This window comes from Halorubrum sp. 48-1-W (assembly GCF_003287355.1).
In the GTDB taxonomy this organism is placed as follows: Archaea; Halobacteriota; Halobacteria; order Halobacteriales; family Haloferacaceae; genus Halorubrum.
On record NZ_QMIM01000018.1, the window covers coordinates 56,736 to 100,623 of the forward strand.

Annotated in this window: 47 protein-coding genes and 1 tRNA gene (1 of these 48 running past the window's edge); 27 read left to right on the forward strand and 21 right to left on the reverse strand. The window is 69.5% G+C overall.

Going from position 1 to position 43,888, the window contains the following annotated elements:
* The 4 genes from thrC to DQW50_RS09485 all read right to left on the reverse strand — a co-directional run.
* Window positions 1-395: the beginning of a threonine synthase gene (gene thrC / locus DQW50_RS09470; RefSeq protein WP_112079039.1), read on the reverse strand. Its footprint begins 889 nt before the window's first position; only the first 395 of its 1,284 coding nucleotides appear in the window; the start codon lies at window positions 393-395; its stop codon lies beyond the left edge, outside the window.
* Between the two features lie 52 nt (window positions 396-447).
* Window positions 448-666, reverse strand: coding sequence for a hypothetical protein (locus tag DQW50_RS09475; RefSeq protein WP_112079040.1), 219 nt, complete (start codon window positions 664-666; stop codon window positions 448-450).
* Between the two features lie 95 nt (window positions 667-761).
* The gene (gene upp, locus DQW50_RS09480; protein ID WP_112079041.1) at window positions 762-1,439 is read right to left on the reverse strand and encodes a uracil phosphoribosyltransferase; all 678 of its coding nucleotides are present in this window, start codon (window positions 1,437-1,439) and stop codon (window positions 762-764) included.
* A gap of 79 nt (window positions 1,440-1,518) precedes the next feature.
* On the reverse strand, window positions 1,519-1,734 hold the full coding sequence (locus tag DQW50_RS09485; RefSeq protein WP_112079042.1) for a hypothetical protein: 216 nt from the start codon (window positions 1,732-1,734) through the stop codon (window positions 1,519-1,521).
* A 59-nt stretch (window positions 1,735-1,793) separates the two neighbouring features.
* Between DQW50_RS09485 and DQW50_RS09490 the strand changes: the two genes are divergently transcribed.
* Both DQW50_RS09490 and DQW50_RS09495 read left to right on the forward strand, forming a co-directional pair.
* Window positions 1,794-2,114 carry a hypothetical protein gene (locus DQW50_RS09490; RefSeq protein ID WP_112079043.1) on the forward strand — a complete coding sequence of 107 codons (321 nt, stop codon included), beginning with the start codon at window positions 1,794-1,796 and terminating at the stop codon, window positions 2,112-2,114.
* A gap of 104 nt (window positions 2,115-2,218) precedes the next feature.
* Entirely contained in the window at window positions 2,219-2,458 is a 240-nt protein-coding gene (locus DQW50_RS09495) for a hypothetical protein (protein WP_112079044.1), read from the forward strand.
* A 51-nt stretch (window positions 2,459-2,509) separates the two neighbouring features.
* Here the strand turns inward: DQW50_RS09495 and DQW50_RS09500 are convergent, their stop codons facing one another.
* Window positions 2,510-3,784 (reverse strand): GTP-binding protein, encoded by a 1,275-nt coding sequence (locus DQW50_RS09500; RefSeq protein WP_112079045.1) that lies wholly within the window; start codon window positions 3,782-3,784, stop codon window positions 2,510-2,512.
* Between the two features lie 117 nt (window positions 3,785-3,901).
* Between DQW50_RS09500 and DQW50_RS09505 the strand changes: the two genes are divergently transcribed.
* The 4 genes from DQW50_RS09505 (at window position 3,902) to DQW50_RS09520 (ending at window position 7,479) form a co-directional block, all read left to right on the forward strand.
* Window positions 3,902-4,099, forward strand: a complete 198-nt coding sequence (locus tag DQW50_RS09505) for a hypothetical protein (protein ID WP_112079046.1) — start codon at window positions 3,902-3,904, stop codon at window positions 4,097-4,099.
* Window positions 4,100-4,203: 104 nt separating this feature from the next.
* Window positions 4,204-4,500, forward strand: a complete 297-nt coding sequence (locus tag DQW50_RS09510; RefSeq protein WP_094534864.1) for a hypothetical protein — start codon at window positions 4,204-4,206, stop codon at window positions 4,498-4,500.
* Window positions 4,500-5,477, forward strand: a complete 978-nt coding sequence (locus DQW50_RS09515) for a TRC40/GET3/ArsA family transport-energizing ATPase (protein WP_112079047.1) — start codon at window positions 4,500-4,502, stop codon at window positions 5,475-5,477. The genes DQW50_RS09510 and DQW50_RS09515 overlap by 1 nt, the downstream gene beginning before the upstream one ends.
* 160 nt (window positions 5,478-5,637) lie before the next feature.
* Window positions 5,638-7,479 carry a carbon starvation protein A gene (locus DQW50_RS09520; RefSeq protein WP_112079048.1) on the forward strand — a complete coding sequence of 614 codons (1,842 nt, stop codon included), beginning with the start codon at window positions 5,638-5,640 and terminating at the stop codon, window positions 7,477-7,479.
* A 79-nt stretch (window positions 7,480-7,558) separates the two neighbouring features.
* On the opposite strand, the gene DQW50_RS09525 is transcribed toward DQW50_RS09520, so the two are convergent.
* Together DQW50_RS09525 and DQW50_RS09530 are read right to left on the reverse strand one after the other, a co-directional pair.
* A complete protein-coding gene (locus DQW50_RS09525; protein ID WP_112079049.1) occupies window positions 7,559-8,191 on the reverse strand; it encodes a hypothetical protein in 633 nt (210 codons plus the stop codon).
* Complete coding sequence (locus tag DQW50_RS09530; protein WP_112079050.1) at window positions 8,184-8,600, reverse strand: cupin domain-containing protein; 417 nt, start codon at window positions 8,598-8,600, stop codon at window positions 8,184-8,186. Before DQW50_RS09530 ends, DQW50_RS09525 begins: the two co-directional genes overlap by 8 nt.
* A 170-nt stretch (window positions 8,601-8,770) precedes the next feature.
* Between DQW50_RS09530 and DQW50_RS09535 the strand changes: the two genes are divergently transcribed.
* The 4 genes from DQW50_RS09535 to DQW50_RS09550 are packed head-to-tail and all read left to right on the forward strand — an operon-like array spanning window position 8,771 to window position 10,426.
* A complete protein-coding gene (locus tag DQW50_RS09535; RefSeq protein ID WP_112079051.1) occupies window positions 8,771-8,995 on the forward strand; it encodes a hypothetical protein in 225 nt (74 codons plus the stop codon).
* Between the two features lie 60 nt (window positions 8,996-9,055).
* Complete coding sequence (locus DQW50_RS09540) at window positions 9,056-9,742, forward strand: DUF5828 family protein (protein ID WP_112079052.1); 687 nt, start codon at window positions 9,056-9,058, stop codon at window positions 9,740-9,742.
* Window positions 9,743-9,780: 38 nt separating this feature from the next.
* Window positions 9,781-10,020 (forward strand): hypothetical protein, encoded by a 240-nt coding sequence (locus tag DQW50_RS09545; RefSeq protein ID WP_112079053.1) that lies wholly within the window; start codon window positions 9,781-9,783, stop codon window positions 10,018-10,020.
* Window positions 10,021-10,051: 31 nt separating this feature from the next.
* The gene (locus DQW50_RS09550) at window positions 10,052-10,426 is read left to right on the forward strand and encodes a helix-turn-helix domain-containing protein (protein WP_112079054.1); all 375 of its coding nucleotides are present in this window, start codon (window positions 10,052-10,054) and stop codon (window positions 10,424-10,426) included.
* A gap of 90 nt (window positions 10,427-10,516) precedes the next feature.
* Here the strand turns inward: DQW50_RS09550 and DQW50_RS09555 are convergent, their stop codons facing one another.
* Window positions 10,517-11,107, reverse strand: coding sequence for an IMP cyclohydrolase (locus tag DQW50_RS09555; RefSeq protein ID WP_112079055.1), 591 nt, complete (start codon window positions 11,105-11,107; stop codon window positions 10,517-10,519).
* Window positions 11,108-11,296: 189 nt separating this feature from the next.
* Here DQW50_RS09555 and DQW50_RS09560 point away from each other — a divergent pair.
* Window positions 11,297-11,369: transfer RNA gene (locus tag DQW50_RS09560), tRNA-Gln, on the forward strand.
* Window positions 11,370-11,611: 242 nt separating this feature from the next.
* Here DQW50_RS09560 and cgi121 read toward each other — a convergent pair.
* From cgi121 to DQW50_RS09580, 3 genes are all read right to left on the reverse strand, one after another.
* Entirely contained in the window at window positions 11,612-12,160 is a 549-nt protein-coding gene (gene cgi121, locus DQW50_RS09565; RefSeq protein WP_112079056.1) for a KEOPS complex subunit Cgi121, read from the reverse strand.
* Window positions 12,157-14,583, reverse strand: coding sequence for an ATP-dependent DNA helicase (locus DQW50_RS09570; RefSeq protein WP_112079057.1), 2,427 nt, complete (start codon window positions 14,581-14,583; stop codon window positions 12,157-12,159). Before DQW50_RS09570 ends, cgi121 begins: the two co-directional genes overlap by 4 nt.
* A gap of 399 nt (window positions 14,584-14,982) precedes the next feature.
* On the reverse strand, window positions 14,983-15,237 hold the full coding sequence (locus tag DQW50_RS09580; RefSeq protein ID WP_112079059.1) for a hypothetical protein: 255 nt from the start codon (window positions 15,235-15,237) through the stop codon (window positions 14,983-14,985).
* Window positions 15,238-15,363: 126 nt separating this feature from the next.
* Between DQW50_RS09580 and DQW50_RS09585 the strand changes: the two genes are divergently transcribed.
* The gene (locus DQW50_RS09585; RefSeq protein WP_112079060.1) at window positions 15,364-15,606 is read left to right on the forward strand and encodes a ferredoxin; all 243 of its coding nucleotides are present in this window, start codon (window positions 15,364-15,366) and stop codon (window positions 15,604-15,606) included.
* Window positions 15,607-15,619: 13 nt separating this feature from the next.
* Here DQW50_RS09585 and DQW50_RS09590 read toward each other — a convergent pair whose 3' ends face one another.
* Window positions 15,620-15,925 (reverse strand): putative quinol monooxygenase, encoded by a 306-nt coding sequence (locus DQW50_RS09590; RefSeq protein ID WP_112079061.1) that lies wholly within the window; start codon window positions 15,923-15,925, stop codon window positions 15,620-15,622.
* 132 nt (window positions 15,926-16,057) lie between these two features.
* Window positions 16,058-16,705: a bifunctional 4-hydroxy-2-oxoglutarate aldolase/2-dehydro-3-deoxy-phosphogluconate aldolase gene (locus tag DQW50_RS09595; RefSeq protein ID WP_112079062.1), complete on the reverse strand. Its 648-nt coding sequence runs from the start codon at window positions 16,703-16,705 to the stop codon at window positions 16,058-16,060.
* Between the two features lie 185 nt (window positions 16,706-16,890).
* Between DQW50_RS09595 and DQW50_RS09600 the strand changes: the two genes are divergently transcribed.
* The 5 genes from DQW50_RS09600 to rpsJ all read left to right on the forward strand — a co-directional run bounded on the left by DQW50_RS09600 (window position 16,891) and on the right by rpsJ (window position 22,812).
* Window positions 16,891-19,080 (forward strand): elongation factor EF-2, encoded by a 2,190-nt coding sequence (locus DQW50_RS09600; protein WP_112079063.1) that lies wholly within the window; start codon window positions 16,891-16,893, stop codon window positions 19,078-19,080.
* Between the two features lie 345 nt (window positions 19,081-19,425).
* The gene (locus tag DQW50_RS09610) at window positions 19,426-20,037 is read left to right on the forward strand and encodes an amino acid-binding protein (RefSeq protein WP_112079065.1); all 612 of its coding nucleotides are present in this window, start codon (window positions 19,426-19,428) and stop codon (window positions 20,035-20,037) included.
* Window positions 20,034-21,026: a homoserine dehydrogenase gene (locus DQW50_RS09615; RefSeq protein WP_112079066.1), complete on the forward strand. Its 993-nt coding sequence runs from the start codon at window positions 20,034-20,036 to the stop codon at window positions 21,024-21,026. The genes DQW50_RS09610 and DQW50_RS09615 overlap by 4 nt, the downstream gene beginning before the upstream one ends.
* Window positions 21,027-21,234: 208 nt before the next feature.
* Window positions 21,235-22,500, forward strand: coding sequence for a translation elongation factor EF-1 subunit alpha (gene tuf / locus DQW50_RS09620; RefSeq protein WP_112079067.1), 1,266 nt, complete (start codon window positions 21,235-21,237; stop codon window positions 22,498-22,500).
* A 3-nt stretch (window positions 22,501-22,503) separates the two neighbouring features.
* Window positions 22,504-22,812 (forward strand): 30S ribosomal protein S10, encoded by a 309-nt coding sequence (rpsJ, locus tag DQW50_RS09625; RefSeq protein ID WP_023497061.1) that lies wholly within the window; start codon window positions 22,504-22,506, stop codon window positions 22,810-22,812.
* A gap of 88 nt (window positions 22,813-22,900) precedes the next feature.
* Here rpsJ and DQW50_RS09630 read toward each other — a convergent pair whose 3' ends face one another.
* A complete protein-coding gene (locus DQW50_RS09630; RefSeq protein ID WP_112079068.1) occupies window positions 22,901-23,458 on the reverse strand; it encodes a rhomboid family intramembrane serine protease in 558 nt (185 codons plus the stop codon).
* A 102-nt stretch (window positions 23,459-23,560) separates the two neighbouring features.
* Here DQW50_RS09630 and DQW50_RS09635 point away from each other — a divergent pair, with 102 nt between their 5' ends.
* From DQW50_RS09635 to DQW50_RS09650, 4 genes are all read left to right on the forward strand, one after another.
* Complete coding sequence (locus DQW50_RS09635) at window positions 23,561-24,703, forward strand: lysylphosphatidylglycerol synthase transmembrane domain-containing protein (protein ID WP_112079069.1); 1,143 nt, start codon at window positions 23,561-23,563, stop codon at window positions 24,701-24,703.
* Between the two features lie 72 nt (window positions 24,704-24,775).
* Complete coding sequence (locus DQW50_RS09640; RefSeq protein ID WP_112079070.1) at window positions 24,776-25,957, forward strand: alpha-1 4-glucan-protein synthase; 1,182 nt, start codon at window positions 24,776-24,778, stop codon at window positions 25,955-25,957.
* Between the two features lie 39 nt (window positions 25,958-25,996).
* Window positions 25,997-27,136: an extracellular solute-binding protein gene (locus DQW50_RS09645; protein ID WP_112079071.1), complete on the forward strand. Its 1,140-nt coding sequence runs from the start codon at window positions 25,997-25,999 to the stop codon at window positions 27,134-27,136.
* A 19-nt stretch (window positions 27,137-27,155) separates the two neighbouring features.
* Complete coding sequence (locus DQW50_RS09650) at window positions 27,156-29,411, forward strand: glycosyltransferase family 39 protein (protein WP_112079072.1); 2,256 nt, start codon at window positions 27,156-27,158, stop codon at window positions 29,409-29,411.
* 518 nt (window positions 29,412-29,929) lie between these two features.
* On the opposite strand, the gene DQW50_RS09655 is transcribed toward DQW50_RS09650, so the two are convergent.
* The 3 genes from DQW50_RS09655 to DQW50_RS09665 all read right to left on the reverse strand — a co-directional run bounded on the left by DQW50_RS09655 (window position 29,930) and on the right by DQW50_RS09665 (window position 32,990).
* Window positions 29,930-30,583, reverse strand: a complete 654-nt coding sequence (locus DQW50_RS09655; protein WP_241964388.1) for a dolichyl-phosphate hexose transferase — start codon at window positions 30,581-30,583, stop codon at window positions 29,930-29,932.
* A 218-nt stretch (window positions 30,584-30,801) separates the two neighbouring features.
* Window positions 30,802-32,421, reverse strand: coding sequence for a GMC family oxidoreductase (locus DQW50_RS09660; protein ID WP_112079074.1), 1,620 nt, complete (start codon window positions 32,419-32,421; stop codon window positions 30,802-30,804).
* A complete protein-coding gene (locus DQW50_RS09665) occupies window positions 32,418-32,990 on the reverse strand; it encodes a gluconate 2-dehydrogenase subunit 3 family protein (RefSeq protein WP_112079075.1) in 573 nt (190 codons plus the stop codon). Before DQW50_RS09665 ends, DQW50_RS09660 begins: the two co-directional genes overlap by 4 nt.
* 130 nt (window positions 32,991-33,120) lie before the next feature.
* Here DQW50_RS09665 and DQW50_RS09670 point away from each other — a divergent pair, with 130 nt between their 5' ends.
* The 4 genes from DQW50_RS09670 to prf1 all read left to right on the forward strand — a co-directional run bounded on the left by DQW50_RS09670 (window position 33,121) and on the right by prf1 (window position 39,103).
* Window positions 33,121-34,731, forward strand: coding sequence for an iron ABC transporter permease (locus DQW50_RS09670; protein WP_112079076.1), 1,611 nt, complete (start codon window positions 33,121-33,123; stop codon window positions 34,729-34,731).
* Between the two features lie 146 nt (window positions 34,732-34,877).
* Window positions 34,878-35,813 carry an NAD-dependent epimerase/dehydratase family protein gene (locus tag DQW50_RS09675; protein WP_112079077.1) on the forward strand — a complete coding sequence of 312 codons (936 nt, stop codon included), beginning with the start codon at window positions 34,878-34,880 and terminating at the stop codon, window positions 35,811-35,813.
* Between the two features lie 130 nt (window positions 35,814-35,943).
* Window positions 35,944-37,725 (forward strand): arginine--tRNA ligase, encoded by a 1,782-nt coding sequence (gene argS / locus DQW50_RS09680; RefSeq protein ID WP_112079078.1) that lies wholly within the window; start codon window positions 35,944-35,946, stop codon window positions 37,723-37,725.
* Window positions 37,726-37,852: 127 nt separating this feature from the next.
* Window positions 37,853-39,103, forward strand: coding sequence for a peptide chain release factor aRF-1 (gene prf1, locus DQW50_RS09685; protein ID WP_112079079.1), 1,251 nt, complete (start codon window positions 37,853-37,855; stop codon window positions 39,101-39,103).
* A gap of 12 nt (window positions 39,104-39,115) precedes the next feature.
* Here the strand turns inward: prf1 and DQW50_RS09690 are convergent, their stop codons facing one another.
* Window positions 39,116-39,556, reverse strand: a complete 441-nt coding sequence (locus tag DQW50_RS09690; protein WP_112079080.1) for a metal-dependent transcriptional regulator — start codon at window positions 39,554-39,556, stop codon at window positions 39,116-39,118.
* 64 nt (window positions 39,557-39,620) lie between these two features.
* On the reverse strand, window positions 39,621-40,106 hold the full coding sequence (locus DQW50_RS09695; protein WP_112079088.1) for a ferritin-like domain-containing protein: 486 nt from the start codon (window positions 40,104-40,106) through the stop codon (window positions 39,621-39,623).
* Between the two features lie 155 nt (window positions 40,107-40,261).
* Here DQW50_RS09695 and DQW50_RS09700 point away from each other — a divergent pair, with 155 nt between their 5' ends.
* Both DQW50_RS09700 and DQW50_RS09705 read left to right on the forward strand, forming a co-directional pair.
* Window positions 40,262-41,602 (forward strand): aspartate aminotransferase family protein, encoded by a 1,341-nt coding sequence (locus DQW50_RS09700; protein WP_112079081.1) that lies wholly within the window; start codon window positions 40,262-40,264, stop codon window positions 41,600-41,602.
* A 258-nt stretch (window positions 41,603-41,860) separates the two neighbouring features.
* Complete coding sequence (locus DQW50_RS09705; protein ID WP_112079082.1) at window positions 41,861-42,253, forward strand: hypothetical protein; 393 nt, start codon at window positions 41,861-41,863, stop codon at window positions 42,251-42,253.
* Window positions 42,254-42,400: 147 nt separating this feature from the next.
* Here DQW50_RS09705 and sufD read toward each other — a convergent pair whose 3' ends face one another.
* Window positions 42,401-43,627, reverse strand: a complete 1,227-nt coding sequence (gene sufD / locus DQW50_RS09710) for a Fe-S cluster assembly protein SufD (protein WP_112079083.1) — start codon at window positions 43,625-43,627, stop codon at window positions 42,401-42,403.
* Window position 43,628: 1 nt separating this feature from the next.
* A partial coding sequence (locus DQW50_RS09715; RefSeq protein ID WP_198664651.1) for a SufD family Fe-S cluster assembly protein occupies window positions 43,629-43,888 on the reverse strand: 260 nt, incomplete at its 5' end.

The window sequence follows — 43,888 nt, forward strand, 5'->3', positions numbered from 1 at the left end:
CCGACGGTCATCCCGCGGTCCTTGAACGAGCCGGTAGGGTTCATCCCCTCGTGTTTGATCCGGAGCGCGTCGACGCCGACCGCCTCTTCGATGCGGGGAACGCGGTGGAGCGGGGTGCCGCCCTCGGGGAGCGTCACGCCGAGGTCGAAGGGGAGTCCCTCCCGGTAGCGCCACACTCCGCGGTCGGGGCCGTCGGAGTCCGCGCCCGCGCCGAACTCCTCGAACGTCGGCGGGTCGGCGTAGCGGACCTCGAGTAAGCCGTCACACTCGTCACAGGTGTACCGGACGTCTTCGAACGGGGCGAACGTCTCCCCACAGGCGATACAGGCGAGCCAGGTCCCGTCGTCCGCACAGTCGGGCGCGTCGGGGGTCGCGGCGTCGATAGCGAGGCTCATTGACTCACCGTCGGTCCCGCCGTGGCTTAAACCGGCCGATAGACCCCCGCGATCAGTCGACGATGATCTCCGAGTCGGAGCCGTCCGTCGGCTCCGCCCCGCCGCCCATCTCCGTCTGGTAGCGTTCGATCCACTCGGCGAAACACTCGGGGCAGAGCCGCTGGGTGTCGATGTTCGCCCGGTCGACGCTGAGTCGAACCGTCCGGGCGAGCGCGTCCGTCGTCGGCTCCCCGCAGGCGTCACAGGGGTCGGTCGTCGTCGCGTCGCTCATACGGATCGCTCGCGGCGCGCTCCCTTAAAAACCCGTCACGGCGGGGACCGCTCGCGTCGCGTCGACTCACGTCGTCCGGCCACTCGCTAGCCGACTCACGTCGTCCGGAAGGCGCGGTCGCCGGCGTCGCCGAGCCCGGGAACGATGAAGCCGTCGTCGTCGAGGTGGTCGTCGATGGCGACCGTCAGCAGGTCCGCCTCGGGGAACGTCTCGCCGACCCGGAGCAGTCCGTCGGGCGCGGAGACCGCGGAGAGCACGAAGAGGTCCTCGAAGCCGTCGGCCTCCGCGAGGACGTGCTCGAGGACGGCACACATCGTCGATCCGGTCGCGAGCATCGGGTCGGCGACGATCACCGTGTCGGCCGGCCGGATATCGGGCAGCTTCACGTAGTCGATCGTGATCGGGAACTCGCCGTCCTCGTTCATGCCGGCCTCCTCGTCGCGTCCGGCGGAGATGACCCCCTGTTTCGCCCGCGGGAACGCCTTCAACAGCCCCTCGACGAACGGGGTCGCCGCCCGGAGCACGTTGAGTATCACCACGTCGTCGAGCCCCTTCACGCGCTCGCCCGTGGTCTCCGCGAGCGGCGTCCGGACGGGCACGTACTCCGTCCCCATCGCCCCGTCGATGACCTCGTAGCCGCAGATCCGGCCGAGTTTCACCAGCCCCTTCCGGAAGGCGACCTGCTCGGTCTCGACGTCCCGGAGCCGCGAGAGGGTGTCCTTCGCCAGCGCGTGGGTGATGAGGTACGCGTTGTCGCGGTCCTCGATGGTCATTACCCGGTGGATCGTGGCGTTCGTTCTAAAGCGTTGTCACACACGCGGGAGACGCGTCACCGGAGGACGACGACGTACGTCACCGGAGGACGACGACGTACGTCAGCGCGAAGATCGCGAGCGCGACACCCGCGACCGTGGTCAGTCCGTACTCCATCACGCCGAGGAGATCGAGCCCCCAGACGACCGTCCAGCCCAGCCACAGCGACAGGAGGGCGTTCATCGCGAGCACCACCCGCGGGTCGCCGCCCGACTCGTCGAGGCCGTCGGAGAGTCCCTTGCGCTCCTCGCCCATGCGTACCTCCGCGGGAGTCCGGCACTTAGCTCTTTGTTCGTAGCGGATCAAGGACGGGTATGGCCCGCTTCCCGCGGAACCGACGAGACGAGCCGGTGGATCCGGTGCCGTTCCTCGTGAGCGTCGGCCTCGCGTTCATGCTCGCGTTCTCGATCGGCCCGATCTACGGGCTCGCCTACGGGTTCCCGCTGTCGACGTCGCTTTCGGCGTCGACGGTCGCGTTCGCCGGCCTCGCGGCTGTTGCGTACGCGCAACTCGTCAGGAGCGCACCCGCCGTCGACGCCGGCCCGCTCCCGGTCGGACCGCGCTTCGAGCGCCTGCTGTACGCCGCGCTCGGGTTCGCCGTGGTCCTCACAGCACTGACGGTTCCGTTGCTTTAAGACGATCGCGGTCCGTCGGCGACTCGGTCGCCGTGGCGACCGGCTGTGTGCGACGTTCACACACCACCCACACGATGAGGGGGATCGAGACCCGACCGCCGGGCATGGGGATCTTCGACACGGTCACGGAGGCGTTCGCGTCCTCGGCACAGCGCGCGCCCGGTGAGGGCAGCGAGGGCGACTCCGCGGGAGCGTACTGGTGTGACGACTGTGCGACGCGGGTCCGCGACGTCGACGTCGACGACGAGGGGCTCGACCGCGACGCGGACGGGACCCCGCTCTGTCCCGACTGCGGGGAGACGATGCGGTTCGAGCGCGCGAGCAGTACCGGCTGTGCCTGTTGAGGGGACACCGGAGGGGAACGACCGGGCCGCCCTTCGGTTCCGCGCGGGCGGCTACGGCTCCCGGAGGACGACCTCGTCGTCCGCCTCGTTCGGGAACGGATCCGGGCCGTCGAGAGCCTCGCCCGCCTCGATCCGGTCCCACTCCTCGTCGGTGACGAGCGCGTCGTCGAGGCGGTCGACGAGGCCCGCCTCGTCGACGTCGGTCCCGATGACGACGTACGCCGTCTCGCGGTCGCCGTGTTCGTCGTGCCAGTCGAGTTCCGGGCGGTTCGACCGGAGCATCTCGCGTTCGACCTTCGGCCTGCTCGCGATCCACGGGCCGGGCGCGGTCACCCGGATCGACGGCCCCGCCTGAGCCACCCGCTGTCGGAGTTCGTTTCCGGCGACCCACAGCGTCCCCTTCGAGCGGACGACCCCCTCGGGGAGGTCCCGCAGTGCTGCCGCGATCCGCGCCGGGTGGAACGGGCGACGCCGACGGTACGTGAACGAGGTGACACCGTACACCTCGTCGGGGTGGCGGTGGGCGTGGCCGTCCGGGTCGTCCCCGTCGCGGTGTTCGTCGTGGGCGTCCCCGTCGGCGCGGGAACCGTCGTGTGCCCCGCTCCCGTGACCGACGTCGTCGAGCGCGCGCTTCCACCCGGGGAGCCCGGCGATCTCGCCCTCGTCGAACAGGCCGACGCCGAGCAGTCGGCCGGGGTCGACCGCGGAGAACTCGGCGCGTATCGTCTCGGCGTCGGGCTGGAGCGCGGCCACGAGCTCCTCTGCGCGGTCGAGCTCCGCGTCGGTACACAGGTCCGCCTTGTTGAGGACGACGACGTTCGAGACCTCGACCTGCTCGACGAGGAGGTCCGAAAGCGGGCGGCCCTCCGTGTCGGTGCCGCGGCGCTCGGGCTCGTCGACCCCGGAGAAGGAGTCGAGGAACAGTCGAGTGTCGAGCACCGTCACGAGCGCGTCCACGCGGTAGCGCGCGGCCGCCCGTGACTCGGTCGTGAACAGCCGGGCGACCGGGGCGGGCTCGGAGATCCCCGAGGACTCGACGACGAGGTGGTCGAAGGAGCGCTCGTTTGCGAGCCGCACCACGGCGGTCTCGAGGTCGTCCTGGAGCTCACAGCAGATACAGCCGTTCGACAGCTCCGTGACCCCCTCGTCGACGTCGAGTTCGGACCCCTCCGCGATCAGCTCCGCGTCGACGTTCACGTCGCCCATGTCGTTGACGAGCACCGCGATCTCGCGGCCGCCGGCGTTCGCCAGCAGGTGGTTCATCAGCGTCGTCTTTCCAGCCCCGAGGCTTCCCGACAGCACGGTCACCGGGATCCGGTCGCTCATGGGGATGAGTCGATGCCGGGCACCCTTCAACTCCCCGGCAGCGGGGGTCCGTGGGCGATCCGGGCGAGGCCACCGAAAGCCGATACGTTGATACACCGCCCCCACCGAACACCTGACATGAACAGTCTCGTTCCCATCACAGGGATCGCCGCGATCGTCGCGACGGTATTGATGGTGATCGCCATGTTGTATCTCGTCTGGCTCTCGACGGGCGACGGGACCCACGGCCCCAACCTGGACCCCGACCGCCCGGAGTTCGGCGACGGGGACGACGAGGAGAGCCAGCCCGAGGTCACCGACGGCACGTCGGCCTGAGACGACGCTTCCTTCCCGTTTCGTTCCCGCTCCGGTTCCCTTCCAACGTTCCGATTCCACCCGTCCGCGACAGGTTTACGGCGGTCGCCACGCCATGAACGACGATGACAGTCGCAGACCGGATCGCGGCGTTCCGTGCCGCCCTCGAGGAGTGGCTCCGCGGTCTCTACCACGGGATGATCACCCATCCGGCCTACGAGAAGATCGAAAAGGAGGCCGAGGACGCCGAGGACGCGTTCATGCTGGCGTGTTTCCCCGACGCGTTCGGGATCCCCTCGCCCGTCTCCTACTACACCGCCGAGCTGTTGCCGTACCTCGAAGACGAGTTCGAGGCGTGGGAGCGCCGGCTGTGGGACCGTGAGAGCCTGATCGAACGCAAGGGCCAGCAGTACCACTTCTGATGGAACGGTTCGTGTTCTTCGGCGGGAAGGGCGGCGTCGGCAAGACCACCGTCTCGTGCGCGTACGGCTACAAGTGCGCGAACGCCGGACTGCGGACGCTCGTCGTCTCGACGGACCCCGCCCACTCGGTGTCGGACGTCTTCGACCAGGGGTTCGACGACGACCCGGCCCCGGTCGAGGGGGTCGACGGGCTCGACGCGATGGAGATCGACCCCGACGACGAGGTCCAGCGACACCTCTCGGAGATCCGCGAGGGACTCTCAGAGCAGGTGTCCGCGGCGATGGTCAACGAGATCAACCGCCAGCTGGAGATGTCCCACGGGACGCCCGGCGCGTACGAGGCCGCGCTCTTCGACGCGTTCGTCACCGTGATGCGCGAGGAGAGCGAGCCGTACGACCGGGTCGTCTTCGACACGGCCCCGACGGGGTCGACGCTGCGCCTGCTCGGACTTCCCGAGTTCCTCGGCGACTGGATCGACCGGCTGATGTACAAACGCCGCCAATCGATCGACCTCTTCGAGAAGGCCGCGATCGGCGACAGGGAGGCCAGACGGATGATGGAGGGGGACCCGGTGTTGGCCCGACTCCAGAGGCGAAAGGAGTTCTTCGAGTACGCGGGCGAGGCGCTCCGGGAGGACGCCGCCTTCTTCCTCGTGTTGAACCCCGACCAGCTGTCGGTCAACGAGACCGGCCGGGCGATCGAGGCGTTCGCCGAGCGCGACCTGGTGGTCCGCGGGCTCGTCGCGAACAAGCTCACGCCCGAACCGGACGACGACGAGGACGGCCGCGGGGCGCGCTACCTCCGCGAGCGCGTCGCGACCGAGCGAGAGCGGATCGAGCAGGTCGAGAAGGGGTTCGACCCCCCGCTGCTCGCGGCGATCGAGTCCCGGACCCGCGAGGTCCGCGGCGACCTGCTGGCCGACGTCGCCGCCGAACTCGACGTGGACCCGGCGGCACCCGAGCGCGCGCGAGATTGATACTGAGCCTATATCTGAAGAAATAATATATGAACATTTGAAAACAATCCACGACACCCTCCGGTATCCCGGTTTCGCGGCCGTCGTCCCCGCAACTATCACGGATGATGGTAATACTTAACACGTCGTTCGAAAATCCGTAGCACGAGGCAGGGAACCTATGACAAGTGTAATCTGGATCGTCGTTGCCGTGTTGGCCACGTTCACCGCCGGGTACATGGGGTACTCGCGGTACCTCTCGCGGTTCGTCGACCTCGACGACGACCGCGAGACGCCGGCACACAAATACGAGGACGGACAGGAGTACGTACCGGCGAAGAAGCCGGTGCTACTGGGGCATCACTTCTCGAGCATCGCGGGCGGCGCGCCGATCGTCGGCCCGATCACGGCGGGAGCCATCTGGGGATGGGTCCCCGCCCTCCTGTGGGTCGCCATCGGCAACCCGCTGATGGGCGCGGTCCACGACTTCATCTCGCTTTCGGGGTCGATCCGCCACGAGGGGCGGTCGATCGGGTACATCGTGGGCCAGTACGTCGGCGAGAAGGGGAAGGACCTCCTGTTGTGGTTCGCGTTCCTCACGATCATCCTCGTCGTCGCGGTGTTCGCGCTCGTCGTGGGGATCGTGTTCAACGCGTTCCCGCAGGTGACGACCGCGAGCTTCGTGTACGTCGCGCTCGCGCTCGGCTTCGGCGTGTACCTCTACCAGCTCAACGGCCCGTTCATCCCGGGGACGATCCTGTTCGTCGCCGGCGTCTTCGCCGGCGTCTGGCTCGGCATCCAGTACCCGTTCGCGCTGTTCGCCGGGGACTACCCGGCGGGGACGTTCGTGCTGTTCAGCAGCACCGGTTCGTGGGTCCCGGGTGCGGGGGCGCTCGGCGGCAACACCGCCGCGTGGGTCCCGGTGATCATGGTGTACGGGGGGATCGCGAGCGCGCTCCCGGTATGGGTGTTGCTCCAGCCGCGTGACTACCTCTCGTCGTTCCTGTTGTACACCGGCGTGGGCGGCGGGATCCTCGCGATCATCGTCGGCACGGTGTTCGCGACCTCGAGCCAGCCGCTCGTCGTCGACTCGTCGATCGGCGCGTTCGAGGGCTTCTGGGGCGTCGACGCCGCGGGGCTGTACCCGCTCTTCCCGCTCCTTTTCATCACCATCGCCTGCGGGACGATAAGCGGGTTCCACTCGCTCGTCTCCTCGGGGACGACCTCGAAACAGCTCAACAAGGAGAGCGACGCCCGCCTCATCGGCTACGGCGGGATGCTCGGCGAGGGGCTGTTGGCGGCGCTCGCGCTGTCGACGCTGGCGGTCGCCGGCTTCGTGGCCGACGCGGCCGCCGGCGGGATCGGCGGCGCGCTCCCCAACTTCGCGTCGGGCGGCGGGATCATCCTCACGAGCCTCGGGATCCCCGAAACGATCGGGGCGGTGTTCATGGCGCTGGTCCTGGTGAGCTTCCTGCTCACCTCGACCGACACGGCCGTCCGACTGGGCCGCTACATGATGGAGGAGATCGTCGGCATGAACGGCGGGATGACCGTCAGCGGCATCTCCGGTGACATCGGCTCGATCGCCCGCGGGCGCTACACGAACCCCGTGATCCAGATCGGGCTCGCGTACGCGCTCGTGATCTCCGGCGAGTGGGCAACTCTCTGGCCGCTCTTCGGCGGGGCGAACCAGCTTCTCGCCGCGCTGGCGCTGCTGACGGCGACCATCTGGATCGCGAACTGGGACGACTCCAAACAGCTCGTCACCACCGGCGTGCCGATGGCGGTCATGGTGACGATCACGGTGCTCGGGCTGCTCTGGTTGGCGCTCTACCAGAACCTCTACACCAACCTGCTTCAGGGCGGTGCCGACACGCTCAGCGCACAGATCTCCGCGAGCGCGCAGATGATCCTCGCGCTCGTGTTGATCTGGCTCGCGCTGTCGCTCGTCCGGATAGGTTACGGGAACCTGAAGTCGGTGCGGGGCGGGAGCCAACCCGCCGCCGAGCCGGGCGACGACTGACGGCGGTCTCGATCGGCTCGGTCCTCGCCCGCGGATCCCTCCCTCCTGCGTCCGGCGTACAGCTGTCAGCGACCGCCGATCAGCGCCAGAACCGCTTCGCGAACCGCGAGAGGAACCCTTCCTTCGGCTTCTCGACCGGTTCCCAGAGCCGGAAGGCACCGGTAGTGCCGGCCGCCTCGCTGTCGACGATCGCCTCCCGCTCGGGGGCGACGACGATCAGGTTCACCTCGTAGTGGCCGTAGTAGCCGAGCTTCAACAGGGTCCGGTCGCGGAAGCCGTCGACGAAGTCGGCGACGTCCCCCGGTATCCGGTCGCCCACGAGCACGAACGTGACATCGGTACCGTAGTGCTGTTCGTCGCCCTCCACGCGCTCGTCGGCGATCCGGTGACCGAGGTCGACGAGCCGCTCCAACTCGGCCACGGTCGGGGTCGGGACGCGCCGGGCGAACACGTACTCCATCACGTCGTGGTCCGCGTAGCTCAACGCGGGGTGGAGGAACTGCTTCTGGTTGCGCATCCGCATCTCCGCGTACAGCTCGAACCGCTCGCCGTGGACGGCGTAGTCGGCGTCCAGGTCGTAGCTGTACATCAGCCGGTCGGAGACCCGGTCGAGGTACTCGTCGTCGTAGTCGGGGACGCCCTCGCGGATCTCCGCCGGGAGCTCCTCGGGGTCGTGTCGCGAACCGGTTCCCGGCTCCGCGTTCTCACTCATGGTCGGCACTGGGGCCGGTCGAGTCGCCGTCGGCCGCGTCGGGATCGTACGCGACCGCGTCGCCGTCGACCGGCGGCGCGCCGATCGCGAGGAGTTCGACCGCGGAGTCGGCGTCCGCGGGGTTGTGTGCCCGCTGGGGGCTCCCGGGGTCGACCGCGAAGAGTCCGCCGGCGTCGATCTCGTAGGTCCGTTCGGGGGTCTCGACCGCGAGCGTCCCCGACAGGACGTAGAACGCCTCCTCCTGTGTCTCGTGGCGATGGTACGCGAGCGGGACCTGTTCGCCCGGCTCGGCGCGGAAGCGGTTCAGCGCCATCTCCTCGAGCCCCGCCGGCCCCGTCAGCTTCCGGCACTCGCTGGGGCGGTCCGGCTCCGGCTCGACGGAGTCCGTATCGACGACGCGGTATCCCATGCGTGATGATTCCACACGCAATATAAAAGCGCGTCGGGGAACCGACGCGAGGAAAGCGGGAAGACGCGGGCGGGAACGCGACCGAAGAGTGCTCCGAGCGGTCGTGTGTTCGACGCGCACCGTCGACACCGTTTAGTGGACTCACACCCACGATCGTGACAGATACCACCATGAGCGAGGGAGAAAAACGGACCGAGGCGTGCGGACGGTGTTCGATGTCGACCGTCGTCGACGCGGTGAGCGACGGCGAGGGGGACGCCGACCGGGACCCGTTCGCCGGCGAGCGGATCGAGGTCGACGAGTCCGCGATCCGGCGGGTGTCGCCGGCGGGGTTCCTCGGCGACCTCAAGGCGAGGATCGACGACGCCGCGCGTCGGATCGCGTACGGGAGGTAGGCCTCAGGCACGGTTAGACGGGGAGACTTATACTCGTCCGACACGTTCCCCCGTACACCAATGGAAGAGAGCATCTCCGGGTTCAAGGAACGCGGGGACTGGGGCGACGTCGTCGAACACGGCGAGCGGATCACGCTCGCGCTCCGGGAGGCCGGCGTGGACGGCGACGCGTTCCACGAGTTCGACGACTGGCGGCCGAAGAGCCACGAACGGATCGACGAGGACGTCTCCGAGAAGACCGCGAAGCAGGCGTCGGTGAGCGAGGGTAACGGCGAGAAGGCGGGCAAGACGCCGGGGGACGACCTCCAGACGGCCGGCGAGAAGCTCACCGAGTCCTACGAGAAGGTCGAGGAGGACGACACGGAGGGCGCGGTGGAGCGCTGGGGCGAGTCGATAAACCACGTCGCCCGCGCCGCCGACTCGGCGAGCAGGAAGGCGATCCGAAAGGTCGAGGACACGGTGTATCGGAAGGTGATGACCCAGATGGCGCCGTACTACTTCGACAACGAACTCATCAGCGCCAACGTCACCGAGGTCGCCCGGGGCGACGACGGCGAGACCTTCGAGTTCGAGGTGAACGTCAACGACGACGAGTTGAAATCGGAGGTGAGAGACATCCTCGCCGAGTACGAGTCGGAGATCGACCGCTGGCACGTCGAGACGGAAAAACGCACCGAGGACGTCGCGGCCGCGGAAGGGGTCGAACCGCCCGAGGAGGAGGGCGGCCCCGAATCGACGATGACCTGACACGGGGACTTTTGTTCCGACCGCTCGAATCGACCCGCATGGCGTCCCCACTCCGACTCGAGCCCGGCGAACGCTCGGCCGACGACATCATCGACGCCCTACGGGAAGGGCGGCGCGTCTTCCTCGACGTCCAGATGGGGGGGAGCGCACACGAGGTCGTGCTCCGGTACGACGGCGAGACGTACCACTGTGACACCCCAACCAGCCTCCACAGACACAGCGACGAGGCCGAAATGCGCGCCTGCCTCGACCGTATGGGCTACGCCGCAGAAAACTGAGCTTTAATCCCGTCGCGGACGACTCCCCCCTATGGCCGAAGCAGAGATCGAGGACCTTGTCGGAGACGTCTCCCCGTCGTTCGAACACGTGCTCTCGTGTGTCTTCGGCATCCGAGACCACGAGAGCCGGACGTACCTGACGCTCATCGAGTACCGGGGCAGCACCGTCGCCGAGCTGGCCGACGTGCTCGACCGCGACCGATCGAACGTGAACCGGTCGCTGTCGACCCTGCGGGAGAAGGGGCTCGTCGAGCGCCGCCGCCGGCTACTCGACTCGGGCGGGTACGTCTACCAGTACAGCGCGATCCCCGTCCCCGAGGCGAAACGGCTCCTCCACGACGCGCTCGACGAGTGGGTCGCGGGCGTCCACGAGGCGATAGACGCGTTCGATCCGGACGAGGCGTAGGGGGCACAGCCGCCCCGGTCACGCGTCCCCGTCCGTCGCCGACTCAGCCGTGCCCGTCGCCGATCGCGATCCGCCCGTCCGGCCGAGGGCTCACTCGCCGTTGTCGAACGCGAGCGAGACGCCCTCGCCGTCGACGGTCGCGCCTGCGGCACACACAGGGTGCTCGAAGTCGGCTGCGAGGACCTCGCTCGCGGCGGCGCCGGCGTCGACTGCCTCGAGGGTGTACGGCCCGGGCGTGTCACGCTCGTAGGTCGCCACGAGGGTCGGCTCGTGGACGGCCTCCACGAGGAGGGCGTCACGGCGGACGACACCGATCGTCGCGACCGCCGCGCCGACCACGCCGGCGATCCGCGGGGTGTCGTAGTCGTCCTTCTCGAAGTCCAGCGCGAGGAGCGGCGTCGCGAGCGCGTCGCGGGCGGGGTAGCCAAGCTCGAGCTTCTCGGCGATCGGGTCGACGTGCGAGCCGTTGCCGAGGACCGCGAGGGGTTCGCCCGTCGGCGTCTCCACGCGACGTGCGCAGTTGTAGGAGACGTACGGGTTGTCCGTCTCGGGCGCGTCGGGCGTGGGCCCGACGGTCAGCGTACCGCCCCGATCGACCACTCGCCGATCCGGGAACGACCGGGAGGAGACGCGATACGCGCCGATACCGGGACCGACGACCACGAACCGTCCGATGTACATACACGGGCGTGGGTATCAGTCGGGTAAAGAACGTCGATCGATCCACGTCCGAGGACAGGGCCGTCCCTCCGAGGCGGAGTTGCCTGGGAGACGCGAACGAGGGCCCAACCGCGTCGTATGCGAGCATGTAGCAGGGAGAACGCGACGCGCAACGCTTACAAACACGCGTGGAGTATCGAGGATGCGCACAGTCCATTGGGGTAGTGGCCAATCCTGAAGCCTTCTGGGGGCTTCGACCCTGGTTCGAATCCAGGATGGACTATCCGTTTTCCGGGACCTCACCCTCCGCGACGCCCCCGTTCCGCCGTAACCGACACTACCGTTTCTCGTGCGTCTACTGGAACGAAATCAGACTCACGTGTAGCGGTTTCCAGCTGAAGAAAGGGGGTTCCCCGTGGCGCGACGAACGGATACTCGGACGGGGAGGCCGTCGGACGTGGGGTGTCGGACGGCGGAGCGGTGGGCGGCGGAGCGGTGGGCGGCGGAGCGGCGATATCCGGACGCTCACTTCTCGACGTCCAGCAACGCGACGCGTTCGTGAACGATGTCGGCGAGGTCGCCGTCGGTCGCGTCGAGTTCGCGGTCGGTGACCCCGTAGTAGTCGCGGACCGCCCCGGCGTCGAACTCGCCGAGCGTCGGCTCCGGTCCCGACACGAGCAGGCCCTCGACCGACTCGACGGCAGCCTCGAGGTCCGCGACGGGACACTCCGAACCGGGCACGCCCCCGAAATCGGCGACGACGAGGACGGCGCGCCGTTCGCCCGACGAGACGCCGAGGTCGAGCGCGCGATCGATCTGGCGGCGACCCGCGGCGTACACCAGGATCTCGACCGCAGGGTCGCGCGCGACCGCCTCGCCCCGGGCGATGGAGCGGGCGGCGAGCCGCGTCGCGCGTCGGAGGTGCGCCCCGTCGACGACGCGGTCGGCGTCGAACGCCTGAACCACCGCGCCGGTCTCCTCGCGGATCGACTCGAGGGACGCCAGGAACGCGTCGAGGTCGTCGACGACGAGGCGCCCCTCGACGAGACGCGTCTCGGGAGTCGGCCCGCTCACCGGAAATCACCGAGGTTGGCCTGTCCCTCGTCGTCGCCGTCGGCGCTCCCGGCGGTCGCCGCCGCGGAGGCGGACCGGTCCGCGTCTATCCCGTCCATCGAGGGGTCCTCGCGGCCGGCGTATTCGAGGATCCGCTCCGCGGTCCGCTCGCGGCCGCGGAGCGCGCCGAGCACGACCGCCTTGTCGGCCTCCCGGAGGTCGGCACGCGTCTCGACGCCCGCCTCGTACAGCCGCCGCGCGCGCTTCCGCCCGACGTTCCGCACGCCGGCGAGGTCGAGCAACTGCTCGCGGACGCCGTACTCGACGCGCTTCCTGGCCCGTCGGACCGCGAGGACCGCGTCGCCGTCGACCCCGTCGACGTCGGCTGTGAGCGTCTCGGCCGCGCGCAACAGCCACTCGGCGGTCTCGACCTTCCCGCGGATGTCGCCCGGGCCGACGCCGTAGCGCTCCGCGATCCGGTCCTCGTCGACCTCGTCGGCCCAGTCCTCGAGCAGGCGGGCGGTCTTGAGCGCCGCGAGCCAGTCCTCGAAGCGGACGTCCTCGTACTCCGAGGGGACGGTACCGAGGAACTCCGCCTCGCGTTCGTAACAGACCTCGGTGTACCGCTCGCGGTCGCCGGACTTCAGGTATAGCTCGTACATGTCGGGCGTCCGGCTCACCAGGTGATAGAGGCCGAGCGGGGTGATCTCCGGGGCGACGTCGTCGGTGGCGGCGTCCCCGTCAACGCGACTGTACGTCCCGAACCCGGGCTCGTCGCTCCCGTCGTCCTCGTCGTCGGGGACCGTGCGCTCGTAGGCTCCGGCGGTCGTCCCGGCGCCGTCCTCCTCGGTCGCACACGCGTCCCGGAGGCCGTCGATCATCTCCGCCGCGCTCATCGGGTCGAGGTAGAGCCGCGAGACCGTGTGGCCGATCCCCGTCGCCGAGAGCGACTCGGTTCCGCCCTCGCGGTCGCGATCGAGGAACCCGTTGACCGAGAGGTACTCGAGGACGCGGTCCGTGACCGCGGCGAGCCGACCCGCGTCGTCGGTCTGGGTGGCGTACAGCGTGTTGTCGAGGAACTCGAGGAGGCCGCCGCGGGTCGAGGCGAAGCCGGAGGCGACCGTCGCGAGCACGTGCGTCCGGAGCGCGGGCTCGGCGGCGAGCTTCGAGCGGACGGGCTCGGCGTCGGCCCAGACGTACCGGTCGAACAGCTCCTCTTTGGTGTCGGCGTCGGACGCGAGCAGCACCGCCTCGCCGTACGGGTCGAGCCCGGGGCGGCCGGCGCGGCCGCACATCTGGTGGACCTCGAGGACGTCGAGCGGTTTCATCCCGCCGAACTCGCCGTCGTAGCGCCGCCAGTCGCGGACGATCACCCGGCGGGCGGGGGTGTTGACCCCGGCCGCGAGCGTCGGCGTCGCGGAGACGCACTTGATCAGCCGGTCGCGGAACGCGTCCTCGATCAGGCTCCGGTGTTCGGCCGCGAGCCCGGCGTGGTGGAAGGCGGACCCCCGCTCGACCGCGTCCGCGAGGTCCTCGGAGGTGTCGGTGTCGGAGACGCCGCGGACCTCCTCCGCCAACTCCCGGAGCCGATCGCGCTCCGCAGTCGTGAGCCGGGGGCCGGTCACGTCCGCGAGCTTCCTCGCCGACGACTCGGCGTTCCGGCGGGAGTTGACGAACACGAGCGAGGAGCCGCCCTGGCCGTCCTCCTCCGTGTCGAGCGCGTCGGCGACGAGGCGGGCGGTCTGCTCTTCGCCGCGGTCGACGGGCACCTCACGCTTGCTCCCGTCGTCGAAGTCGACCGCGTTGCCGAAGTGGACGCCGACCCGGAGGTCGATCGGCCGCCAGTCCGACTCGACGAGTTCGGCGTCGAGCCAGTCGGCGATGACGTCGGCGTTGCCGACGGTCGCCGACAGCGCCACGGTCTGGAGGCCGGGGTTCACCTTTCGCAACTTCGCGAGGGTGACCTCCAGGGTCGGGCCGCGGTTCGCGTCGTCGACGAGGTGGACCTCGTCGCTCACGACGCAGGTGAGGTCGTCTATCCACGGCGCGCCGTTGCGGATCAGCGAGTCGACCTTCTCGCTCGTGGCGACGATGACGTCGCGGCTCGCGAGCCAGTCGCCGTCGGAGTCGTAGTTGCCCGTCGAGACGCCGACCGTGATCCCGTGGTCCTCCCAGCGTTCGAACTCCGCCTTCTTCTCGCTGGCGAGCGCGCGAAGCGGGACGATGTACAGCGCCTTCCCGCCGCGTTCGATCGCCGACAGCATGGCGAGTTCGGCGATCAGCGTCTTGCCCGAGGCGGTGGGGACGGCCGCGACGAGGCTCTCGCCGTCGAGGACGCCCGCCTCGACGGCGGCCTCCTGGGGCGGATACAGGTCGGCGACGCCCTCGGCTTCGAGGGCCTCGCCGACGCCCGCGGGGAGCCCGGAGAGGGCGGTCGGTTGCATTGGCGTCCCTTGGTCGCCGACCCGATTTAAACCGTCGGAAGGGGACGGCCGACGACAACCCCTCGTGGCCGACGACAACCCCCCGGCCGACGACAACCCCCCGGCCGACGACAACCTCCCTACATTCGTCCCGGCGCGCGCCCGCGAGCACTCAGGCGAGTGCGAGCGGAACGCGCGAGGGAGCAGCGGCCGCGCCGCCACGCGGTCCGGCGGCGCGGCCGCTGCGAGGCTGGGGAGGGGTGAGGCGCGGGGCGGGGCGGACGCGGAGTCACCGCGCCCGTGACTCCCGCGGTGTTCGGTTCGGGAGGGTGACTCCCGCGGTGTTCGGTTCGAGAGATCGCTTTCACGGGATCCGGTCCGAGCCGAGCCGGAGAGCCCCGTTTCCGTACCGTCGCCCCCTCACACCGTGTCGTCGAGGTCGTGTTCGACGGCCATCCGCGACGCCTCGACAGCGAACCGCTCGACGTCCTCGGCCGACGCCTCGCCGAGCGCGTCCTCGTCGACGTCGCGGCCGGCGGTCACCCCGTCGCCGGTGACCAGCCGCTGTTCGGCCAGCTCCTTCGTGTGGACGCGCTCGCCGTCCTCGGTCGCGTACGTCAGCCGGACGAGCCCCTTCGAGTCGAACTGTCGGTCGACGAGCCAGACTACGGTCATCGCCGGATCCTCGTCTGCCCCGTGCTTAAACCGGCTGGTCGACCACGGCCACCGTCCCGGTTCGACACCGCCACCGCCCCGGTTCGACCCCGCCACCGCTTTGTACCCGCTTCGCCTATCCGTCGTATGCGCGTCGAATTCGACCGGGACACCTGTATCGGGATGTACCAGTGTGTCGCCGAGTGGGACGGCTTCGAGAAGGACCTGAACGACGGGAAGGCGGACCTCGTCGGCAGTGAGGAGCGGGACGAGGACGTGTTCGTCGTCGACGTCCCCGACGGCGAGGAGCTGGACGCGAAGTTCGCGGCGCGAGTCTGCCCCGTCGACGCCATCGAAGTCTACGACGACGACGGCGAACGGGTGGTGTAGCCACAGCGACTCCTCAGAGGTCGAGTTCCTCCGCGGACTCCACGTCGAACCGGAGCACCTCCGGTTCGCCGGCGAGCAGGTCCGGCAACGCCGTCTCGAACGCCCGGAAGTGGTCGGTCTCCGTGTGGGCTTCGAACGCGGCCGCGTCCTCGTACTGCTCGAAGAAGCGGAGCGTCGTCCCGTCCTCGACGTCGGTCGCTGCCCGGTACGCTATCGTTCCCTCCTCCCGGTTCGACTCCTCGACGAGGGTCTTCGCATGGTCGAGCGCCTCGTCGAGCCGGTCCGCCTCGATCGGGAAGACCGCGTGGAGCACGATCATGACGGATCGACGTGTCCAGGCACGGCTCCGAAAACGTTCCGGTCGCCGTAGGTCGTTCCTCCCGCGCGCCTCCCTCTGTCACTCCTCCGCGCGCGCCTCCCTCTGTCACTCCTCCGCGCGCGCCTCCCTCTGTCACTCCTCCGCGCGCGCCTCCTCGACGATCCGCGTGAACTCGCGGGCGGTCTCGGTGATGGCCTCGTAGTCGCCGCGCTCGGCCGCGTCGTAGTCGACGAGCGCGCCGCCCGCGCCGACGGCGAACGCGCCGGCGTCGACGAAGTCGGCGGCGTTGTCGGGGCCGACGCCGCCCGTCGGCATCATCGGGATCTGGCCGAGCGGGCCCTTCATCGCCCCGACGTGGGCCGGGCCGAGCGTCTTCGCGGGGAACACCTTCACGAAGTCCGCGCCGGCCTCGTAGCCGCGGACCGCCTCCGTCGGCGTCATCACGCCCGGCGCGCTCACGGCGCCGTACCGGTTGCACGTCTCGATGACGTCCTCGTGGAGGCTCGGCGAGACGACGAACTCCGCGCCGGCCATCAGGACGGTCCGCGCGGTCTCGGCGTCGAGGACGGTGCCCGCCCCCACGACGACCTCGTCGTCCGCGAACGACCCGGCGAGCTCCCCGACGAGGTCGCCGACGTTCGGCGTGTCGGCGGTGACCTCGACGGCGGTGACGCCGCCCGCCTCGAGCGCCTCGGCGATCCCGATGAGCTGGTCGGCCGGGACTCCGCGCAGGACCGCGACGACGCCGCTTTCGACGATCCGCGAGAACGTCTCGTTCATGTGTCCCCGTTCCCGAGCGTTCACTTAAATCCGCCCGGCGTGGGCGACGCTGGCGGCGCGGCGGACGGGGACCGAGATCGTGCGAGCGATGAGCACGAAATCGGCGGCGATCGGGTGTGTTCGCGCCGAAACGGCCGCAGCGAAACACTACCCTTTTGACCCTGCTGTCGGTAACACGCGGTATAATGGGCCGACGCAAGAAGATCGTTCAAGAGTGCGAGCGGCTGATGGACGAGCCGGAGAACATCCGGAACATCGCCATCGCCGCCCACGTCGACCACGGGAAGACGACGCTGTCCGACAACCTGCTCGCGGGTGCGGGCATGATCTCCCAGGACACCGCGGGCGAGCAGCTGGCGATGGACACGAAGGAGGACGAACAGGAGCGCGGGATCACCATCGACGCGGCGAACGTCTCGATGACCCACGAGTACGAGGACACCAACCACCTCATCAACCTCATCGACACGCCGGGCCACGTCGACTTCGGGGGCGACGTCACCCGCGCGATGCGCGCGGTCGACGGCGCGCTCGTGGTCGTCGACGCCGTCGAGGGCGCGATGCCCCAGACGGAGACGGTGCTCCGACAGGCGCTGCGCGAGGGCGTGAAGCCGACGCTCTTCATCAACAAGGTCGACCGCCTCATCTCGGAGCTCCAGGAGGGCCCCCAGGAGATGCAAGAGCGGCTCCTCGCCGTCATCGCCGACGTCAACGAACTCATCCGCGGGATGGCCGAGAACATGGACGACATCCCGACCGACTGGACCGTCTCCGTCGAGGAGGGCACGGTCGGGTTCGGCTCCGCGCTGTACAAGTGGGGCGTCTCGATGCCGTCGATGCAGCGGACCGGCATGGACTTCGGCGACATAATGGAGCTCGAACAGGCGGACAAACGGGACGAGCTCCACGAGCGGACCCCGCTGTCGAACGTCGTGCTCGACATGGTCTGTGAGCACTTCCCGAACCCGGTCGACGCCCAGCCCCGCCGTGTCCCGCGCATCTGGCGTGGTGACGCGGAGAGCGAGCTGGCCGACACGATGCGGATGGTCGACGAGGACGGCGAGGTCGTCTTCATGGTCACCGACATCTCGATGGACCCGCACGCGGGCGAGATCGCGACGGGCCGCGTCTTCTCCGGCACGCTCGAGAAGGGCCAGGAGCTGTACGTCTCCGGCACCGCGGGCAAGAACCGCATCCAGAGCGTCGGGCTGTTCATGGGCTCCGAACGCGAGGAGGTGGAACACGTCCCGGCCGGGAACATCGCGTCTGTCACCGGTCTGCGCGACGCCATCGCCGGCTCCACCGTCTCCTCCGTGGAGATGACGCCGTTCGAGTCGATCGAACACATCTCCGAGCCGGTCATCACGAAGTCCGTCGAGGCCCAGAACATGGACGACCTGCCGAAGCTCATCGAGACGCTCCAGCAGGTCGCCAAGGAGGACCCGACGATCCAGATCGAGATCAACGAGGACACCGGCGAGCACCTCATCAGCGGACAGGGCGAGCTCCACCTCGAAGTGATCACCCAGCGGATCCGCGACAACCAGGGCATCCCGGTCATCACCGGCGAGCCCATCGTCGTCTACCGCGAACAGCCCCAGGAGGCGTCCCGCGAGGTCGAGGGCGTCTCGCCGAACCGCCACAACAAGTTCTACCTCACGGTCGAGCCGATGGCCCAGGAGATCGTCGACGCCATCCAGCTCGGCGAGGTCTCGATGGACATGCCCGAACTGGAGCGCCGCGAGGCGCTGCAGGAGGCCGGCATGGACAAGGACACCTCCCAGAACGTCGAGGACATCCACCGGACGAACATCCTCATCGACGACACGAAGGGTATCCAGCACCTCAACGAGACGATGGAGCTCGTCTTGGAGGGGATCCAGGAGGCGCTCGACGACGGCCCGCTGGCCGCCGAGCCGGTCCAGGGGTCGCTGTTCCGGCTCCACGACGCGAAGCTCCACGAGGACACCATCCACCGGGGTCCCGCACAGGTCATCCCCGCCGTCCGCGACGCGGTCCACCGCGCGCTGATCGACGGCGAGGTGCGCCTGCTGGAGCCGATCCAGGACGTCCGGATCGACGTGCCGAGCGAGCACATGGGTGCCGCCTCCGGCGAGATCCAGGGCCGCCGCGGCCGCGTCGACGACATGTACCAGGAGGGTGACCTCATGGTCGTCGAGGGCATCGCGCCCGTCGAGGAGATGATCGGCTTCTCCTCCGACATCCGGTCGGCCACCGAGGGCCGCGCCTCCTGGAATACGGAGAACGCGGGCTTCCGCGTGCTCGTGGACAACCTCCAGCGCGAGAAGATCATGGAGATCCGCGAGCGCAAGGGCATGAAGCTCGAACTCCCGCCCTCGATCGACTACATCTAGGTCGACTGCTCGCGGTTCGTGACCGGCAGTCCCCGCGTTTCGTCCTCGTTCTTCCCTCCCGGTTTCCTCCCCATTTCGTCGCGTGGTCCCGTATCTCGTAGTCGCGCGCCTCGTGGTCCCGTATCTCGTAGTCGCGCGCCTCGTGGTCCCGTGTGACGTGTTCGCGTCCGTCTCGGAGGCAACGACTGCCATCGCCGAAGGCTTATACCGATCCCCCCGACTCCTTTCGAGTATGCAGACGGGCACGACTCCCGCTCGGCGCATCGGCACGGAGCCAGAAAGCGGCCGCTCCGCGCCGACAGGGACGTGCCGGCCGGACGCCCCGACCTCCGTGGGGGTGATCGCGTGAGCGACAGCCGGGACGGCGCGCCCGAGGAGGCGGTCACCGGGGACGCGACGGACGAGGGACCCACCGACCCGGCAGCCGACGGCGGCCACGACCCGACGCCCTCGACGCACACGGTTCGCCTCGAACTCGTCGACGAGCCGGGACAGCTACTGGCAGCGCTCCAGCCCATCGCGAACAACGGCGGGAACCTGCTGTCCATCTACCACGAGCGCGGGAACAAGACCCCGCGCGGGCGGATCCCGGTCGAGGTCGACTTCGAGGCGACGACCGAGCGCTTCGAGGGGATAGTCGAGGCGCTCCGCGCGGAGGGGATCACGGTGATGCAGGCGGGCACGGAGCGGTACGCCGAGGAGATCACGCTCGTCCTGTTCGGGCACCTCATCGACACCGACCTCTCCGATACGCTCTCGCGGATCGAGGCGTCCGCGTCCACGTCGGTCGCGGACGTGTCGCTCGCGGCCCCACAGGGGACCGAGGAGGTCTCGAGCGCCCGCCTCCGGCTGGAGGCACGGTCGGGCGAGACGGGCGAGGCGGTCGCGGCGGTCCGCGAGATCGCGGAGGAGAAGGACCTCCGCGTCGTCGCGCCGCTCGCGGGGGTGGAGCCGTGAGGCTCGCCGTGATCGGCGCGGGCGCGGTCGGCCGCTCCGTCGTCAAGCTGGCCGGCGAACACGGCCACGAGGTCGTCGCCGTCGCGGACTCCTCGAGCGCGGTCGTCGCGGACGGGACCGACGGTTCGGGCGGGGCGGTCGGCGTCGACGCGGACGCGGTGGTCGCCCGCAAGGCCGAACGCGGGATCGTCGGCGACGACGACCCGGCGGACGCGCTCACAGCCGACTACGACGTCCTCGTCGAGGCGACGCCGACGACGCTCGGCGACGCCGAACCCGGCTTCTCGCACGTCCGGACCGCCCTGGAGCGGGACCGTCACGTCGTGTTGGCGAACAAGGGCCCGGTCGCGGAGCGGTACGGCGACCTCCGGGCGCTCGCGGCCGACAGCGCCGGCGACGTGCGCTTCGAGGCGACGGTCGGCGGCGCGATCCCGGCGGTCTCGACGGTCGAGGACATCGAGCCGAGCCACGTCACCGCGGTGCGTGGCGTGCTCAACGGGACCGCGAACTTCATCCTCACGCGCATGGCCGCGGAGGGGCTCGATTACGACCACGTGCTCTCGGAGGCACAGGACCTCGGCGTCGCGGAGGCGGACCCCTCCTTCGACGTCGACGGGACCGACGCCGCGCTCAAGTGCGTCATCCTCGCGAACGTGCTCTCGTTCGGCGCTGTGGACGACCCGGCCGACGCCCGCGAGTTCTCCCTCGCGGACGCGTCGGTGGAGGGGATCCGCGACGTTCCCGGCTCCGTGCTCCGGCTCGCCGCCGAGGACGGCCGGACCGTCCGGCTGATCGGCGAGGCGACGGGCGAGACGGTACAGGTTGCCCCGCGGCTCGTCCCCGAGAACGGGACGCTCGCGGTCTCGGGCACCCAGAACATCGTTCAACTCGAGACCACGCACGCGGGTCGGCTCAACATCTCCGGCCACGGCGCCGGCGGTCCGGAGACCGCGAGCGCGGTCCTCGGCGACGTCGGCCGGCTCGAGTGAACTCCGGGGCGCGTCGCGAGACGCGCGTTTTCGCGCGAACCGTTCCACGCTGACCCGCCGATCCACCCGTCCGTGTGTCGTGATCCCGTGACCCTCGATGACGGGAATCACCGGACGGCGGCGCTCTCGCCTGTGAGTCGTATCGAAACCGTTTTAGTGGAATCGACCGAAAACGTACTCACAGAGCGCCTTAGCGCGTGATTACCCCATGAGTGACAAACCGCACCAGAATCTGGCCATTATCGGCCACGTCGACCACGGCAAGAGTACGCTCGTGGGTCGACTCCTCTTCGAGACGGGGAGCGTCCCCGAGCACGTAATCGAGCAGCACCGAGAGGAAGCAGAAGAGAAGGGCAAAGGCGGCTTCGAGTTCGCCTACGTGATGGACAACCTCGCCGAGGAGCGCGAGCGTGGCGTCACGATCGACATCGCCCACCAGGAGTTCGACACGGACAAGTACTACTTCACCATCGTCGACTGCCCGGGCCACCGTGACTTCGTGAAGAACATGATCACGGGCGCCTCGCAGGCCGACAACGCGGTGCTCGTCGTCGCGGCCGACGACGGCGTCGCACCCCAGACCCGAGAGCACGTCTTCCTGGCCCGCACGCTGGGCATCAACGAGCTCATCATCGGCGTCAACAAGATGGACCTGGTCGACTACCAGGAGTCCTCCTACGACGACGTCGTCGAGGAGGTCAAACAGCTCCTCAACCAGGTCCGCTTCGCGACCGACGACACGACGTTCGTGCCGATCTCGGCGTTCGAGGGCGACAACATCGCCGAGGAGTCCGAGAACACGCCCTGGTACGACGGCCCCACCCTGCTGGAGTCGCTCAACGAGCTGCCCGAGTCCGAGCCGCCGACGGACGCACCGCTCCGGCTCCCCATCCAGGACGTCTACACCATCTCCGGTATCGGGACCGTCCCCGTCGGACGCGTCGAGACCGGAATCTTAAACACGGGCGACAACGTCTCCTTCCAGCCGTCCGACGTGGGCGGCGAGGTGAAGACGGTCGAGATGCACCACGAGGAGGTCCCCAAGGCCGAGCCCGGCGACAACGTCGGGTTCAACGTCCGGGGTCTCGGCAAGGACGACATCCGTCGCGGCGACGTGTGTGGTCCCGCCGACGACCCGCCGAGCGTCGCCGAGACGTTCACGGCGCAGGTCGTCGTCATGCAGCACCCCAGCGTGATCACCGCCGGCTACACCCCGGTCTTCCACGCGCACACGGCGCAGGTCGCCTGTACGATCGAGTCCATCGATCAGAAGATCGACCCCTCCTCGGGCGAGGTCGCCGAGGAGAACCCGGACTTCATCAAGTCGGGCGACGCCGCGGTCGTCACCGTTCGCCCGCAGAAGCCGCTCAGCATCGAGCCGTCCGGCGAGATCCCGGAACTCGGTAGCTTCGCCATCCGCGACATGGGTCAGACCATCGCGGCCGGGAAAGTGCTCGAAGTCAACGAGCGATAATCGATGCAGCAGGCACGCGTCCGCCTCGCCGGTACCAGCCCCGAGGACCTCGACGCCATCTGCGACGACGTCCGCGAGATCGCGGACTCGACGGGGGTCGCCCTGTCGGGCCCGATCCCGCTGCCGACGAAGACGCTCGAGATCCCGTCACGGAAGTCCCCGGACGGTGAGGGGACGGCGACGTGGGAGCACTGGGAGATGCGCGTCCACAAGCGGCTCATCGACATCGACGCCGACGAACGCGCGCTCCGCCAGCTCATGCGCGTCCAGGTGCCCAACGACGTCAGCATCGAGATCGTTCTCGAGGACTAAGCGCTAAGGCGCGTTCGCGCCACGCTCTCGATTTTCCGTTTTCCGCCCGACAGCGTCGCCGCCGCCGATCGCGGCACGGCTGAAGGAATCACCTCGTCAGTAGCTGTACTCGCCCGGCGAAAAGTCCGCAGAACGCCCCGGTCGCGTGGGCGAAAAGCGCGACGCCGGGCGCGGCGGTCGCGAGCGTGAGGAGAACGGCGAGGCCACCGAACAGCGCGAGTTGTGCGCGCGAGGAGAGACGGAGGCGGTCGAAGAGCGTCGCGGTCGCGACGTTACCGGCGAGGAGGTAGCCGCCGAGCGCGAAGACGGCACCGCTGAGTCCCAACACGGCCGTGGGCGGCCCGAACAGGCCGCCGAGCGTCACCTGTGCGATCCCGGCGAGCGCGCCGGTTCCGACCACGAACGCGTGGAATCGAAAGCGGGTCGTCCGGCGCTCGACGAGAGGGCCGACGAGGAGCAACGCGAGCGCGTTCGCCAGCAGGTGGCCGATCGAACCGTGCGCGTACACGCTGGTGACGACGGTCCACGGCGCGGCGGAGAGCGGCGTCGACAGCGCGAACAGCCCGACGAGGCCGACGACGCCGAGAACGGTCTGTACGGCGCCGACGAGGAGGGCAACCGCGAGCGTCTCGACGGTGGCACGCATCGGACCGAGGTTGGCGTCGCGGGGTGAAAAGCGTGTGTCCGGGCCGGGGGCGCCTCCGCGAATCGCCAGCGTTAAATAATTTAGGTCGGCCTAAACAATTGTATGAACCCGCGTCTCACCGTCGCTCGACTCCGTGACCGTCTCCCTCGGGGGTGGCTCACGATCGCAGGAACCGTCCTCGTCCTCGCGATCGGCGGGGTGGTGTTGACGCGGACGCTCAACCTCGCCGCCGTCGTCGAAGCGGCCGCGACCGCGAACCCGACGCTCCTCGTCGCGGCGCTCGTCGCCTACCTCCTCTCGTGGCCGATCCGCGGCCGCCGGTACGGCGACGTGCTCGCGGCGATGGGGCGGCGCTGCCGGGTCGGATTCCTCACGGCGACGGTGTTCTCGAGCCAGACCGCGAACCTCGTGATTCCGGCGCGGGCCGGCGACGCGGTCCGCGCGTACCTGCTCAAGGAGCGTCGGGACGTGCCGTACCCGACGGGGGTCGCGTCGCTCGCGGTCGAGCGCGCGTTCGACCTCGTGGCGATCGGCACCCTCGGCGGCGTCGCGCTCGGCATCCTGCTCCTGACCGGTCGGTCGCCCAGGTCGGGCGAGTCGGTCGGCGCCATCGCGCCGTCGACCGCGCTCGCGGCCGCGGCCGGTATCGCCGCCGTCGCCGGAACCCTCTCGGTCGCGGCGGTCGCGGTCGCCCGTAGCGACCGGCGGTTCGGTCCCGCGCTCCGCGCCCGCGTCTCGCGGCCGCGCCTCTCGCGGGCCGTCGACGCGGTCGTCCGATTCGGCTCGTCCGTCCGGGTCGTCGGGGCGGACCCCCGACGCCTCGGTACGGTGTTCCTCTGGAGCGCAGTCGTTTGGGCGCTCGACGTCCTCACGGCCGTCCTCGTGCTCGCCGCGCTCACGGGTGGGATCGGGGGGATCGTCCCGACGCCGACGCTACTCGTCGTCGGGACGCTCGCGGTCAGCGTCGGCAACCTCGCGAAGGTGCTCCCGCTCTCGCAGGGCGGGATCGGCCTCTACGAGGCGGCGTTCACCGGTCTCGTCGTGGGTACGACGGGGCTGCCCGCCGAGACGGCGCTCGCGGCGGCGATCCTCGACCACGCGCTGAAGAACGCGGTCACGCTCGCGGGCGGCGGGGTGGCGGCGCTCGCGCTCGGTCTCGCGCCCACGGCGAGCACCGCGGCGGACGGCGAGCCGACCCCTTCGGTACAGGCCGACGGCGGCAGTATCACCGACGATTCGCGGTGAACGCCGACGACGGGGGTGCCGCGTCGGACGACGAATCGTCAATTTTTTAGGCCAGCCTAAAAAGTGTGGAGTATGGTAGAACACAGACCATCAGCCGCGAACGGGGACATCTGCGTGATCGTTCCCACGATCCGCGAGTACGAGTGTCTCCGCGAGTACGTCGCGAACGCCCGCGAGCACGGGTTCGACGTCTCTCAGCTCCACTTCGTATTGGTCACCGAGGACTTCTGTGAGGTCGAGGAGATGCGCGCGATGCTCGACGGTCTGGACGTCTCCGGCGAGGTCTTCGACGGGACGCGGCGCGAGGAGTGGTACGCGGACAACGGGGTCACGGAGTACGGACACGTCGTCCCCACTGCGAGCCACGCCGAGACGAGTTTCGGCCTGCTGTACATGTGGGCGAACCCCAGGTTCGAGTACGGGGTCTTCATCGACGACGACACGCTCCCGCACGACGACATGGACTACTTCGGCCGCCACATGGCAAACCTCGCGTTCGAGGGCGAGGTGACGCGCGTCCGGTCGGACGAGAACTGGGTGAACGTACTCTACGAGCGCGCCGACGAGCACGGGCTGTACCCCCGCGGGTACCCCTACTCGGCGATGGGCGAGACGGTCGAGACGGACACGGTCGCGGTCGATTCCGGCGAGGTCGTCGCCTCCCAGGGGCTGTGGACGAACGTCCCCGACCTCGACGCGGTCCGGATCCTGATGGACGGCGACCTGGAGGGACAGGCCCAGACCCGGACGACCGCCGACGACTTCGGCGAGGACTTCGTCGCCGCGCGCGGCAACTACCTCACCGTCTGCTCGATGAACCTCGCGTTCCGCCGCGAGGTGATCCCGGCGTTCTACCAGTTGCCGATGGACGACAACGAGTGGGACGTGGGCCGCTTCGACGACATCTGGTCGGGGCTGTTCTTGAAGCGCGCCTGCGACGTGCTGGGCAAGCGGATCTACAACGGCGATCCGCTGTGTGAACACAACAAGGCCCCGCGGTCGACGTTCGACGACCTCGCGAACGAGGTGGCGGGGCTGGAGCTGAACGAACACGTCTGGGAGGTCGTCGACGAGGCGGGCGACGACGCCGACTCGTACGCGGCCGTCTTCGCCGCGACCGCCGACGCGCTCGCGGAGGGCGACTTCTCCGAGTGGAACAACGGCGCGTTCCTCAACCACTGCGGCGAGTACATGCGCGACTGGCTCGACTGCCTCGACGCGATCCGGCGGACGCCGGCGGTCGCCGACGACTGAACCGACACGAATAAGACTGTTTAGGTTAGCCTAAAACATATGACTCGAAACCACGACCTTTCGGACGGGATCGACAGACGGCGACTCCTCGCTGCGACGGGCGCGGTCGGCGTGCTCGGGACGTCGGGGTGTCTCGGTCTCCTCGGGATCGGCGACGACGTCGAGGACGCGACGACCGGATCGACGGGCCAGATCGGCTCTGGCCGCGAGGGGCGCGGGCTCCCCGGTGGCACGCCGATGGGCGAGATGCCCGAACTGGAGGGCGAACTCACCGTCTACTCCGGCCGCGGGGAGTTCCTCGTCGGCGACCTCGTTTCCTACATCGACGACCTGTACGACGGCCTCGACCTGACCGTCCGGTACGGCGGCTCCACCGACCTCGTGAACCAGATCGCCAACGAGGGGGACGGCTCCCCGGCCGACGTGTTCTACTCGGTCAACTCGGGCGCGCTCGGCGCGCTCGCGAGCGAGGGGAGAACCCGGTCGCTCCCCTCGGAGATCCTCGATCTGGTCCGGTCCGAGTTCCGGACCGACCAGTGGGTCGGGACGTCCGGACGGGCCCGGAGCGTCCCGTACGACGGTAGCGAGTACGACGCGTCGGACGTTCCAAGCGACGTCATGGCCTTCCCCGAGGAGTTCGACGGCGACCTCGGCTGGGCGCCCTCCTACGGCTCCTGTCAGGCGTTCGTCACCTCCATGCGGCTCATCGAGGGCGAAGAGGCGACCCGCGACTGGCTCGAGGCCATCGTGGAGTCGGGGATCAACGCGTACAGCGACGAGCTCCGCGTCTGTCAGGAGGTCGGCGACGGCAACATCGACGCGGGGTTCACCAACCACTACTACATCCAGCGCGTCCTCGACGGGAACCCGGACGCGACGATCGAGACCGCGTTCACCGAGGGCGATGCGGGCGCGGTGTTCAACGTCGCCGGCGCCGCCGTCGTCGACACGACGAGCGACGCGACGCTCGCGGAGAACTTCGTCCGCCACCTGCTGTCCGCGGAGGCGCAGGACTACTTCGCCCGGACGACCTTCGAGTACCCGCTCATCCCCGACGTGGAGCCGATCGGCGACCTCCCGACGATCGACGAGCTCGACGTGCCGGACCTCGACCTGACGGAACTGTCGGACCTCGAGACGACGATCGACCTCATGCGCGACGCCGGCGTCGAGGTATAGACCTCACGCTCCCGCTCCCGTGTCGTCCCGTTCGAGCCCCTCCGGCCCGCGTTCGTTCGTCCGTCGCCTCGCGAGCCGCGGCCGGGCCCGGATCGCCCGGGCGGACCGTCTCACGCTCGCCGTCGTCCTCGTCGTCGTCGCGACCGGCGTCCTCACGTTCGTCATCGCGACGACGCTGTTCCGGTATCACTCCGTCAACCACGACGAGGGGGTGTACCTCACGCAGGCTGTGATGCTACTCTCCGGCCAGCTCGAGATCCACGCGGGCCCGCTGGCGGACGCGGTCCGTCCGTGGTTCTTCGTCGAGGACGGCGGCCGGCTCTACCCGAAGTACAACCCCGTCCCCGCCGCGATGTACGCGGTTTCTTTGGCGTTATTCGGCGAGCCCCGGGTGACGCTCGCGGCGGTCGCCGCCGGCAACGCCCTCCTCGTGTACCTGCTCGGGTCGACCGTTTTCGACCGGCGGGTCGGCCTCGCAGCCGCCGTCTGCTTCGTCGCCTCGCCGCTGGCGATCGTCACCTCCTCGGTGTTCCTCCCGTACGCGCCGACGACGTTCCTGAACCTGCTTTTCGCGGTCGCATACCTCCGGGGCGTTCGCTCCCGGTCGCTCCCGCTCGCCGGCGTCGCCGGCGTCGCGATCGGGCTCGCCTTCTTCGCCCGCCCGTACACGGCGGTGCTGTTCGCTACGCCCTTCATCCTCCACGCGCTGGTCCGGGTCGCCGTCGCGGTCCGGCAGGTCGTCGCGACCCGGGACGGGGGGATTCCGCCGCTGCCCGGTCCGGTCCGTCGTCACGGGCTCACGGCGCTCTTCGGCACGCTCTTCGTCGGCGTCACCCTCGCGTACAACCTCCGGATGACCGGCTCCCCGCTGACCTTCCCCTACGAGGCGTTCGCGCCGATGGACGGCCCCGGCTTCGGCGAGCGCCGGATCCTCGGGCACAGCGAGGAGTACACGCCGTCGCTGGCGCTCCGCTCGAACGGCTACGGGCTGTGGTACCTCGCCACACGCTGGGTCGTCGCCGGGCCGCTCGGGACGGCGCTCGCGCTCGCGGGCAGTGGGCTGACTGCGCGGCGCTGGCTGTCGGGACGGCGCGTGTTCGGCGGCGACGAGGGGCGCGACGGCGAAGGACGCGGCGGGCACGGCGACGGCGACACGCCCGCGGACCGTCGCTTCGAGCGCACCGCCGGGCTCCTCCTCGGCGGGGTCGTCGTCTCCGTCGTCGTCGGGAACCTGTTCTTCTGGGGAACGAACAACCTCCTCGCGACGTTCTCGGACCCGACCAATGGGCTGATCGCCGGCTTCGGGCCGTTCTACCACTTCGACCTCCTCGTGCCGCTGTCGGTGTTCGGCGGCGTCGCGGTCGTCGCCGCCGTTCGGATGCTCGCCCGGGTCCGCGTTCGGCTCGCGTCCCGCGCCACGCCCGGGACCGCGCGCGCGGTCGTCGTCGCGGTCGCGGTGCTCGCGCTCCTCGGCGGCGCGTTCGCCGCGGCGGGCGCGGCGGAGGCGCCGCTCGATCGGCACGCAGACCAGGCCGACAAGTACGAGACGGCCTACGAGCCGATCGAGTCGGCCACGTTCGACGACGACCTCGTGTTCGTCCCCACGCCGTACGGCGAGTGGCTCAACCACCCGTTCCAACCGCTCCGGAACGCCCCCGGACTGGACGGCGAGGTCGTGTACGCGCTCGACCGCGATCCGGAGGAGGACTTCGCGGTGATCGACGCGTACCCCGACCGCGAGCTTCGTCGGTACGCGTATCGGGGGGAGTGGACGCCGGACCCGAACCGGCACGTTGCCCCTAAGCTCGAACCGCTCGACGTCCGCGAGGGCGCCCGGATCGACGCGGAGACGACCGTCGGCGTCCCCGACCGGGTCCGGCGTGCTGTCGTTCGACTGGAGACCGTCCGCGGCGACGGGGAGGCCGAGTACGAGGTGCGCGATCCCGAGGGCTCGCTTACCGCCGACTGGTCGCTGACGCCCGAGGGCGTACGGCTGGCGGGCGCCCCCGACGCGACCGCCCCCGTCGATCCGGCGGGTGACGAGGTGATCGTGACGGTGACGCTCGTCGATCCCGCGGGGTCGACGTTCACCTACCGGACGGAGACGACGGTTCGGGCGACGGACGGGCGTGTCGAGGCCGTCTGGCCGCCCGAGCGCTTCGTCTGTCCGCTCGTCGCCGAGTGCGGGACCGAGGGGACGTACCTCCCCGACGACCCCGACGCGCACCCGGAGTGGGTCGCCTTCGAGACGGACGCAGCGGGGAGCGACTCGTAGGCTGACTGCTTGGTTACCGCCGTTTTCGCGGTCCCGGCCGTCGACGACGCGTCTGCTCGGCGGGACACGGGTGACTCCCCCGAGAGCACCGACAAAGCTCCAGTCGCTCGGCTGTACGTCATTGCTACCGCGGTGGACACCGCCAAAGCCCCAGTCGCGAGGCGGGCGCACGTTCGCTGCGGTCCTCGGTCGCTCGCGCTGCTCGCTCCCTGCGGTCCTTACGTCACCTACGCCCGCCTCGCGACTGCCCCTTCGAGTCCCGTCCCGCACAGCACCGCCCCGCGCCTCACGCCTCCCCAGCCTCGCTGCGGCCGCCAGCGGCGGCCGCAGGCTCCCTCGCGCGGGCTCCTCGCGGCCACCGGAGGCGGCCGCTCGCAGGCACGCGCCGACCGCGTGTTGATTTATAAGTATTCGGCGCAGTCGCTCACGGGTGTGAAAACGTCGCCGGCGGCGGTCCACTGTGCCCACTGCGTCCCTCCGGACCGCCGCCGGACGACCGCGTCGAGGGCGAAGCGCCCCTAGAACCGCCGGAGCCGCTCCTCGAGACAGACGGTGACGATCGACTTCGCGATGGCCGCGCCGCCGCCGATCGGGTCGAGTTTCGTCTCGCCGAGGCGATCGGCGTAGGCGATCGGGCGCTCGCGCACGTCGTGGCCGCGCATCAGCGGCCGGATCAGGAGTTCGGCCGAGAGGCCGGTGTTCTCGGTCCAGCCGATGTCCTCGACCACCTCGCGGCGGTACGCGCGCATCCCGGTGGTGGTGTCGTGGACGCGCGCGCCCATGAGCAGGCTCGCGAGCGCCGCGAACGCGTGGTTGCCGAGGCGGTTGAACGCGGGCATCGCGTCCGCGCCGTGGTAGAGGCGGTCGCCGCTCACCACGTCCGCGCCGTCGTTTATCTCGGCGAGGAACTCCGGCAACGCCTCCATCGGGTAGGTGTCGTCGCAGTCGGTCGTGACGACGACCGGCCGGTCGGGGGCGAGGATCGCCTCCCGCACCGCGACGCCGTACCCCTGCGGCTCCTGTTCGATCACGGTCGCGCCGTGCTCACGGGCGATCTCCGGCGTCCGGTCCGACGACCCGTCGACGCAGACGACCTCCGCCGCCCCGTCGGTCACCCGGTCGACGTCCTCGAGCACCGTCCCGATCGCCTCCTCCTCGTTGTACGTGCCCATCACGACGCTCACGTCGTCGAAGGTGTACGGCTCCGTGGGGTCCGCCCCGGTCGTGGTCCCGTCGGCGTCGACACCGGCCGCGTCGACGTCCGCCGTCTCGCCGGCCCCGTCGTCGTCGACGGCCGCCGCGGACCCGTTCGTCGCGTGTACTGACTCGCTCATCGTTCCGTCAGAACGGCCGTACCTACTTGAACTTTTAGGTTCGCCTAAAACAGGGCTCAGAGCCACGCAGTGACGTCGTCGCCGACGCGCAGTGCGAGCGCGGCGATGGTGAGGGTCGGGTTCATCGCCCCGCCGGTGGGGAAGACGGAGCTGGACGCGATCCAGCAGTTGTCGAGGTCGTGAGTCCGGCAGTTCGGGTCGACCACGCCCCCCGCGGGATCGTCGCTCATCCGCGTCGTCCCCATGTGGTGGTAGGCGGGGCCGGTCGCGTCGGGGCCGGCGACCCACTCGACCTCCGCGCCGAGCTCCTCGAGGACCGCCACCTGGACCTCGTTCGCCCGCGCTATCGTGTCGAGCGCGCGGTCGCCGACGCTCCAGTGGATCTCGGGGACCGGGTTGCCGTGGTCGTCGGTCCGCTCGGGGTCGAGCGTCACGTAGCTGTCGGCGCGCGGGAGCTGTTCGACGAGCGCGCCCATCGCGACGTGGTTTCCGTATCCCGCCCGAAGGCGCTCGAGCAGGTCGTCCCCCCAGTCGTCGCCCGACAGCGCCATCTCGACCGGCGAGGGGCCGGCGTAGTTGAAGAACTCGAGTTTGAACGGGGCCTGCCCCTCGTCGGCGTCGTCGTAGAACCCGTCGCACCCGCTCGTGTAGAAGCCGACGTGGTTCTGGCGGGTCGGCTCGTCGAGGGTGCCGCCCGCGCCGGCGAAGAGGTGGTCCATGAAGAACTCGCCCACGTGGCCGCTGGTGTTCGCGAGCCCGTTCGGGTACGCCTCGGAGTCGGAAAGCAGGAGGAGCCGCGGGGTCTCCACCCCGCCGCAGGCGAGGACGAACGCGTCGGCCTCCTGTCGGCGCTCGGTCCCGTCCGGCGTCGCGTAGACCGCGGCGGTCACGCGGTCGGCGTCGTGTTCGAGCGACTGGACGGGCGCGCGGTCGATCACGGTCGCGCCCGCCGACTCGGCCCGCCCGATGTGGACCGTCGCGTCGTACTTCGCGCCGCTCGGACACACCGGCTGACAGGTACCGTAGCCGACGCAGGGCGAACGGTCGTCGTACGGCTCCGAGTTGCGCGCGTTCGGCACGGAGTGCATGTCGATCCCGAGCTCCTCGCAGGCCTCGGCGAAGAGCGAGTCGCTGTAGGAGGGCTCGAAGGCGGGCATCGGGTGCGGCTCCTCCCGCGGCGGCGCGTAGGGGTTGTCGGACGCGCCCGCGACGCCCAGCTCCCGCTCCGCCTCCGCGTAGTACGGCCGGAGGTCGTCGTAGTCGATCGGCCAGTCGGGGCCGACGCCCCGCGCAGTCCCGGAGTTGAAATCGTCCTCGTGCAGGCGCATCACCATCCCCTGCCAGTGGAGCGTCGACCCGCCGATCCCCTTCACCCGCGCGTGGTTCAGCGGGTAGAACCGCTCGCCGGAGTTGGCGTGGGCGTCGCGCTCCCCGCCGACGTCCCAGACGTCGGGGCGGTCGTACGCCGGGCGGATCGCCCGTTCCTGTCTGGCGAGCCGGTCGGCTGGGTCGAACCGCGGGCCCGCATCGAGGACCACCACCTCGCGGTCGACGGCCAGCCGGTCGGCGACGAGCGCGCCCGCCGGCCCCGCCCCGACCACGCAGACGTCCGCGTTCGGGACCGGGGTCCGGTCGACGTCGTCGTCGCCGGTCCCCGCGCTCTCCGCGCCGCTCACGGCGGCCCCCGCGTGTAGCTCTCCGCGCCGCCGGGGTGTCCCTGCGGGTTCTCGATGCCGACCAGCTCCCCGCCCGTCGGCGAGGCGTACAGCGCGAGAAGCAGGTCGTTCACGACGTAGTAGCGCACCCGTTCGGCGGTCGTTCCGTCGGGGTCCTCCTCGGCGGTGTCGGCGCCGACCTCGCGTAACAGCCGTTCGCGGTCGTCCGGGGAGAGCCCCTCGACCGGCGCGTCGTACCACGCCCGCGAGGCGTCGGCGAGTTCGTCGACCGCCTCGCGGAGCCCGCTCTCGTGGGCGGACCCGTCGAGCCGGCCGTCGAGAAAGCGGTCGACGAACCCGTCTATCCCGTCGACCTCCTCCGGGTAGACGACCTCCGCGACCGCGGCCATCGTCGCCCGGACCGTCCCGTCGTCCCCGTCGTGATCGGACGATCCGCCGGCCGACGCGTCGCCTGCCGCGCTTCCTGCCCCGTCTGCCCGATCCCGAGCGCGACGAACGCCGACGGCGACCCCCCCGGTCGCCCCTACGGCGGCCAGTGCCGCCACGGCGTCGCGTCTCGTCAGCTCCATACCCCGGTTTAGGCTTCCCTAAAAACTTATACCCGTCGGAGTCGGTCGGACGCTCGACGCCGCCGGGATCGGAATCCCTAACCGAGACAGCCTCCTCGCTTCGGATCGAACCCGGTCCCGTTTCCGACCCATGAGCAGGATACAGCGCATCATCGACCGCGCGACCGACGGCGACGACCGGCTCCCGCCGGGGCTGACACTGTTGTCCGCGGCCATCGCCGCGACGCTCGTCTTCCCGCTGGCGTGGCTCGTGATCGAGGCCGTCACCGTGGAGCCCGCTCGCGCGCGCGAACTGCTCTTCAGTCGCGCGACGGGCGAGGTACTGCTCAACAGCCTGCTCCTGATGGCGGGCGTGACGGGCCTTTCGATCGTCCTCGGCGTGCCGCTCGCGTACCTGACGGTCCGGACCGACCTCCCGTTCCGGTGGTTCTGGTCGGTCGTCGTCGCGCTCCCGCTCGTCGTTCCCAGCTACGTCGGCGCGTTCGCGTTCGTCTCCGCGTTCGGCCCGCAAGGCGAGTTCCACGACCTCCTCGCGCCGCTCGGGATCGAGCGGATCCCAGAGATATACGGACTCCCCGGCTCGATCCTCGTGATCACGCTGTACACCTACCCGTACGTCTACCTCTCGACGCGCGCCGCCCTGCTCTCGTTCGACACGACGCTGATCGAGGCGGCACGGAGCCTGAACCACGGTCGCGCCGAGGCGTTCCGTCGGGTGACGCTACCCGTGATCCGCCCGGCGGTCGCCGCCGGGTCGCTCCTGTCGGCGCTGTACGCCGTCTCCGACTTCGGGACGCCCTCGATCATGCGACTGTCCGTGTTCACCCGGCAGATCTACGTCGAGTACAACGCGTTCGGCCGCGACTACGCCGCGCTGCTCTCCTTACAGCTCCTCGGCGTCGTGCTCGTCGTGCTCGCGCTGGAGTGGCTCGTCCGGTCGAATCGGGCCGTCCACGGCGACGACGCGGGAACCTCCCGCGACCTCGTGCGCCTCGGCCGGTGGCGGTGGCCGGCGACGCTGGTCCCCGCGTCGGTCGCGGCGACCGCGCTCCTCGTCCCGCTGTGGATCCTGTTCCTCTGGCTCGTGCGTTCCGACGCCGGTCGCCGCCCGTCGATGGCCTTCGAGGCGGTCCAGGTGCTCAACTCGCTTTCGGTCTCGTTGGCGGCCGCGGTCGTCGCCGCGCTCGCGGCGCTACCCGTCGCCTACTTCGCGGCCACCCACGGCTCGTTGCTCGCGACGCTCTTCGAGCGGGCGACGTACGTCGGCTTCGCCGTCCCCGGGATCGTGTTGGCGCTCGCGTTGGTCTACTTCGGGTCGGGATACCTCCCCGGGCTCTACCAGACGCTACCGCTCTTGGTGTTCGCGTACGTCGTCCGGTTCCTGCCGCAGGCCGTGGGATCGACCCGGACGTCGATCCTCGGCGTCGATCCCCGGCTGGTCGAGGCGGGCCGCACCCTCGGGGAGTCCTCGATGGGCGCGTTCCGCCGGGTGACGTTCCCGCTCACCCGGTCGGGGATCGTCGCCGGCGCGGCCCTCGTCTTTCTCACCACGATGAAGGAGCTACCCGTCACGCTCATCCTCCGCCCGTCCGGCTTCGAGACCATCGTCACCCAGATCTGGCGCGCTCAGGAGACCGCGCTCTACCAGTACGCGGTCGTTCCGACCCTCATCCTGCTCGTCATCTCCGGGCTCTCGATGGTCGTCATCCTCGCTCAGGAGGGTAGCGAGGAAGGGCTGTAGCTGTAGGGTGTGTGGGTTCGACGGCGCGTCGTCGGCCCGGTTTCCGCGGTCCACATCCCTACGGTCCACACCGCCGGGGAGCACATCCCCGCGGTCCACCCGTTCGGATCCCACACGTACTTACCCGACACCCGCCACGGACGAGTATGGATCTCGCCGACTCACACGTGCTCGTCACAGGCGGGGCAGGGCTCGTCGGGAGCCACCTCACGGCCCGGCTCCTGGACGCGGGCGCGACCGTCCGCGTCGCCGACGACCTGTCGAAGGGCGACCGCGACCGCGTCCCCGACGGCGCGGCGTTCGTCGAGGCCGACGTGACCGACTCCGCGGACGTCGCCGAAGTCGTCACCGCGGACCTCGACGTCGTCTTCCACTTCGCCGCGTACACGGACACGAACTACGACGACGGCCGCGAGCTGTTCGAGGCGAACACCGCGATGACGCACACCCTCCTCGAACGGATGCGCGAGGTCGACGTCGACCGCTTCGCTTTCACCTCCTCGTCGACCGTCTACGGCGAGGCCCCGCGCCCGACCCCCGAGGACCACGCGCCGCTCGAGCCGATCTCGATCTACGGCTCCTCGAAGCTCGCCGACGAGGCGCTGATCTCGACGTACGCACACTCCTACGGCGTCCGGTCGTGGGTGTTCCGGTTCGCGAACATCGTCGGGCCCCACCAACGCGGGAACGTGATCCCCGACTTCATCCAGAAGCTCGAGGAGGACCCCACGGCACTCGAGATCCTCGGCGACGGCCGCCAGGAGAAGTCGTACATGCACGTCACCGAGTGCGTCGACGCGATCCGTCACGTCGTCGAACACGCCGACGACGACCTGAACGTCTACAACCTCGGAACGCGGACGACGACCTCCGTCACCGAGATCGCCGACATCGTGAGCGAGGAACTCGGCGTCGACCCCGCCTACGAGTACACCGGCGGCGACCGCGGCTGGACCGGCGACGTGCCGCGGATGCGGCTCTCCATCGAGAAGCTGGCCGACCTCGGCTGGGAGCCGTCGATCGAGAGCGACGAGGCCGTCCGCCGCGCAGCGCGACAGTTGATCGACGAGATCGTCGACTGACGGGGGTCGGAGGCCCGGTCGACGCTGGAGCCGCCCGAGCGGGCCGTGCCGATACGGTTCACGCTCGACGACCGACCCTCCCCGAGCCCGCTTCGGAAGGGCCTTTTAGCCCGCCCGCCGAACGCTCGGTATGTTCAGGCAGTTCCGGTCGGAGGTCGAGTCGGCGCTTTCCGACGCGCTCGCGTCGCTCGATCTCCCGACCGACGACCTCGGCATCGAACGGCCGCCCGACGAGATGGACGCGACGCTCGCCTCCAGCGTCGCCTTCCGGCTCGCGGGCGTCGTCGGCGACGCGCCGCCGAACGTCGCGAGCGACGTGGCCGGCGCGGTCGACGTCGGCCCCTACGACTACCTCGTCTCCGTCGACACCGCCGGCCCCTACGTCAACTTCCACGCCGGCGAGCGCTACCTCGCGGACACCCTCGCAGCCGCGGCCGGCGACGAGACGTACGGAACCCTCCCGGATCGGGAGACGTCGGTGGTCGTCGAGCACACGAGCGCGAACCCGACCGGCCCGGTCCACGTCGGCCGCGCACGCAACCCGATCGTCGGCGACGCGGTCGCGAACGTCCTCGAGTACGCCGGCTACGACGTCGACCGCCACTACTACGTCAACGATGCCGGCCGACAGATGGCCGTCTTCACGTGGGCCTACGAGACGTTCGACGAGTCGGACCTCGAAGGCGAGCCCGCCCGCGACCGGGTCGAGTACGACCTCGTGCGCTACTACCGCCGGGGAAACGCGTACCTCGAGACGGCCGACCCGGACGACGTCGAGGCCGCCGAAGCCGAGATATCGGCCATCCTTCAGGGGTTGGAGGAGGGCGACGAGGAGACGTACGAGCGGGTCGGCGAGGTGGTCGACGCGGTGCTGGGCGGGATGAAGGCGTGTCTCGCCCGACTGCCCGCGGAGTTCGACGAGTTCGTCAAGGAGACGCGGTTCATGCGCGACGGTTCGACCGACGAGATCGCGGCGCGACTCAAGGAGAGTGACCACGCCGTCTACGAGGAGGACGCCTGGCAACTCGAACTCGACGAGTGGGGGATCGACAAGAACCTCGTCTTCCTCCGGTCGGACGGGACGAGCCTCTACACCACCCGCGACCTGGCCCACCACGAGTGGAAGTTCGCGAACTACGACCGCGCGGTGACGGTGCTCGGCGAGGACCACAAACTACAGGCCGACCAGCTCGGCGGGGCCCTCGAACTCCTCGGCAACGACACCGACGCGCTCGGGCACGTCATCTACTCGTACGTCAACCTCCCCGACGGGAAGATGTCCACCCGCGAGGGCACCGGCGTCATGCTCGACGACCTCCTCGACGAGGCGATCGACCGCGCCCGCGAGGCGGTCGAGAGCCGGATGGACGACCGGATCCGCGACGACGACCTCACCGACGCGGACGTCGAGCGCATCGCCCACCAGGTGGGGATCGGCGCGGTGCGGTACGACATCGTCTCGAAACAGCCGGCGAAGGCGATCACCTTCGAGTGGGAGGAGGCGCTCGACTTCGAGGCGCAGTCGGCCCCGTTCGTCCAGTACGTCCACGCGCGCTGTTGTGGCATCCTCGCGGAGGCCGCCGAGGCGGGGGCCGACGTCCCCGAACCGGGCGACCCGGTCGACGTCGACGCTGTGGTCCTCGAGACCGACGAGGCGGAGGCCCTCCTGCGGGAGGTCGCGCGCTTCCCGGCCGTCGTCGAGTCGGCCGCGGAGGACTTGGAGCCGCACACGATCGCGACGTTCACCCGCGAGTTCGCCGACGCGTACAACGCCTTCTACCGCGAGTGTCCGGTAGTGACCGCCGAGACCGACGAACTCCGTGACGCCCGACTCGCGCTCGTCGCGGCCGCGCGCTACACGATGGCGAACGCGCTCGACGCGCTCGGCGTCGAGGCGCCCGAGTCGATGTAGGGGGCGGACCCGGAGGCGCGGCGTCACGCTTCGGGACCACGGCGTCGTAGTCGGCCGAAAACGCGCCCGCGCCGTGTCGAACCGGAGGTCAAAGCTTACTTACAGGCACGGGACCGTAGTTCGGATAATGAGTAGCGACGCCCAGGAGGCGAGCGAGGACCGGCGGAAGTACGAGTTCCGCAAGGTCATCGAGGAGCTCACGGACTTCGAGGGCTCCGGCACGCAGCTCGTCACCATCTACATCCCCGAAGACAAGCAGATCTCGGACGTGGTCGCCCACGTCACCCAGGAACACAGCGAGGCGTCCAACATCAAGTCGAAACAGACCCGGACGAACGTCCAGGACGCGCTGACGAGCATCAAGGACCGCCTCCGCTACTACGACACCTTCCCGCCCGAAAACGGGATGGTGATCTTCTCCGGCGCGGTCGACTCCGGCGGCGGCCGGACCGAGATGGTCACCCGGACCCTCGAGTCGCCGCCCCAGCCCGTCGAGTCGTTCCGCTACCACTGTGACTCCGCGTTCCTCACGGATCCGCTCGAACACATGCTCGCGGACTCCGGGCTCTTCGGGCTCATCGTGTTGGACCGACGGGAGGCGAACGTCGGCTGGCTCAAGGGGAAACGCGTCGAGCCCGTCAAGTCCGCCTCCTCGCTCGTTCCCGGCAAACAGCGCAAGGGTGGCCAGTCCGCCCAGCGGTTCGCCCGCCTCCGGCTCGAGGCCATCGACAACTTCTACCAGGAGGTCGCGGGGATGGCCGACGAGCTGTTCGTCCCCAAGCGCCACGAGCTCGACGGCATCCTCGTCGGCGGCCCCTCGCCGACGAAAGACGAGTTCCTCGACGGCGACTACCTCCACCACGAGCTCCAGGACAAGGTGCTCGGCAAGTTCGACGTGGCCTACACCGACGAGTCCGGACTGAAGGACCTCGTCGACGCCGCGAGCGAGGTGCTCTCCGATCAGGAGATCGTCGAGGACAAACGTCACATGGAGACGTTCTTCGAGAACCTCAACACCGGCGAGGAGGCCACCTACGGCTTCGAACAGACCCGTAGAAACCTGATCATGGGGTCGGTCGACCGCCTGCTCATCTCCGAGGACCTCCGGTCGGACGTGGTCATCTACGAGTGTCCCAACGGCCACGAGGAGTTCGAGGTCGTCGACGCGCGCCACTCGACGCCCGCCCACGAGTGCTCCGAATGTGGGGAGGACGCCGACGTCCGGGAGCGCGAGGACGTCATCGAACACCTGATGGCGATCGCCGAACAGCGCGGCACCGAGACGAAGTTCATCTCTACGGACTTCGAGAAGGGCGAACAGCTACTCGACGCCTTCGGCGGCATCGCGGGCATCCTCCGGTACTCGACGGGCGTCTAGGGTCCGACGACCTCACTGCTCCGGCTCCGCCGGCATCGCCGCGACCTCCAGACACGCACAGGCGTCGGTCTCGGGGTCGAAACAGTCCGGACACTCCGGCTGCCGGTCGATGATCGTGTCCAGCCGCTCGGCGACGGTGTCGTCTATCACCGCCTCCAGCTCGTGGGCCTCCTCGCGGAACTCCTCGACGGCGAGGACGTTCGCGAGGAAGCGCTCGATGATACAGTACGTCTGGAGGGCCTCGCGGGCCCTCACGATACCGTCGTCGGTGAGTCGAACCCCCTTGTACTTCTCGTGTTCGGCGAGCCCGCGCTCCTCGAGTTTGCCGATCATCTCGTTGGCGCTCGCCGGGCTGACGTCGAGAGCGTCGGCGATCGACCCGGTCGAGGCGGGGCCGTCCTCCTGTTTCTGTACGACGTATATCGTCTTGAGGTACTGGTCTGCGGTGTTCACGGCTCCCCTCCGTCGGTCGTCCTCGATCTCGTCGGCGGCCGTCCCGCCGGTTCGGTCCTCCGGTTCATCGGCGCTCCATGACCTCCGTGACTTCGCTTACGCCCTCGGCTTCCTCCTCGCGGATCGCCTCCAGGGTGTCGAGCAGCTCGGCGCGGTCGACCGAGAACTCGGCGTCCGAGCCTTCGATCGCCTCGATGAGGTCGTCGTAGAACTTGTAGGCGGTCTCCTCGTTACACAACTGGTCGTACAACACGCCGTCGAAGTCGTCAGGTTGCGTCCGCCCGTAGCGCGCGTCGACGAGGGATTCGATCTCGTCGAACGGGACGCTGTCGACCCCGAGCCCCTCGATGATCTCCTCCAACCGCGAGCGGTGCTCCGCGGACTCCTCGGCGGCGTCCGAAAGCAACGTCTGGACCTCCTCGTCGAGCTCGTCGTCCAGGCTCCGGTAGTGGTGGTACGCCCGCGCCTCGACCACCTCCTCCAGGACGATCCCGATCTGTAGCAGTCTGGCGAGCTGGTCGTCGGAGGTTATCCGCTGGCTGACGCTCACCTCGACCACCCGTCGCCATTCGATACGCCCGTTCGCATACGTGTCACGTCGGGGCCTGCCCGACTTAAGCGGTTCCCTCGGTGCCCTTACCGGGAGCGGCTCCCTCGACGTTCCGCCGGGGATCGATTTATGCCCCCCACCCGAGGAGGACTCACATGGGCGTGTTCTACAAGTGGGGCGCCGGTCGGAACCCGGACCACCCCGAGATCGTCGACGCGTACGACTCGACGCTGGTGACGGCGGACGGGACGGAGATACTCGACGCGGCCGCGGGCGCTGCGGTCGTCAACCTCGGCCACTCGCTCGAGGGCGTCGGCGACGTCATGGCCGCACAGGCCGACCGCGTCGGCTACGTCTCCACCTCGCACTTCTCGACGCCGTCGGTGGAGTCCGTCGCCGAGAAACTCGCGGCGATGACGCCCGGGTCGCTAAACCACGCGTTCTTCGTCGACTCCGGCAGCGAGGCCGTCGAGTCGGCGATCAAGCTCGCCCGCGCGTACCACGTCGCCCGCGGGGAGCCGACCCGCGAGGCGGTGATCGGGCGCTGGAACGCCTACCACGGCGCGACGCTCGGCGCGCTCGCCGCCTCCGGCAACACCGGCCGTCGGACCGTCTACGACCCGCTCCTCCGGGACTGGCCGAAGATCGGCCCCGCGTACCCGTACCGCTGGGGTCACGAGGGGACCCCCGAGGAGCAGGCGGTCGCGGCTGCGAGGGAACTGGAACAGCTCGTTCGCCGGGAAGGCCCCGAGACGGTCGCCGCGTTCGTCGCCGAGCCCGTCGGCGGGGCGAGCATCCCCGCCACGCGTCCACACCCCGCCTACTACCGCGAGGTGCGCCGGATCTGTTCGGAGTACGGTCTCCTCTTCATCGCCGACGAGGTGATGGTCGGGTTCGGCCGGACCGGCGAGCCGTTCGCCTGCGAGGGGCTCGGCGTCGTCCCGGACCTCATGGCGCTCGGCAAGGGGCTCTCGGCGGGCTACGCCCCGATCAGCGCGACGATGGCGAGCGACCGGGTCGTCGAGACGCTCGAGGCCAACGACCACCCCTTCCAGCACGGCCACACCTACAGCGGGAACCCGGTCTCGACGGTCGTGGCCGACCACGTGCTCGACCGCTACACCGAGGACCTGTTCGCGGCGGTCCGCCGGCGCGGTCGCCGGCTCGAGACCGCCCTCGAACCGCTCACGGAAAGCCCGATCGTCGGCGAGCTCCGCCGTGTCGGCCTCCAGGTCGGCATCGAGTTCGTCGCCGACCGAGAGACGAGGGCGCCGTTCGACCCCGACGTCGGGGTCGCCCGCCGGGTCTACGACGACGCCCTCGCGAACGGGGTGTACACCTACCCCGGCGGGGGTAGCGTCGACGGGCAGGCCGGCGACCACCTCATGCTCTCGCCGCCGTTCGTCGTCGACGACGACGCGATCGAGGCGATCGCCGACGCCGTCGTCTCGGCCGTGAACCGCGTCGCCGACGCGGAGGGACGGCGGACGGTCTGACGGGAGACGGGCCGTTCACGCGGCCGGTCGCGAAGCCCGCTCGAGGCGGTAGCCCGCTCGAGGCGGTAGCCCGGCCGCGCGCGGACTCGACGGGCACGGCGAGCGGAGCGATTCCGTGACCGAACCCGATCCGGACCGTGATCCCGACTCAACTCGCGTTAATTCGGGATAATTCGGGTGATAGGACCACTAAACCGGACGAATTCGGATCGAACGCTTTCACGGTTTATCCCTCCGGAGCCGGGAGGTGGGGACGCGATGAACGTGAAAACACTCGCGACGGTCGCGCTCGCCGTGACCGTCCTGATCGGTGGCGTGGGGGCGGTCGGTGCCGTCGCCCCCGCGGACGCACAGGCGAACGACGACGCGGCGGCCGGGGCGAACGCGCCCGCCGACGCGCCCGCTGACGCGGACGACGACGACGACAACTCCGAGACCGACGACAACGCCGAGGCCGCCGACGACGCCGGCGCCGCGGCGGACGGCAGTGCGTCCGCCGGCGAGCGTGGACCGCCGAGCGACCTGCCGGAGCAGGTGCCCGACCACGTGAGCCAGATCCACGAGCACGTCCAGTCGTTCCTCGACGGCGAGCTCGAGAACCTCGGCGACGCGGTGAGCGACGTCGCGTCGGACGACGCCGGCGACGCCTGACGACGCCTACCGACGCGACCCACTCGCGGTAACACTCCTTTCGTCGATCCTTCCCTTTTGATCGGTTCCAGTGTCGGCGTCGCGACTCGGCACCTGCGGTGTCGTTCGGCGAACGGATCGAAAAACGGGACCGCGTAGCGTCGACCGCTACTGGAGCCGTTCGAGGACGAGTTCCTCGACGTCCTCGCGGAACTCGTCGACCGCGATCTCCTCGAGGACTGGCACGAAGAAGCCCTCGACGAGCATGTTCCGCGCCGTCAGCGAGTCGATCGACCGGCTCTCCAGGTAGAACAGGTCTTCTGCGTCGACCTGTCCGACAGTCGCGGAGTGTGACGCCTCCGTGTCGTGGTTGTGGATGATCAGCTTCGGCGACGCGTCCGCCTCGGCGTCGTCCGACAGCATCAGCGTGTTCTCACGCTGGTAGCTCGAGGTGCTCCACGCGTCCCTGCCGACGTCCTGGACCCCCTCGTACACCGAGCGCGCCACGTCGTCGAGCACGCCGCGCGTGACGAGGTCGGCCGTGGTGTGTTCGGCCTGGTGCCAGACGCGCGCGTTGATGTCGAAGTGCTGGTCGTCGCTACCGAAGAACGTCCCGACGATCTGGCTCTCGGAGCCGTCGCCGTTCAGTTCGGTCTCGACGTCCGAACGCGTGAGCTTCGAGCCGAAGTTGCTCTCGATCCAGTCGATCGTGGCGTACGTGTCCGTGACACCGCGTTTCAGTGAGTAGGTGTAGGTGTCGTCGTCGAGGTTCTGAAGCGAGCCGAACTGGACGGTCGCGTTCTCGCCGCCGACGACCTCGACGAGGTTCGAGAAGTAGCGGTCCCCCTCGATTTCCGAGGCTGTGGCCTCGTCCCCCGACTCGATCGACTCGAGGATCGTCACTGACGACGACTCCTCGGCGACGACGAGCGTCTGGCTGAACAGCGACCGGGAGTTCATCTCCGCGCGCACCGTCACGTCCTCGACGTCGACGCCCTCGGGGACGTACACGAACGTCCCCGTGGTGAAGAGCGCCACCGACAGCGCCGTGAGGTAGTTGTGCTCGGGATCGAGCACGGTCCCGAAGTGCTCCTCGAGTACGTCGCCGTACTCGTCGAACGCCTCGGTGAAGGGGACGACGACGACCTCGTCGTCGCCGGCGGTCCGCTCCGTCGTGTCCGACTGGTTCAACGGGTCGACGAGCGCCTCGAAGTCCAGCGCCTCGAGGTCCGTCCAGCGCCGGCCGGGCGTCCGGATCACGTCGGGAAGCTCCGCCGTCTCCAGCGCCTCGAGCGCGTTCAGACGAGTCTCGAGGAGCCACTCGGGCTCGTCGCGTTCCTCGGCGATGCGTCGTACCGTGTCCTCCGAGAGGCTCTCGATTGCTTTCGTACTCATGTTATCCGAGCGAACCCTCCATCTCGAGCTCGACGAGCCGGTTCAGCTCGACGGCGTACTCGATCGGCAGCTCCTCCGTGATCGGCTCGATGAACCCCGAGACGATCATCTGTTTGGCGTCGTCGTCGTCCAGCCCCCGCGACTGCAGGTAGAAGATGTCCTCGTCGCCGATCTTGCCGACGGTCGCCTCGTGGGCGACGTCGACCTTCGACTCGTTGATCTCCATGTACGGCATCGTGTCCGACGTCGACTCGTTGTCGA

Bases quoted from the DNA above. Each gene is read 5' to 3' on its own strand.
- DQW50_RS09475 (WP_112079040.1), bottom strand. From the start codon at position 666: ATGAGCGACGCGACGACGACCGACCCCTGTGACGCCTGCGGGGAGCCG.
- upp (WP_112079041.1), bottom strand. From the start codon at position 1,439: ATGACCATCGAGGACCGCGACAACGCGTACCTCATCACCCACGCGCTG.
- DQW50_RS09485 (WP_112079042.1), bottom strand. From the start codon at position 1,734: ATGGGCGAGGAGCGCAAGGGACTCTCCGACGGCCTCGACGAGTCGGGC.
- DQW50_RS09490 (WP_112079043.1), top strand. From the start codon at position 1,794: ATGGCCCGCTTCCCGCGGAACCGACGAGACGAGCCGGTGGATCCGGTG.
- DQW50_RS09495 (WP_112079044.1), top strand. From the start codon at position 2,219: ATGGGGATCTTCGACACGGTCACGGAGGCGTTCGCGTCCTCGGCACAG.
- DQW50_RS09500 (WP_112079045.1), bottom strand. From the start codon at position 3,784: ATGAGCGACCGGATCCCGGTGACCGTGCTGTCGGGAAGCCTCGGGGCT.
- DQW50_RS09505 (WP_112079046.1), top strand. From the start codon at position 3,902: ATGAACAGTCTCGTTCCCATCACAGGGATCGCCGCGATCGTCGCGACG.
- DQW50_RS09510 (WP_094534864.1), top strand. From the start codon at position 4,204: ATGACAGTCGCAGACCGGATCGCGGCGTTCCGTGCCGCCCTCGAGGAG.
- DQW50_RS09515 (WP_112079047.1), top strand. From the start codon at position 4,500: ATGGAACGGTTCGTGTTCTTCGGCGGGAAGGGCGGCGTCGGCAAGACC.
- DQW50_RS09520 (WP_112079048.1), top strand. From the start codon at position 5,638: ATGACAAGTGTAATCTGGATCGTCGTTGCCGTGTTGGCCACGTTCACC.
- DQW50_RS09525 (WP_112079049.1), bottom strand. From the start codon at position 8,191: ATGAGTGAGAACGCGGAGCCGGGAACCGGTTCGCGACACGACCCCGAG.
- DQW50_RS09530 (WP_112079050.1), bottom strand. From the start codon at position 8,600: ATGGGATACCGCGTCGTCGATACGGACTCCGTCGAGCCGGAGCCGGAC.
- DQW50_RS09535 (WP_112079051.1), top strand. From the start codon at position 8,771: ATGAGCGAGGGAGAAAAACGGACCGAGGCGTGCGGACGGTGTTCGATG.
- DQW50_RS09540 (WP_112079052.1), top strand. From the start codon at position 9,056: ATGGAAGAGAGCATCTCCGGGTTCAAGGAACGCGGGGACTGGGGCGAC.
- DQW50_RS09545 (WP_112079053.1), top strand. From the start codon at position 9,781: ATGGCGTCCCCACTCCGACTCGAGCCCGGCGAACGCTCGGCCGACGAC.
- DQW50_RS09550 (WP_112079054.1), top strand. From the start codon at position 10,052: ATGGCCGAAGCAGAGATCGAGGACCTTGTCGGAGACGTCTCCCCGTCG.
- DQW50_RS09555 (WP_112079055.1), bottom strand. From the start codon at position 11,107: ATGTACATCGGACGGTTCGTGGTCGTCGGTCCCGGTATCGGCGCGTAT.
- DQW50_RS09570 (WP_112079057.1), bottom strand. From the start codon at position 14,583: ATGCAACCGACCGCCCTCTCCGGGCTCCCCGCGGGCGTCGGCGAGGCC.
- DQW50_RS09580 (WP_112079059.1), bottom strand. From the start codon at position 15,237: ATGACCGTAGTCTGGCTCGTCGACCGACAGTTCGACTCGAAGGGGCTC.
- DQW50_RS09585 (WP_112079060.1), top strand. From the start codon at position 15,364: ATGCGCGTCGAATTCGACCGGGACACCTGTATCGGGATGTACCAGTGT.
- DQW50_RS09590 (WP_112079061.1), bottom strand. From the start codon at position 15,925: ATGATCGTGCTCCACGCGGTCTTCCCGATCGAGGCGGACCGGCTCGAC.
- DQW50_RS09595 (WP_112079062.1), bottom strand. From the start codon at position 16,705: ATGAACGAGACGTTCTCGCGGATCGTCGAAAGCGGCGTCGTCGCGGTC.
- DQW50_RS09600 (WP_112079063.1), top strand. From the start codon at position 16,891: ATGGGCCGACGCAAGAAGATCGTTCAAGAGTGCGAGCGGCTGATGGAC.
- tuf (WP_112079067.1), top strand. From the start codon at position 21,235: ATGAGTGACAAACCGCACCAGAATCTGGCCATTATCGGCCACGTCGAC.
- rpsJ (WP_023497061.1), top strand. From the start codon at position 22,504: ATGCAGCAGGCACGCGTCCGCCTCGCCGGTACCAGCCCCGAGGACCTC.
- DQW50_RS09630 (WP_112079068.1), bottom strand. From the start codon at position 23,458: ATGCGTGCCACCGTCGAGACGCTCGCGGTTGCCCTCCTCGTCGGCGCC.
- DQW50_RS09635 (WP_112079069.1), top strand. From the start codon at position 23,561: ATGAACCCGCGTCTCACCGTCGCTCGACTCCGTGACCGTCTCCCTCGG.
- DQW50_RS09640 (WP_112079070.1), top strand. From the start codon at position 24,776: ATGGTAGAACACAGACCATCAGCCGCGAACGGGGACATCTGCGTGATC.
- DQW50_RS09645 (WP_112079071.1), top strand. From the start codon at position 25,997: ATGACTCGAAACCACGACCTTTCGGACGGGATCGACAGACGGCGACTC.
- DQW50_RS09655 (WP_241964388.1), bottom strand. From the start codon at position 30,583: ATGGGCACGTACAACGAGGAGGAGGCGATCGGGACGGTGCTCGAGGAC.
- DQW50_RS09665 (WP_112079075.1), bottom strand. From the start codon at position 32,990: ATGGAGCTGACGAGACGCGACGCCGTGGCGGCACTGGCCGCCGTAGGG.
- DQW50_RS09670 (WP_112079076.1), top strand. From the start codon at position 33,121: ATGAGCAGGATACAGCGCATCATCGACCGCGCGACCGACGGCGACGAC.
- DQW50_RS09675 (WP_112079077.1), top strand. From the start codon at position 34,878: ATGGATCTCGCCGACTCACACGTGCTCGTCACAGGCGGGGCAGGGCTC.
- argS (WP_112079078.1), top strand. From the start codon at position 35,944: ATGTTCAGGCAGTTCCGGTCGGAGGTCGAGTCGGCGCTTTCCGACGCG.
- prf1 (WP_112079079.1), top strand. From the start codon at position 37,853: ATGAGTAGCGACGCCCAGGAGGCGAGCGAGGACCGGCGGAAGTACGAG.
- DQW50_RS09700 (WP_112079081.1), top strand. From the start codon at position 40,262: ATGGGCGTGTTCTACAAGTGGGGCGCCGGTCGGAACCCGGACCACCCC.
- DQW50_RS09705 (WP_112079082.1), top strand. From the start codon at position 41,861: ATGAACGTGAAAACACTCGCGACGGTCGCGCTCGCCGTGACCGTCCTG.
- sufD (WP_112079083.1), bottom strand. From the start codon at position 43,627: ATGAGTACGAAAGCAATCGAGAGCCTCTCGGAGGACACGGTACGACGC.